General features: G+C 41.9%; 48 protein-coding genes and 3 pseudogenes (1 of these 51 running past the window's edge). 29 read left to right on the forward strand and 22 right to left on the reverse strand.

All coding sequences use genetic code 11. The features are described from left to right. Nucleotides 1-374: 374 nt before the first annotated feature. The 5 genes from H6G96_RS11495 to H6G96_RS11515 all read right to left on the reverse strand — a co-directional run bounded on the left by H6G96_RS11495 (nt 375) and on the right by H6G96_RS11515 (nt 5,094). Nucleotides 375-3,377, reverse strand: coding sequence for a DUF3854 domain-containing protein (locus H6G96_RS11495; RefSeq protein WP_190911585.1), 3,003 nt, complete (start codon nt 3,375-3,377; stop codon nt 375-377). Nucleotides 3,378-3,475: 98 nt separating this feature from the next. Then, nucleotides 3,476-3,706 carry a hypothetical protein gene (locus H6G96_RS11500; RefSeq protein WP_190911586.1) on the reverse strand — a complete coding sequence of 77 codons (231 nt, stop codon included), beginning with the start codon at nt 3,704-3,706 and terminating at the stop codon, nt 3,476-3,478. Nucleotides 3,707-4,053: 347 nt separating this feature from the next. Further along, a complete protein-coding gene (locus H6G96_RS11505; protein WP_190911587.1) occupies nt 4,054-4,224 on the reverse strand; it encodes a hypothetical protein in 171 nt (56 codons plus the stop codon). Then, complete coding sequence (locus tag H6G96_RS11510; protein WP_190911588.1) at nt 4,217-4,876, reverse strand: Uma2 family endonuclease; 660 nt, start codon at nt 4,874-4,876, stop codon at nt 4,217-4,219. The genes H6G96_RS11505 and H6G96_RS11510 overlap by 8 nt, the downstream gene beginning before the upstream one ends. A gap of 77 nt (nt 4,877-4,953) precedes the next feature. After that, nucleotides 4,954-5,094: a hypothetical protein gene (locus H6G96_RS11515; RefSeq protein ID WP_190911811.1), complete on the reverse strand. Its 141-nt coding sequence runs from the start codon at nt 5,092-5,094 to the stop codon at nt 4,954-4,956. 297 nt (nt 5,095-5,391) lie between these two features. Here H6G96_RS11515 and H6G96_RS11520 point away from each other — a divergent pair, with 297 nt between their 5' ends. Continuing rightward, a complete protein-coding gene (locus H6G96_RS11520) occupies nt 5,392-5,760 on the forward strand; it encodes a hypothetical protein (protein ID WP_190911589.1) in 369 nt (122 codons plus the stop codon). Between the two features lie 87 nt (nt 5,761-5,847). Here H6G96_RS11520 and H6G96_RS11525 read toward each other — a convergent pair. Next, nucleotides 5,848-6,969 (reverse strand): annotated as a pseudogene (locus H6G96_RS11525) (IS630 family transposase). A gap of 197 nt (nt 6,970-7,166) precedes the next feature. On the opposite strand from H6G96_RS11525, the gene H6G96_RS11530 reads away from it, so the two are divergent. Both H6G96_RS11530 and H6G96_RS11535 read left to right on the forward strand, forming a co-directional pair. After that, nucleotides 7,167-8,357 (forward strand): type I restriction enzyme endonuclease domain-containing protein, encoded by a 1,191-nt coding sequence (locus tag H6G96_RS11530; protein WP_347242216.1) that lies wholly within the window; start codon nt 7,167-7,169, stop codon nt 8,355-8,357. Then, nucleotides 8,354-8,827, forward strand: a complete 474-nt coding sequence (locus H6G96_RS11535) for a YgjP-like metallopeptidase domain-containing protein (RefSeq protein WP_190911590.1) — start codon at nt 8,354-8,356, stop codon at nt 8,825-8,827. Before H6G96_RS11530 ends, H6G96_RS11535 begins: the two co-directional genes overlap by 4 nt. On the opposite strand, the gene H6G96_RS11540 is transcribed toward H6G96_RS11535, so the two are convergent. Continuing rightward, nucleotides 8,769-9,263 carry a helix-turn-helix domain-containing protein gene (locus H6G96_RS11540; RefSeq protein ID WP_242063249.1) on the reverse strand — a complete coding sequence of 165 codons (495 nt, stop codon included), beginning with the start codon at nt 9,261-9,263 and terminating at the stop codon, nt 8,769-8,771. The two genes, H6G96_RS11535 and H6G96_RS11540, sit on opposite strands and share 59 nt — an antisense overlap. Before the next feature lie 425 nt (nt 9,264-9,688). Here H6G96_RS11540 and H6G96_RS11545 point away from each other — a divergent pair, with 425 nt between their 5' ends. Further along, nucleotides 9,689-9,877, forward strand: coding sequence for a hypothetical protein (locus tag H6G96_RS11545; protein WP_242063250.1), 189 nt, complete (start codon nt 9,689-9,691; stop codon nt 9,875-9,877). A 271-nt stretch (nt 9,878-10,148) separates the two neighbouring features. Next, nucleotides 10,149-10,238: pseudogene (locus tag H6G96_RS41275) on the forward strand (DUF4277 domain-containing protein); the annotation flags it as partial. Nucleotides 10,239-10,462: 224 nt separating this feature from the next. Here the strand turns inward: H6G96_RS41275 and H6G96_RS11550 are convergent. Then, complete coding sequence (locus tag H6G96_RS11550) at nt 10,463-11,782, reverse strand: dihydroorotase (protein WP_190911591.1); 1,320 nt, start codon at nt 11,780-11,782, stop codon at nt 10,463-10,465. A 271-nt stretch (nt 11,783-12,053) separates the two neighbouring features. On the opposite strand from H6G96_RS11550, the gene lepB reads away from it, so the two are divergent. From lepB to H6G96_RS11585, 7 genes are all read left to right on the forward strand, one after another. Further along, a complete protein-coding gene (gene lepB, locus H6G96_RS11555) occupies nt 12,054-12,695 on the forward strand; it encodes a signal peptidase I (RefSeq protein WP_190911592.1) in 642 nt (213 codons plus the stop codon). Nucleotides 12,696-13,015: 320 nt separating this feature from the next. After that, nucleotides 13,016-13,795 carry an MOSC N-terminal beta barrel domain-containing protein gene (locus H6G96_RS11560; RefSeq protein ID WP_190911797.1) on the forward strand — a complete coding sequence of 260 codons (780 nt, stop codon included), beginning with the start codon at nt 13,016-13,018 and terminating at the stop codon, nt 13,793-13,795. Between the two features lie 487 nt (nt 13,796-14,282). Next, on the forward strand, nt 14,283-17,870 hold the full coding sequence (locus H6G96_RS11565; RefSeq protein WP_190911593.1) for an ATP-binding protein: 3,588 nt from the start codon (nt 14,283-14,285) through the stop codon (nt 17,868-17,870). Next, a complete protein-coding gene (locus H6G96_RS11570; protein WP_190911594.1) occupies nt 17,867-19,702 on the forward strand; it encodes a GGDEF domain-containing response regulator in 1,836 nt (611 codons plus the stop codon). Before H6G96_RS11565 ends, H6G96_RS11570 begins: the two co-directional genes overlap by 4 nt. A gap of 398 nt (nt 19,703-20,100) precedes the next feature. Next, complete coding sequence (locus H6G96_RS11575; protein WP_190911595.1) at nt 20,101-21,561, forward strand: response regulator; 1,461 nt, start codon at nt 20,101-20,103, stop codon at nt 21,559-21,561. 176 nt (nt 21,562-21,737) lie between these two features. Continuing rightward, nucleotides 21,738-22,889 (forward strand): LdpA C-terminal domain-containing domain, encoded by a 1,152-nt coding sequence (locus H6G96_RS11580; protein WP_190911596.1) that lies wholly within the window; start codon nt 21,738-21,740, stop codon nt 22,887-22,889. Between the two features lie 84 nt (nt 22,890-22,973). Further along, nucleotides 22,974-24,707 (forward strand): R3H domain-containing nucleic acid-binding protein, encoded by a 1,734-nt coding sequence (locus H6G96_RS11585; RefSeq protein ID WP_190911597.1) that lies wholly within the window; start codon nt 22,974-22,976, stop codon nt 24,705-24,707. A 514-nt stretch (nt 24,708-25,221) separates the two neighbouring features. On the opposite strand, the gene H6G96_RS11590 is transcribed toward H6G96_RS11585, so the two are convergent. Beyond that, nucleotides 25,222-26,415, reverse strand: coding sequence for a Coenzyme F420 hydrogenase/dehydrogenase, beta subunit C-terminal domain (locus tag H6G96_RS11590; protein WP_190911598.1), 1,194 nt, complete (start codon nt 26,413-26,415; stop codon nt 25,222-25,224). Nucleotides 26,416-26,597: 182 nt separating this feature from the next. Here H6G96_RS11590 and H6G96_RS11595 point away from each other — a divergent pair, with 182 nt between their 5' ends. From H6G96_RS11595 to H6G96_RS11610, 4 genes are all read left to right on the forward strand, one after another. Continuing rightward, the gene (locus tag H6G96_RS11595) at nt 26,598-26,798 is read left to right on the forward strand and encodes a hypothetical protein (protein ID WP_190911599.1); all 201 of its coding nucleotides are present in this window, start codon (nt 26,598-26,600) and stop codon (nt 26,796-26,798) included. Further along, nucleotides 26,798-27,055, forward strand: coding sequence for a type II toxin-antitoxin system HicB family antitoxin (locus H6G96_RS11600; protein ID WP_242063251.1), 258 nt, complete (start codon nt 26,798-26,800; stop codon nt 27,053-27,055). The genes H6G96_RS11595 and H6G96_RS11600 overlap by 1 nt, the downstream gene beginning before the upstream one ends. After that, nucleotides 27,052-27,264, forward strand: a complete 213-nt coding sequence (locus tag H6G96_RS11605; RefSeq protein ID WP_190911600.1) for a type II toxin-antitoxin system HicA family toxin — start codon at nt 27,052-27,054, stop codon at nt 27,262-27,264. Before H6G96_RS11600 ends, H6G96_RS11605 begins: the two co-directional genes overlap by 4 nt. Before the next feature lie 164 nt (nt 27,265-27,428). Beyond that, a complete protein-coding gene (locus H6G96_RS11610; RefSeq protein ID WP_190911601.1) occupies nt 27,429-27,638 on the forward strand; it encodes a hypothetical protein in 210 nt (69 codons plus the stop codon). 27 nt (nt 27,639-27,665) lie between these two features. Here H6G96_RS11610 and H6G96_RS11615 read toward each other — a convergent pair whose 3' ends face one another. Beyond that, nucleotides 27,666-27,833 (reverse strand): hypothetical protein, encoded by a 168-nt coding sequence (locus H6G96_RS11615; protein WP_190911602.1) that lies wholly within the window; start codon nt 27,831-27,833, stop codon nt 27,666-27,668. Between the two features lie 235 nt (nt 27,834-28,068). Between H6G96_RS11615 and H6G96_RS11620 the strand changes: the two genes are divergently transcribed. Further along, entirely contained in the window at nt 28,069-29,862 is a 1,794-nt protein-coding gene (locus H6G96_RS11620; RefSeq protein WP_190911603.1) for a DnaJ domain-containing protein, read from the forward strand. A 1-nt stretch (nt 29,863) separates the two neighbouring features. Here H6G96_RS11620 and H6G96_RS11625 read toward each other — a convergent pair whose 3' ends face one another. The 3 genes from H6G96_RS11625 to folK form a co-directional block, all read right to left on the reverse strand. Then, nucleotides 29,864-30,127, reverse strand: a complete 264-nt coding sequence (locus tag H6G96_RS11625; protein ID WP_190911604.1) for a hypothetical protein — start codon at nt 30,125-30,127, stop codon at nt 29,864-29,866. A gap of 83 nt (nt 30,128-30,210) precedes the next feature. Beyond that, nucleotides 30,211-30,759 carry an NUDIX hydrolase gene (locus H6G96_RS11630; RefSeq protein WP_190911605.1) on the reverse strand — a complete coding sequence of 183 codons (549 nt, stop codon included), beginning with the start codon at nt 30,757-30,759 and terminating at the stop codon, nt 30,211-30,213. A 68-nt stretch (nt 30,760-30,827) separates the two neighbouring features. Then, a complete protein-coding gene (gene folK, locus H6G96_RS11635) occupies nt 30,828-31,343 on the reverse strand; it encodes a 2-amino-4-hydroxy-6-hydroxymethyldihydropteridine diphosphokinase (protein WP_190911606.1) in 516 nt (171 codons plus the stop codon). A 383-nt stretch (nt 31,344-31,726) separates the two neighbouring features. Between folK and H6G96_RS11640 the strand changes: the two are divergent. Both H6G96_RS11640 and H6G96_RS11645 read left to right on the forward strand, forming a co-directional pair. Beyond that, nucleotides 31,727-33,975, forward strand: a pseudogene (locus H6G96_RS11640) (penicillin-binding protein 1A). Nucleotides 33,976-34,201: 226 nt separating this feature from the next. Further along, on the forward strand, nt 34,202-34,429 hold the full coding sequence (locus H6G96_RS11645; RefSeq protein ID WP_190731014.1) for a hypothetical protein: 228 nt from the start codon (nt 34,202-34,204) through the stop codon (nt 34,427-34,429). A 110-nt stretch (nt 34,430-34,539) separates the two neighbouring features. Here H6G96_RS11645 and H6G96_RS11650 read toward each other — a convergent pair whose 3' ends face one another. The 3 genes from H6G96_RS11650 to H6G96_RS11660 form a co-directional block, all read right to left on the reverse strand. Beyond that, nucleotides 34,540-34,962, reverse strand: coding sequence for a TerB family tellurite resistance protein (locus H6G96_RS11650; RefSeq protein ID WP_190911607.1), 423 nt, complete (start codon nt 34,960-34,962; stop codon nt 34,540-34,542). A gap of 57 nt (nt 34,963-35,019) precedes the next feature. Next, nucleotides 35,020-36,432, reverse strand: coding sequence for a 16S rRNA (cytosine(967)-C(5))-methyltransferase (locus H6G96_RS11655; RefSeq protein WP_190911608.1), 1,413 nt, complete (start codon nt 36,430-36,432; stop codon nt 35,020-35,022). A gap of 137 nt (nt 36,433-36,569) precedes the next feature. After that, the gene (locus H6G96_RS11660) at nt 36,570-38,024 is read right to left on the reverse strand and encodes a glycoside hydrolase 100 family protein (RefSeq protein WP_190911799.1); all 1,455 of its coding nucleotides are present in this window, start codon (nt 38,022-38,024) and stop codon (nt 36,570-36,572) included. 930 nt (nt 38,025-38,954) lie between these two features. On the opposite strand from H6G96_RS11660, the gene H6G96_RS11665 reads away from it, so the two are divergent. Continuing rightward, on the forward strand, nt 38,955-39,548 hold the full coding sequence (locus H6G96_RS11665; RefSeq protein ID WP_242063252.1) for a bacteriorhodopsin: 594 nt from the start codon (nt 38,955-38,957) through the stop codon (nt 39,546-39,548). A gap of 646 nt (nt 39,549-40,194) precedes the next feature. Here H6G96_RS11665 and H6G96_RS11670 read toward each other — a convergent pair. Next, nucleotides 40,195-40,458: a hypothetical protein gene (locus H6G96_RS11670; RefSeq protein WP_190911609.1), complete on the reverse strand. Its 264-nt coding sequence runs from the start codon at nt 40,456-40,458 to the stop codon at nt 40,195-40,197. Between the two features lie 454 nt (nt 40,459-40,912). Here H6G96_RS11670 and H6G96_RS11675 point away from each other — a divergent pair, with 454 nt between their 5' ends. The 6 genes from H6G96_RS11675 to H6G96_RS11700 all read left to right on the forward strand — a co-directional run bounded on the left by H6G96_RS11675 (nt 40,913) and on the right by H6G96_RS11700 (nt 46,962). Next, nucleotides 40,913-42,145, forward strand: coding sequence for a PQQ-dependent sugar dehydrogenase (locus H6G96_RS11675; protein WP_190911610.1), 1,233 nt, complete (start codon nt 40,913-40,915; stop codon nt 42,143-42,145). 522 nt (nt 42,146-42,667) lie between these two features. Next, on the forward strand, nt 42,668-43,960 hold the full coding sequence (locus H6G96_RS11680) for an ATP-binding protein (RefSeq protein ID WP_190911611.1): 1,293 nt from the start codon (nt 42,668-42,670) through the stop codon (nt 43,958-43,960). Further along, nucleotides 43,950-45,731: a tetratricopeptide repeat protein gene (locus tag H6G96_RS11685; RefSeq protein WP_190911612.1), complete on the forward strand. Its 1,782-nt coding sequence runs from the start codon at nt 43,950-43,952 to the stop codon at nt 45,729-45,731. The genes H6G96_RS11680 and H6G96_RS11685 overlap by 11 nt, the downstream gene beginning before the upstream one ends. 61 nt (nt 45,732-45,792) lie before the next feature. Further along, nucleotides 45,793-45,927 carry an element excision factor XisH family protein gene (locus H6G96_RS41280; RefSeq protein WP_242063266.1) on the forward strand — a complete coding sequence of 45 codons (135 nt, stop codon included), beginning with the start codon at nt 45,793-45,795 and terminating at the stop codon, nt 45,925-45,927. Next, nucleotides 45,915-46,250, forward strand: a complete 336-nt coding sequence (locus H6G96_RS11695) for a XisI protein (protein WP_190911614.1) — start codon at nt 45,915-45,917, stop codon at nt 46,248-46,250. The genes H6G96_RS41280 and H6G96_RS11695 overlap by 13 nt, the downstream gene beginning before the upstream one ends. Nucleotides 46,251-46,488: 238 nt before the next feature. Continuing rightward, a complete protein-coding gene (locus tag H6G96_RS11700) occupies nt 46,489-46,962 on the forward strand; it encodes a transposase (RefSeq protein ID WP_347242224.1) in 474 nt (157 codons plus the stop codon). A 96-nt stretch (nt 46,963-47,058) separates the two neighbouring features. On the opposite strand, the gene H6G96_RS11705 is transcribed toward H6G96_RS11700, so the two are convergent. From H6G96_RS11705 to H6G96_RS11725, 5 genes are all read right to left on the reverse strand, one after another. After that, a complete protein-coding gene (locus tag H6G96_RS11705) occupies nt 47,059-48,132 on the reverse strand; it encodes a substrate-binding domain-containing protein (protein WP_190911615.1) in 1,074 nt (357 codons plus the stop codon). 665 nt (nt 48,133-48,797) lie between these two features. Next, nucleotides 48,798-50,006, reverse strand: a complete 1,209-nt coding sequence (locus tag H6G96_RS11710) for a serine/threonine-protein kinase (RefSeq protein ID WP_242063254.1) — start codon at nt 50,004-50,006, stop codon at nt 48,798-48,800. A gap of 886 nt (nt 50,007-50,892) precedes the next feature. Continuing rightward, nucleotides 50,893-51,519 carry a heme-copper oxidase subunit III gene (locus tag H6G96_RS11715; RefSeq protein WP_190911617.1) on the reverse strand — a complete coding sequence of 209 codons (627 nt, stop codon included), beginning with the start codon at nt 51,517-51,519 and terminating at the stop codon, nt 50,893-50,895. Between the two features lie 128 nt (nt 51,520-51,647). Beyond that, nucleotides 51,648-53,384 carry a cytochrome c oxidase subunit I gene (gene ctaD / locus H6G96_RS11720; protein ID WP_190911618.1) on the reverse strand — a complete coding sequence of 579 codons (1,737 nt, stop codon included), beginning with the start codon at nt 53,382-53,384 and terminating at the stop codon, nt 51,648-51,650. 177 nt (nt 53,385-53,561) lie between these two features. Beyond that, on the reverse strand, nt 53,562-54,647 hold the full coding sequence (locus H6G96_RS11725) for a cytochrome c oxidase subunit II (RefSeq protein ID WP_190911619.1): 1,086 nt from the start codon (nt 54,645-54,647) through the stop codon (nt 53,562-53,564). A 404-nt stretch (nt 54,648-55,051) separates the two neighbouring features. Here H6G96_RS11725 and H6G96_RS11730 point away from each other — a divergent pair, with 404 nt between their 5' ends. From H6G96_RS11730 to H6G96_RS11740, 3 genes are all read left to right on the forward strand, one after another. Next, a complete protein-coding gene (locus H6G96_RS11730; RefSeq protein WP_190911620.1) occupies nt 55,052-55,993 on the forward strand; it encodes a heme A synthase in 942 nt (313 codons plus the stop codon). A gap of 229 nt (nt 55,994-56,222) precedes the next feature. Next, nucleotides 56,223-57,176 carry a heme o synthase gene (locus H6G96_RS11735; protein ID WP_190911621.1) on the forward strand — a complete coding sequence of 318 codons (954 nt, stop codon included), beginning with the start codon at nt 56,223-56,225 and terminating at the stop codon, nt 57,174-57,176. A 278-nt stretch (nt 57,177-57,454) separates the two neighbouring features. Next, nucleotides 57,455-57,671, forward strand: partial view of a type II toxin-antitoxin system HicB family antitoxin gene (locus H6G96_RS11740; protein ID WP_190911622.1) — the 5' portion only. The gene runs 47 nt beyond the window's last position; the window shows 217 of its 264 coding nt (coding positions 1-217); its start codon is at nt 57,455-57,457; its stop codon lies beyond the right edge, outside the window.

Raw genomic sequence — 57,671 nt, forward strand, 5'->3', positions numbered from 1 at the left:
TACAAGCTTTACGTGATCGCATCCAAGAAATATTCGACCAACTTTCATTTGAGCAGGTGATTTCTGTCTCTTCTTATAATTTTATCCTAGAAGCTCTTTTCTATGCAGCTTCATATTAAATTGGTATCAGAGGGATAAAGTTAGCTATTAACAAGACTAACTCATTAATCATCTTCTTAATTCTTAGTAATTCAGATGTGAGACAGAATCAGCATCCATAAAAGACCGCGTTGATGATACTTTTCAACGCTTCAAAAAAGCGAAAGTGTGGGATGATCCGAAGAAAAAATCCAAAGTAGAGAAGTTGTTAGCTCAGTTAGATGCACTGATGCAAGGCGACAACCCAAAGTAAACCAATGTGGTAATTCTCGAAACTATTCAATTTGCTCTCTTAAGGATGGCGACATAATCATTAGTCCTCGGACAACCTCTTCAGGTGTGGCTGTGCCATTGATTACCTTTGGTATAATCACCATCACTTCTAAAGCTAAATTGGTGGGAATTCCCCTTGCTTCTAACCGCTTCAACTCTAAAATGTCAATCCCTGCTGCCAATTCCTCTAAAGACAATTGCTGCTGATATTTTTGATGAAGTTGCCAGAGATGCGAACGCTGGTTTTCTGAAAGTAGCGACCAAACTTGATCAATCTCGGCTTGGTTCGCCGCAACTTCTCCCCAATTAGAAATTTTTAGTAGTTTCTCAATTACCGCTTCTGTGGACTGCTGATGATTTTCAACTGGTAACTCAGCTATGATTACCTGACTTTCTGAGTCATGAGTGATGACTATTGACTCAACTTCTTCTGTTAGGGTCTGTGTTTTTTGCTCTGCGTACTGTTCTTGTAATGTAGTCAGCGTATTAATTTCGGTTTCTGCAAGTGCTGACAATTGGCAATTGGGAATTGTTGCTTGTACTTGTGCCTCCAGTTTGGCTTTGGCGGCTTTTTCTCTGGCTAGGATATCGCGCTCTACCCATGCCGTAAAAACTTCCTCTCGGCGATCGCTAACGGGAACAGCGCGACCATCGACAAAAACCAGATTCCCCTCATCATCTTTTTGGAAGTCTGGCGCGGCGACACCGTAAATCCAGACTTGGTTTCCTCGTGTTCCCTCTCGCCGCAATCGGGGGAATTTATACCCAGTAAGAGACGCTAGTTTTTGACAGACTTGCATGGGAGTATTTAGAAGAGCAAACATATTACTCTTAGCGCCAAGAATTAAGCTCAAATCAGACTGATGAGTTTTTGCTTTCTCAAATACTGCTTGTGCTAATGGGTGATTGTTGCTCAATCCGTCCGTTTCTCGAAGCTCTTTGTACCCAATCCAGTCTAAAGCATCAATTTTTTTCCCAATAAAGCTTTTATTAGTATCGGGAATGAAATAATCTCCACCGCCATTTTTTAAAGCGGTAGACATGACGTTTATTTCTCTATCCGGTAGAAATTCCCTACCCACGCCCAAATTGCGGGAACCCCATTTAGAACTAGCCCGTTGTCCAGACAAAGCAACAAAGCACTTATCCCCATTCTCTAGTTTTTGGGTAAGAATTTTTACTAATTGTGCTGGATTATTACCCTGTACTAAATTTACCTGCCAAGGCTCTACAAACTGAAATGTATTTTCCACGAGAAAAGTGTCAATCTCTTGCCCAAGCAGCCCTTTGATAAAGTCAATACCAATATCGTTTAAGTCAGCATCGGCAATGAAGATTTTCCTACCATAATTAACAACATTTTGTAGCAGGCGTTTGAAATTTTTGATGATGGCTACGCGATCTGTCTGACAAGTCGAACTGCTCAACAAATGCCAGATTAGCTGCATGATTTCATCCAAAATCAACCAGCACCCTTTCCACTCATCAGGGTTAAATTTGGCTTGGCTTTTTGGATGTAAGCTATCAATTACTAAGCCCATTCCGAAATGTGAGCCTTGCTCAGTCTGCTTCACTTCGGTAATGAAAGGTAATCCCAGTTTTTTTACAAGCTGCGTAGCAAGTTGCACCCGATGGGTAATTACTAACACTCTCCTCTCACCAGCGCGAATTATCGGGTCAGTTAGCCACTGAAGCAAGTGAGTTTTACCTGTGTTCTTTGGCGATTTCAAGCCTATTAGCTGCTTACCCAAAGGAATAGCCAACTCACCCAAGTAACGCTGATTTAAGTTCAAATCTGGGGTGTATGTGAGCCGCCTTAGTTGCTTGGTGTTCCACTCATCTAATTTCAGGGCATCGCAGTAAATAGTATCAAATTGGTCGCGGCCGTAAGCGGCTAGTACATCATCAATCCCTTTTCCTAATGCCAGATGCCACCCCATTACTCGGACTTCACAGCCGCGCAAAGATAAAAGCTTGGCAGTTTTAGCGATCGCACCATTCACGCTTCTAACTGTGGTGCGCTTCACATCGGCATCGAAACAGAAATAAATTCGTCTGCCTGGTTGAGCATAAGCGGCTAACTGTGGGATCAGATACGGTGCGCCGCTATTCTCGCCATATTCATCCTTTGGTTGGCGACGGCCTCCCCACACTCCGGGTATACCAATGGCGACATAACCACAAGATAAGATTGCAGCTGCTTTTTTAGCACCCTCGCAGATGATAACGGGAATTTGGGTATTCTCTCTCACCCATCGCCAAAAATTACCATAAGGTAAACTTTGGTAATTTTCTGGTAGTGCCACATCGTAGCGGCGACCGATTAATTCCCAGATCCGGGCGGGAATCCGTAAGGCAAAAATTTCTGTGTCAACTTTGGGGGGATGCTCATACTTAATTGCCTTGCTGTTACCCTCATCTATTCTTGGCGTGTTGGGCTTGAAGCATCCCCAATCGGAATCTTCACCAGTGATAATATTTATTCCGCTACACCACCAACCACCATTAGAGAGGTGAGCATATCGCCGCATATCCCTATCGCGTAGCCGCCCATCGTTACGGCGGCTGATTTTATCGGAGTAGAGCAAGTAATCAAAAGCGGCATTCCCTGACAGCGATTTGAAGTTAAGTGCCGCTATCTCACTGTCAATCCCACTCTCACCCCACTCTTGCCAGTGGCTTGCTTCAAAATCTTCTCTGGCTGGCAAAGTATAAGGTGCGGATGGCTCTTTGAATCCTTGATAATTACCCAGTGCTTGAATTTCGCTATCATGGTGATGGCTACGCCCAGAGCAGGCATCGCCTTGCGCCATATCATTTTGGTTGGAGGCTACAACAACTTGATGGACTTTTCCATCTCTGGACTCAAGTCTTGAGACTTCATGCAAAGCCCAAGGGGTACTTCTGAGCTTACCTCGCTTGTTGAATTTTCTAAAAACCTGCCTTAGTTCTTGATTTAGTGATTTTTGGGGTGAGGCTATCTTGCCGAATCCTTTGTGATTCATACTGCCACCCCTCCAACCTTGGCTTCAATTTGGAGAAGTACGGCGGCCACCTGACTACTAAACCAGCCAAGCTTGACTAATCGCTGTAAGTAAAAGGACTACTCTAAGTTGAGGTTAGGCGATCGCAGTAACTCATCCGGGTCGGGGCATGGTCTTAGAGCAACGTCACAGCAACCCGCTTTTAAATATTTGGTGCTAGTTCGGCGATCGCTTATATGGTTTGATAATTCCGAAATTCGAGATTCTTGATTGTTGGGGAAAGTTTGCGTTAAAATACTAGAATTTTCATTCGCAAACCCCTGTCTGTCAAAAGTGAGGGGTTTATTCATTGGGTTGTCCTTTGTTGGTTTGGACAGCCCCTTAACTTTTAAATTTGCAGATTGTAGGGATTAGTCGGTAAGCTTGAAATAGTTATAAATTTAATTAGACTTGCTGGTTGCAGAGTCCGGGGGCTGAAACGTCTAGTAAACGTTTCTTTGTGCGCTGCTTTTGCTTACCGTAGTGGATTAATCTAATCCCTGCGATCGCACTCAAAAAGCTGAGGGCTGTGTAGCTAGCATTTTTTTGCTAGTTATTTTGTGAACTTTAGATGAATTAAGCTAAGATTTTATATCTTTTGTGTAGTCCTCAAAAATACAAACTATTGGTAAGGGGATTGCATACTTTGGAAATCTCTTCATATACCTGTACCGTCATTGCGTAGCTTGCCGCCTTTTGCATCGCGGAGTATCCGTAAAACTTCTTCTAAAAGTACTGTCTGACTGGACAAGGTTCTATTTGTGTTCGCCTCAAATCGCTCTAATCTCTCGTAGAGTTGAGCGATCGCGGCGCTATCTGTTTCACTCATTGTCCGCTTTTAGTCCCTGTTCAAATTCATCAACAGCCTGAATTGAATCTGAAATTGTAATGCATTGCTCTAGCAAGGAAATGTCTAATCCTGGTAGTATTTCGCTTGCTGCCCTAAGCTCATAGCCATAAGTATCAGGGAAAATGCTGGCAAGCTCAGTCTGGGAATTGTCCCGTAGGTGGTATAGCTTAAACTGGTTTCTCTCCCAGAACCAAACTTCTGCAACTCCTAATCTTCGGTAGATTTCCAATTTACTTATGTTGCCACTGGTGAGAACTACTTCTATGGCTAAGTCCGGTACACTTTTCTCTTCACCTATGCAGTAACATTCGTCTGGTTCCGCACCTGCTTTTTTTGCTTTATTTCTAAAAGTAGAACTTCCCATAGGTACAAAACGAATACGCTTGCTGTAAAAGAAACGCTCTAACAGCATCCCTAAATTCGTTTTGATTTTTTCATGCCTGATTGATGGCGACACTATCTCTAATATTCCATCTAAATAAGTAACACGGTAATGAGAGTTGTTTTCTAGTTTGACTAGTAGCGATTCATAGCTCTCCCAACTCACGCCACTGCTGATAAACCTTTCCTCTGGGTCTGAGGTATGACCCAATTCTGGCTGATCAATTAGTTCTTTAAGACTGCTGACCATTGTAAATTCTCCCGTTTAATCTTTTGGCGAAACCGAATAGTTCGCCGTAGGCATCGCTACTTAGATTTGTGCTTCTGTCATGCTGATTTATTTTGTTCTAGTTTCTTTTGTTCGGCGATCGCCCGTTTTACTAGCACCCTAGTCAATTGGGGAACCGTTAAAAACTCTTTGTTCGCCCAATGGTCTAGGAATTCTATATCCTCCTGATCTAATCTCAAGGTTATTCGTGGCTTGCTTGAAGGCATAAGAACAACTATATAAACACTTTTGTCCAATTATGGCTCCAAATACCGACCAAAAGCGTTTTATAGTTCCTAGTTGACTAAGTGACGCACCTATTGCTATATTAGCACCATAGCAATCGATCAACAACAAGTCACTAATTAGCGTCCTACGAGTACCCCAGAGACTTACGCAGTAAAGGGTTTAGCGTTTAGGTGCTACATACTGATGTGTACTTATTCTGATTGCTAGCTAGTTACTATCTGATTCACATTGATTACTGTAGTAAACCGATGAAACCTAGACGGAGCAAGCATTATACAGACATAGACTCATTCCTTGATTTCCCATCTACCAAGACATATTTAGCTGAGGTCTTGGGTGTTAGCCGTTCTACTTTAGTCACTTGGGAAAATTTAGCCTTCTGGAGAATCCCCAGTTTCAGAGATGCCTACCCCAAAAAAGCCGATAACACTCACGATCGGGAGTCGCCCTTGTCGCCATATCAAGCATGGGTTTTGGGGAGAGTAGGGCGATTAATGGCTCAACTCCGACGCAGCGATCGCGTCAAAGGCTATATCGCCAAAAACCCGAATGATTTTTCTAGATACCGCTATCAGCAAGCATTCCAGCAATTACAGAAATTACAAAAAGGAGCGTAAATCATGGCAGCACGGAAGAGAACCACAGCACCAACAGCAGACACAATCAGCATTCATGATGCTTGCCTAAAATAAGCTAATCGGCATTTAAGCTGCAACATACTGGCTATTGCTTTTGTTTTTGATTTTCCGATGCCACTTGATCACTAACTCGCCTTGATTCAACAGCTTATCTAGCAGTGATTTTAATTCATCTACTGATTTGAATAACCGATGAGCAATATATTCTTTACATGAGTACCAGACTAACTCGATAATGTTGTAATCAGGGCTATAAGCCGGCAGGAATTCTAAAATACAATTTGGAAAGTCTTCAGCTATTTTAGCTAGAACATCTTTGCGTTTATGAAAAATAGCATTATCTAAAAATAAAATAATCTTTGGCCCAAATTTTGCAAAATCTTCAAAATGGTTTTCAATACTAGCCCATTCTTGCTTAATTAATTCATTTAATTGTTGTAATTGCTCATAAAAAATATCGGCGTTTCCTTTTTTTACAAAAAAGCATACCCGTTTCCGGTCTAATTCTCTAATTGCTCCCATCACATTAACTCGACCACAACGCCGTTCCCCTGGAACACTTTTTCGTTTTCCTTTTCTACCCTAACTCTTGCGTCTAATCACACGTAAACTAAAACCACTCTCGTCCCAAAACCACACCTGTAAACGCTCTGGCTCTTCTCGCGCTATTTTTAAATATTGAGTAAGCTTCTCCCTGAACTTGGCTCTTTCAATTGGATTTTGTTTATCTTCTAAGCTAGATTTAGCCCAGATATAACTATACTTTTTTCTCTTTAATATCCTTCTTACTTGAGAACTACTTAAATCAATTCCTGTTTTTTCGGTTAAATATGTAGCTAGTCGTTCTGCCGTCCATTTACCAAATTCGTATCCTAAATCTGATGGTTCTTGAGCAACAGTTTTTAATAGCAGCTCAATATATTCAGGAGTAGCTTTGCGGTAATGTCCATACTCTCTTTTATTATGTAAAGTTTCTAGATTATCTGGATTACCGTGCATATACCAATATGCTACTGTCCTGTGCGAACAACCTAAAAATTTAGCAATTTCGTGTTGTGGTTTCCCATCATTCTGTAGCAGAATAATGAGAATTCTTTCTCTGACGTGTGGTAGATCACTTTCTTTTAGAGCTTCCTGTAGCTTGCTGACTTGCTCCGGCGTTAAAAAGTTTTTGGCTGCTGGTGGCATAGTTGCTTTTAAACGACTTCCTCTTCTTATTATGCAACTTGCGTGCCGATTAGCTTATCTATCCTCGAATAGAGCAAATCAAACAATTAGAGTTTGCAACTGTAATTTCCAGTGGACACAACGATAATCCAGCTTGGAAGCAGTGGAGTGACAAAGCCAAAGTAGAAGAGTACATCAACCGTTTTAAAAAACCACTGGTGCATACTGATTCAAGCAAACAAGATGGTCTTACTTTCCTCATTGTCAAAAGTATGCTGCTAACTGGGTTTGATGCCCCAATTGAGCAAGTTTTGTATTTGGATCGCTCAATGCAAGGACATGAATTATTACAAGCGATCGCTCGTGTCAACCGCACCTACTCATCTAAATCCTGTGGCTTTGTTGTAGACTACTACGGCGTTGCGCGACATCTTAAAAAAGCTTTGGCAGTTTATAGTGCTGAAGATATCCAAGGTGCTTTAATCAGCCTTAAGGATGAATTACCTAAGTTAGGCGATCAACATCAGCGCATGCTTGCAGTTTTCCAAGGACAGGGTATTCATGATATTGCTGATGTCAATGCTTGCATTGATTTGCTGCGAGACATAAAAATCCGCGCTGAATTTGTAGTGAAGCTGAAGCAGTTCTTGGAAAGCTTAGATATTGTCATGCCCCGTCCAGAAGCATTACCTTACATACGGGACGCGAAAATTCTCGGTTACATCAACAAAGCTGCCGCTAACCTTTATCGTGATTTCCAACTCAATCTTTATGGCGCAGGAAATAAAGTGCGGCAACTCATAGATGAGTACATCGTAGCCAGTGGCATAGATCCTCAAGTCCCGCCAATCTCGATTATGGATGCTGACTTTGAGAGTGCTGTCAGCGCTCGAACTTCAGACCGTGCCAAAGCATCCGAGATGGAACACGCTGCCCGCTACCATATCAGCAAAAACTTTCAAGAAGACCCAGCCTACTACAAAAAATTAAGCGAACGGCTAGAAGACATCCTAGAAAAGTTTCAGGATAAATGGGCAGAATTGGTGGAAGCACTACGCCAATTTACTCAAGATTTGCGGCAAGGTCGCCCAGAGGATGAAACTCAGCTTGACACGAAGACCCAAGCACCATTTTTCGGCATCCTAGTAGAAGAAATTGGCTTAGACCAGGAATTGCTCAAGCCAGAACTTGACAAACTGGCAGCAATTACAGTGGAAATGGTGGAACATATCCGTCAGGAAATTCGGATAGTAGATTTCTGGAGAAATGCCCACGCTCAAAACGTCTTGCGGGGGTGGTTTGTCCGTTTCTTAGATGACAACGATGTGATATCCTTCTCTCGACAGCAAGCAGTAAGCGATCGCATCGTAGAATTAGCCAAAGCCCTCCATGCAAGATTAACCACATGAGTGAGTCTCTGGTAATTGATGACTTATACTTTGTTTTGCACCGCAGTGACAAGCGCAAAACTGTAGGCATTACCATTGACCGGGGTGGAGAATTAATCCTTAATGCTCCCTCTGACTCTCCCCTGGAAATAATTGAGCAAATTGCCCAACAGAAGCGCTTTTGGATTTATACAAAATTAGCAGAAAAAGAATTACTCTGCCAAAATCGGTTTGAGAAAGAGTTTGTCAACGGTGAAGGATTTTATTATCTAGGTCGGAGTTACCGACTGTTGCTAGTACCACCAAAATTAGCAACTCCTCTACGCCTTTACCAAGGTCGATTCATGATGAGGTCTAACGAACATAACCATGCTAGGGAGCATTTTATTCATTGGTACACACAACACGCTGAACTGTGGTTACAGCGTCGGCTTAACCTGTTCTCTGCCAGACTTGGGGTAGCTCCCAGCATAATAAAAATCCGAGAATAATTGGTTGCAGAATTCGATACACAGTCCTATAACTGGGATACTTTTCTTGGGCTAATTCAGATGCCTTTGCTTCTACGCGGATAGCAACTTGTTGGGGTGTAATTCGCTTACCATTCTCATTGCCTTCTTTATATGTCTTAATGATGAACTGCTGCCAATCAGAATCTATTCGATGTTTACCTTTATCAGCCCGTCTCGTGGTTTGGAGTGCAGCTAAACCCTCCTGTTCCCATTTTTTTACTAGCCGTCGTACCGTCCGCACAGATTTCCCTAATTTGGCTGCTACTTCCCTTTGTCTTCCTCCGTAGGTAATCCGATCACACGGTTCTAGTAATTGCTGAATCATATCCAGTAAATGTTTATCATCTTCTGAAAGTTCAGTGGCAATTTCATAGTTTTCTAACTCTTGGTCACCATCGGGAATATCGTTTTCCATATTTAAACATATCTGTTTAATAGAAACATAGTTGTATTGTACTTCTGTAAAAGACAATTATTTTGTCAATTTTCGTAAAGGTTTGGAGAACTGCGATTTTCGAGAGAGGACAGATAATTTGTCATACTTTTGACAGCGGACAGCTAATGTGGCAATTATTCTCTGCCAAACTAAACTAAGGCTAAAAAGGCAAAATCCTTTTTATGCAAGGGTTTTAATGCCAATATTTTAAAAAACATTAATTTGTCAAGTGGTCATTTAATTTGGCAATTGACAAAATAAATATAAGCATTACAGCGCTTTGAAGCCCTTTTTTAATGGTAGTTGTAGGGCTTGTTTCCAGAGCCTTCCAATATTTTTGGGTTAATTTTGAGTAGGTTGGGGAAACAACTGGGGTAAAACTGGGGTAAATATGTAAGGTAAAGGTGTTTACCCCAATTACCCCTTCACCTAACCCCCAAACAGACTTGGGAGAATTATGGGAAAAATACGCTGAGTTTAAAAAACCACAGGTTAGTCCTTCTACTTGTGCGGTTGACTACCGCAAGTATCGCAATCACATTGCTAAGTTACCAACTAAAACTTTAGATGATGCGATCGCAATTCGAGACTAAGCTGTTCCACATTTAACTTGCATAATTTTTCGGCTCTAACCTTTGACTGGCTTGGCTAGCAATGAAAAATTAGATGTGGTTTAGCTTATTTACTTGCAAATCTCAGTGCTATATGACTTACGCATTGACAAGAAATACCAAATATGAATTAAGCTTAAAAACCATATCTTTCGTAAGGGCACAGCATCGTCTATTTACGTAGTTTACCGCCGTAGGCATTACAGGATAATTAAGAAAAGCCTGAAAACTTCCTTTTTAGGTAATGCCGCATATCACGATGCATTTGTACTTTGAAAAGTTTTTCGTAGGCAAAGCGACAGAGCATCTTTTAGGAGAAGGGATACGTCCAGAACATTTAAACTTCGTTGGGTATCAAGAGTCCCAGGTACTCTAACTGCTGCAAAAATGCTGTTAGAAGACATGCCAGAAGTTGCATTTAATGACAGCGCAATGCCTAGATATCGAATTGCACCAAGTTGACTGTTGACGGTTAACAGTCAACAGTCAACAGTCAACGGCATTTGGGTGTCTCTCATCCCATCTTTGAAATATTGGGTTTTCCCGATGCCTTTTTATAAATATTTGCTATACAAAAGCTACAGCTTTACCCCGCACTTGCGTATTTACCTGGCCTTTATCATAAACGACCTCACCACCGACAATGGTGGTTTTAGCCCAGCCGGTGAGGTTCCAGCCTTCAAAGGGACTCCAACGACATTTGGTTAAAAGTTCCTCGCGCCGGACTGGACGGTATGAGTTTAAATCTACAAGCACTAAATCAGCATCAGAACCAGGTGCGATCACTCCTTTATTGGGAATACCATAAGCCACAGCTACATTTTTTGACATCCAGTTAACAACTTGAGCCACAGTACACTTTCCTTCCATCGCCGCAGTTAACATCAAAGCTAGGGAAGTTTCTACCCCAGGCATTCCCGAAGGACTATTGGGGTATTCTTGAGCTTTTTCTTCTAAGGTGTGCGGCGCGTGATCTGTAGCGATGAAATCAATCACGCCATCGCGCAAAGCTTGCCAAAGAACTTCGTTATCGTGGGGCGATCGCAAAGGTGGATTCATCTGTGCCAAAGTACCAATCTGCTCATAAGCACTGGTGTTCAATAACAAATGCTGTGGCGTTACCTCCGCAGTTACCCAACTAGGTTTTTCTTGACGCAGCAAATCTGCTTCTTCGGCAGTTGACATGTGCAGAATATGCAGACGACGGTGATATTTTTGAGAAAGTTTTAATGCTAGTTGGGTTGCAAGCAAAGCCGCTTGATTATCTTGAATTTGCGAGTGAACGGCTGGATCGTGGATGTTGGCAAATTCTTGGCGGCGTTGATTGATTCTAGCTTGGTCTTCGGCATGAACGGCAATCAAGCGATCGCCTTTGGCAAATATCGCCTCCAATGCTGTTTCGCCATCAACTAGCAACTGACCATGCATCGACCCCATGAAAATTTTAATTCCTGGTGTTGGCTTTGCCAAAAGCAAATCTGGTAGATTCTCTGCTGTTGCCCCAATAAAAAACCCATAATTAACTAAAGACTTTTGTGAGGCACGTTCTAGCTTGTCGTCTAAAGCCTGCTGTGTTGTTGTCAGGGGGCGCGTATTGGGCATTTCTAAAAATGTTGTGACTCCACCTTTAGCACAGGCGCAACTGGCAGTGAATAAATCTTCCTTGTGTTCTAGTCCAGGTTCCCGAAAATGCACCTGCGGATCGATAACTCCTGGCAACAAAGTTAACCCTTCTGCGTCAATTTCAGTGGCTAGTTCCGTTTGGGAGATTTCTGGGGCAACTTCGACTATTTGGCGATCGCGCGTCAACACATCCCCAATCATCAGTTCACCATTGGGTAGAATTATGCGAGCGCGGCGAATCAATAAAATTTGTGGAGATGACATAAGGTTAACAAAGTTGAGACAGGGAATTATGTGTTACGGAGAACTATGCTTTTAGGTTAAACTTATTCGCGCCCAGAGTAACCAATTTTTGCCGCGCGTTAAAAAAAAGTTTATTTTTAATTTATGAAGAAATCTGTCAAATCCACAATCTAAAATTGGTAATCAAGATGGGAACATGACTAGGAAATTAAAATTTTCCCGTTAAGATTAACAAATAAAGTCTCACTAGGCGAGTTAATTACCTACATTTTTCCTTCAGTTAAGTAATTTCATGCAAAATCAAGTGTCTGATAACAACTCTAGTCAACAACCCGATAATTCATGGATTGCAGAGCTAGGTAGAACAATTGTATTGAGCATTGTTCTAGCTCTAGGAATTCGTACCTTTGTTGCTGAAGCACGCTGGATTCCTTCGGGATCGATGGAACCGACTCTGCATGGTACGCCAAACCAGTGGGAAGCAGACAAAATCATTGTCGATAAATTGAAGTATAAATTTGCTGACCCGCAGCGGGGAGATATTGTAGTATTTTCGCCTACAAAAGAGCTACAAAAAGAACAATACCAGGACGCTTTTATTAAACGTGTAATTGGCTTACCTGGAGAAAAAATCCAACTTAGGGATGGCAAAGTTTATATCAACAACAAACCCCTCCCAGAAACAAATTACCTTGGTTCTGGTCAAAGTACAGTCATTGATGTTTGCCAATCAGGGCCACAGCCACCTTTTTTAGCGAAACCCCAGACTATACCAGCCAATTCATATGTAGTACTAGGTGATAATCGTAACAATAGTTACGATGGTCGCTGCTGGGGTGTTGTCCCCCGCGAGAATATTATTGGACGGGCTGTAGTTCGGTTTTGGCCTCTAAATAATGTTGGAGGAATAGATAAATCGCCAGTATATCCCTAATTAAACCAGTAAATAGTAAAGAGTAAACAGTTATCACAGTTTCAGTCGGGAATTTGACCCTAACTGTTACCTACCACTTGTTAGAAGTGGGGGACTCTGACGATGTGGATAAATACATCACCGATAGCTGTTAACAATTGCATGAAGTATATTTTTAAACTTCACCCCCAACCCCTCTCCTTGCTACAGGAAAGGGGGTATTTGTGTAAGCAAATACGGCATGAGATTCAGACTGTATTGCACCGAAGTAATAACCCCTATAAGTAAGAAAATAATTCTTAGATTGAAAACTGCTAAATCACCAATCTAAAATTGCTATGATGCCTTACCTAGCCAAGATTTTATTGTATCCAGTTAAGTCACTCGATGGTGTTGAAGTTGAGAACGCTAGAGTTCTTCCCAGTGGCGCACTACAGCATGACCGCGAGTTTGCCATTTTTGACGAACAAGATAGATTTGTCAATGGCAAGCGTCATACTAAAATCCATTTGCTAAGGGCACAATTTGCACTATTAAATAGAACTATCTCTTTGCAAATGCCAGACGGCAACTCACAACAAATTTTTCATTTGGATGAGGAACGGCAAGCATTAGAAGCAACTTTGAGTAATTTTTTTGAGTTTGCTGTCAGATTAAGGCAAAACTCTTTGATGGGTTTTCCTGACGATACACACTCACTTGGGCCAACGGTAATTAGTACAGCAACATTGGCAGAAGTAGCTTCTTGGTTTCCCGGTTTAAGTGTAGATGAAATGCGCCGTCGGATGCGTGCGAATATTGAGATTGATGGTGTACCAGCATTTTGGGAAGATCGGTTATTTAGTGAACAAGGTAATTTAGTCTCCTTTCGAGTGGGAAATGTGGATTTTTTTGGGGTTAATCCATGTCAGCGTTGTATAGTCCCGACACGCAATTCTTACTTAGGGGAAGCTTACCCAAACTTTCAAAAAATCTTTGTAACCCAGCGACAAGCAACTCTGCCAAATTGGGTTACTTCATCGCCTTTTAATCATTTTTACAGATTGAGTGTCAATACCCAATTACACCCATCTTCAGCCGGAAAAATTTTACAAGTCGGCGATAATATTGACATATTTTAACAATAAAATTAACATTTATTTAAAGTAAAAAATCCAAAGTAAATTTTTTTGGATTTTTTTTGTTTTTAGTATGTATTTGGATGAGAATTTTGAAATTGTTGTACTTAAATATAAGTTTTTGTACAAGTCCAGAGTTTGGAGACCGGAAAATCAAAACATCAACAATTAAAAATTAAATTTAGGATTGGGTGCTAATGGCAACCTGAATTTTAGAATGGCATACTGTAACTTATTAGTTAAATTTCAGTTCAGTTGAGATATTGCCAGTTAAAACTGAGCAAATTTAGGTGTTAGCACAAAGTCTGAAAATTAGGCGTTGGAGGAACTCAACCAATCAAGTAAGTGTATGTTAAGTATTATACCATACTAAAATTTTACGAAGATATGTCATGCTCAAAGCGATCGCACACAGTAATTACCATAAGACTAAGTGTAGCGGATATGGCAAAAATACCCCTAATATACGTTGGGGAAGAAGCAAACAATAATGTTATCCAAACTTCAGCCCGTCAAATCCATTAATCGCTTAGTTGGCATTTATGCCAAGATGCCTCTGAGGTATGTTCTGATTGTGCCCTTTATATTGCAAATTTGTGGGGCTGTAGGGCTTGTGGGCTATCTTTCGTATCACAACGGTCAAAAAGCGGTAAAGGAGCTTGCTAGTCAATTAGAAAATGAAATCTGCGATCGCATTGAACAGCATCTTGACAACTATTTAACAACCCCAAAGCAAATCAATCAAATCAACTTAGATGCAATTGAGCTAGATTTGCTCAACCTTTCGGACTTTAAAACCACCGGAAATTACTTTTGGAAACAAATGCAGGTTTTCAATGTTGGCTACAACAGCTTTGCCAACTCCAAAGGTGAATTTATCGGTATTGAACGTTTAGATAATGGCATGCTCTTAATTAACGAAGTTACCGAAAAGCATGGTATCGGGAAACTTCATGTTTACAATACAGACTTGAAGGGGAATCGCCGCCAGCTTCAGCAAGTTAAAAATTATGATCCTCGTGTAGAGGCGTGGTATGCAGATGCTGTCAAGGCGGGTAAACCCGTTTGGAGCCAAATTTATCAATGGGAAGATAAACCAGAAGTTTTATCTATATCTTCTAGCTATCCTGTTTACGATAAAACTCACAAACTAATCGGGGTAATTAGTGTTGATTTAATTTTGTCACAAATCAGCAACTTTTTAGCCAACTTAAATACCAAAAAATTGGGTAAGACTTTTATTTTAGAGCGTTCCGGGTTAATAGTGGCTTCTTCTAGTACCGAGCCACCGTATACCATCACTAATAATCAAATAAAACGTCGATCAGCATTAGACAGTCAAAATGATTTAATTCGACTCACAACCCAGTCGTTGATCAAACGCTTTGGTAATCTTGAGTTCATGGCCGCGAAGCAACAGCTAAACTTTACCGCCAATGGAATGCATTATTTTGTGCAGGTAAAAAGTTGGAAGGATCAACTGGGTTTAGATTGGCTAATCGTGGCGGTGATTCCAGAAAGCGAATTTATGGAACAAATTAACGCTAACACCCGCATCACCATTTTGCTCTGTGCAATTGCTTTTTTAGTAGCTACAACAATTGGGATGTTGACTGCTCAGTGGGTAATTAAGCCGATTTTGCAATTAAACATATCAGCTAAGAAAATTGCTCAAGGGGAATGGGAGCAAACACCAGAAATTCAGCGTTCCGATGAACTAGGAGAACTAGCAAAGTCATTTGAAACGATGGCAAAGCAACTCCAAGCATCCTTTAGTACTTTGGAAGCAAAGAATACCCAGATGCAAGTCTTAAATGAGGCGTTATCTCACAGTCAGAGTCGGCTAACTCAATTTTTAGAAGCCATGCCAGTAGGTGTATTTATCATCGATGCTGGAGGTGAACCTTATTATATAAATCATATTGGGCAGCAAATTCTTGGTCAAGGAGCGCTCGCAGAAATTAGCGGCGAACAATTGTCAGAGGTATATCAAGCTTACCTTGCCGGGACAGATCAACTTTACCCCAGCGATCGCCTGCCGATTTTGAGAGCATTGCTTGGGGAAAGCGCCAGGATTGATGATATGGAAATTCGCTATTTTGGCAAGATTATTCCCGTTGAAGTATTGGGAAAGCCAATTTATGATGAATCAGGAAATCTTGCATTTGCGATCGCTACATTTTTTGATATCACCCAACGCAAACAAGCAGAAAACTTATTAGCAGAATATAATCGCACCTTAGAGGCTCAAGTAAAAAAACGTACTGAAGAGTTTCAGCAAGCGATCGAGCAACTGCAAACTACCCAACAAGAACTGATTCAATCGCAAAAAATTGCTGCACAGGAACAACAAGCAGCCATTCGTGAAGCTGCGCGAAGTACCGCCGCTAACCTTGCCAAAAGCGAATTTCTTGCTAACATGAGCCACGAACTACGTACCCCACTCAATGCCATTCTCGGTTTTACCCAAATCATGAGCCGAGATTATTCGTTATCTGGCGAGCATCAAGAAAACTTGACAATTATTAATCGTGCTGGCGAACATCTACTCAACTTAATTAACGACATCCTAGAAATGTCCAAAATCGAAGCTGGCAGAATCACACTGAATAACAGCAGCTTTGACTTAATTCATGTATTAAAGAACTTAGAAGAGATGTTGCACTTGCGTGCTGCATCTAAAAATTTAGAATTAGTGTTTGAATATGCACAAAACATTCCTAAATACATAGAAACGGATGAAAATAAATTGTGTCAAGTCTTGCTCAACCTCTTGGGAAATGCCATCAAATTTACTAATACTGGGAGGGTAATGTTACGGGTAAGACTGGGGGCTGGGGGTTGGGGAAACGAGGAGCAGGGACAGAATCTCTCTCATTCCCCTCATCTCTTATTTGAGGTAGAAGATACTGGTTGTGGTATTGCTCCACAAGAAATTGACTTGCTATTTGAAGCTTTTGAGCAAACCGAAATCGGCAGAAAATCCCAACAAGGTACGGGATTAGGTTTAGCGATTAGCCGGAAATACGTGCAACTGATGGGAGGAAATATTACTGTTAGGAGTATGCCTGGTATCGGTAGTACATTTACTTTTGATGTTCAGATTGCTCTAACTTGCCCCAGAGAAATCCCGACAAACCAAATTAGATACCAAATTCTAACTTTAGCTTCCAATGAAAAAACATACCGCATCTTAGTAGTTGACGACTCCAAAGAAAGCCGATTGTTGCTAGTTAAAATTCTCACATCTCTAGGATTTGAAGTCAAAGAAGCTAAAGATGGTAGTGAAGCCGTTGCTAATTGGGAATCTTGGCAACCACACTTAATTTTTATGGATATGCGAATGCCAGTCATGGACGGTTACGAAGCAACAAGAATGATTAAAACTAAACAAATAGGTTATGGGGCAGCCAATACATTGCGGAAGTTCTCAAAATTGAAACAGTTGGTGTCATCGTCGGCGAACCAGTACTTGGTAGAAGAATTTCCCGATTCAAGCGATCGCGAAGTTTTCAAAGTTGCACCCCTATTCAAAAGCCAGCTTGGCGCAGCGTCTCTCACACCAGAAGCAACTAGTGTCATGGAAAATGATGCTTCTACAGCCCTGGCTCCCCCTTACGACTTCTCTGGGGCAGGACAGAGTTCTTCCAATACAGACACGATCATTATTGCCCTAACTGCTAGCGCTTTTGAGGAAGAACGCCAGAAAATTTTATCCATTGGCTGCGATGATTTTATTCGCAAGCCATTCACACAAGAAGTATTATTGGAAAAACTGAGCCAACATCTGGGTGTCAAGTATACCAACGAAGTAAAAACCACAGATACAACTGTTGTCGATCAATCTACACAGATATTTGTCAGTGTTGCCGAACTCCTGAGTCATTTATCACAAATGTCACCTGAGTGGCTCCAAAATATTTACTATGCCGCAGCCAGCTGTAGTGATGAACTGATTTTAGAGTTACTCAAGCAAATTCCATCGGATAATGGTCAACTTTTCAAAGTTCTTAGGGATTTAGCGAATAACTACCAGTTTGAGAAAATCATGGAATTGACTAAAACAAACGTAGAATGAATTACGAGCATTTAGACCCTAATAAAAAAGATATTTTGATCATTGACGATATGGCCGACAACCTCCGGGTTTTATCCTCCATATTGACAAGGGAAGGGTATAACGTTCGTAAAGCCTTGAACTGGCAAATGGCACTGACAGCAACTCAAACAGTCTTACCGGATTTGATTCTACTTGATATTATGATGCCAGAAGTAGATGGCTATGAAATTTGTCAGACTTTTAAGGCTTGGGAGCTAACAGCCGATATTCCGGTGATTTTTATTAGTGCCTTAGATGATGTTTTTGACAAAGTTAAAGCCTTTCAAATGGGTGGTGTCGACTACATCACCAAACCTTTTGAATTTCAAGAAGTTTTAGTGCGCGTGAAAAATCAACTGGCATTGAGGTCGGCGCAATTAGAAATCTTGAAACTAAATATTGAACTGGAACATCGGGTAAAACAGCGAACTGAGGAGCTAGAAAAAGCTCTAAAAAAGCTTCAACAAGAAATAAATTCTCGCCAGAAATTGCAAAGCCAACTGCTAGAAATAGCACTGCATGATTCTCTAACTGGATTACCAAACCGAGTTTTATTTATCAGGCGACTAGAAAATGCTCTAAATCGTGCCCAGCAAGAATCTAGTTATCAGTTTGCGGTACTTTTTTTGGACTGCGATCGCTTCAAAGTTGTCAATGATTCTCTTGGGCATCTGGTAGGAGATGAATTGCTGATAGCGATCGCTCATCGCCTGCAAGCATGTCTGATACCTATTCATACTCTAGCACGATTGGGTGGTGACGAATTTGGAATTCTCCTAGAAAATATTACAGATATTAATATAGCAATCCAAGTTGCAGAATCAGTTCTGCAACAGTTATCACTTGCTTTTAAACTGTCAAGATATGAAGTATTTATGAATGCCAGTATTGGTATTAGTTGGGGCAATAAAGATTATGAGCGCCCAGAATATTTACTGCGCGATGCTGATACGGCGATGTATCGGGCTAAGGCTCAAGGAAGAGCTAAATATCACGTTTTCAATCCAGCAATGCATCAGGAAGCTATTCAGCTTTTAGAGTTAGAAAATGACCTGCGAAGGGCAGTTGAAAGACAAGAATTTCTCGTTTACTATCAGCCAATTGTTTCCCTGATTACAGGCAGAATTTCTGGCTTTGAAGCCTTGGTGCGCTGGCAACATCCGATTCGCGGTCTAGTTTCTCCCACAGAATTTATTCCTGTGGCAGAAGAAACAGGTTTGATTAATGCCATCAATACTTGGGTATTACAGTCAGCTTGTCATCAACTGAGCATCTGGCAACATCATCCAGTGACGCCAGAACCTCTAACTATGAGTGTTAATTTGAGCGCACGGTTATTTTTACAGCCCAATTTGTTAGAGCAAATTGACCGAATAATTTATGAAAATAAAATCAATCCTGCATATTTAGAATTAGAAATTACAGAAAGTGTAATTATGGAAAATACTGATGCGATTAAAATAATCCTTCAACAACTAAAGCAGCGACAAATCAAGCTGATTATGGATGATTTTGGTACAGGATATTCCTCTTTGAGTTACCTGCACAGTTTTCCTTTGAATGCACTTAAAATTGATAAATCTTTTGTCAAACGTATGCACGATAACAAAGAGAATATGGGGTTAGTACCAGCAATGATTGGCATTGCTAACTCAATGGGAATGAGTGCGATCGCTGAAGGTGTAGAAACACAAGAACAGTTAGCTCAATTGAGGAGTTTCAACTGTGATTTTGCTCAAGGATATCTATTTTCTAAACCCATAGAGCAACAATTGGTTCTTAAGTTACTTGCCGCATCACCTCAGTGGTAGCTATCAAATGACACCTGGAAAAAATTTTATTGTTGACGCTCGACTAGATAATCTAAGCGTATTATCCACTATACTGCTGTAAGCAGGCTATCAAGTTCGCAAAGTTGATAATATAAATACAGCAGTTTTCATCTGCATGAAGTACAAAGCTAAGGGTTTTGAGGTAGGGGATTAGTGAGCGCAGCCGTAAAGCCTGCGTCAAGACGCTTCTCTACGAGACGCTCTCGCGAATGCGCCTACGTTAAAAAAATTGTGACTTTGGGAAAGAATTTTAGCCTTAACTGAACTGTATTAGGCTATAAATACAAGTATTCCTGTGAAGTTGATAAAAAAATTAAGATTATTAAAAACAAGTATTTACTATTCTCAATTTTTACAAACATAGTTTTTTATATATAATGCATTTCAATCAAACAGATCATCATAAAAGAAATATTTTAGTGGTCGATGATACCCCAGATAATTTGCGGCTTTTATCGGCAATGTTAACTGCACAAGGTTTTGAAGTTCGCAAAGCTTTAAACGGTAAAATGGCATTGACTGCGTGTCAAATGGTTTTGCCAGATTTGATTTTACTGGATATTAATATGCCAGAGATGGATGGCTATCAAGTTTGTCAACAGCTGAAAGCTGATACTAAAACTTGTGAAGTTCCAGTAATTTTTATTAGCGCTCTAGATGATGTTGTAGATAAGGTAAAAGCCTTTGATGTGGGTGGTGTAGATTATATTTCAAAACCTTTTCATGTGGCAGAGGTTGTGTCGCGAATTGAAAATCAGATTAATTTGCGTTTGCTTCAAGTTAAACTGCAAGAAAAAAACTTTTTACTCCAACAGGCTCTTGACAATTTGCAAGCCTCTCAAGTTAAACAGATTCAGAATGAAAAGATGGTGGCTCTAGGGCAGTTAGTAGCTGGACTAGCTCATGAGATTAATAACCCGATCAGTTTTATTTATGGAAATATCCAATATGCTGGTCAATATATGCAAGACCTAATAAGTCTGATTGAGGTCTATCAACAGGAATATCCCAAACCCACACCAAAAATTCAGCAAATAGCCAAAGATATAGACCTGAATTTTATGATGACAGATTTGCAAAATCTAATAGGTGCAATGTATAGAGGATCTGATCGCATTCGGGGAATTGTTCTAGCGCTACAACACTTTTCTCGGCATGATGAAGCAGAGATGAAGCAGGTAAATATCCATGAAGATATCGAAAACACTTTGGTGATGTTACAACATAGGCTCAGGGAAGCAGCAGACCGTCCTGCCATTGTTGTGGTGAAAGATTATGGTAACTTGCCTCTAGTTACTTGTTACGCGAGTGAATTAAACCAAGTATTTATGCATCTGTTGAATAATGCTATTGATGCAATAGAAGAGGGAGTGAAGAATCAATCTCCTAGTTCCTACCCCCTAACGCCACTTGGGGAAATCCCAGATGCTCTTTACCAGACGCTAGGTGTAGCTTGTTTCCCCGAAGGAGTACACGAACTCGGTAACGCTGCGTTATCGCCGTTAACGTCTCCCCAACTCTTGGAGACGCTAGAAGGTAAAAGACCGCAGTGGCTCCTTCCTACTCCCCAAATTCGGATTCACACAGAGGTAACAGACTTGAATATGGTCAAAATTGCGATCGCAGATAATGGCCCTGGTATTGAAGAGTCGTTGCGATCGCGTTTATTTGACCCATTTTTTACCACAAAACCTGTGGGCAAAGGTAGTGGACTAGGATTATCCATTAGCTATCAGATTATCGTCCAAAAACACCAAGGGAATATTACCTGCACTTCTTCTGTTAACCAAGGAGCAGAGTTTGCGATCGAAATTCCCATCGAGCAACCTGAGCGTTAGCCAACAGCAAACTCGGTAAATTGTCGTTTAAGTTTAAAGGGAGAATAAAAAGCTAAAACAGTATCTTGTTTAGGTATACCTCAATTAGCAAGCTCATTGGCAATAGAATCAGGAAATCCGGACTTTTTATTGATTACAGACTACTATTTTTAGTCGCATAAACGCATAATAGAAGTGTGACTGATCTGTTCATCCCTTTACAATCTCTCAAACAAGGTGACTGGTTCAAGCTCATCTGCGGAGCTAGCTTCCAGCATTTGCCGGCAGTCAGAAATTTAACGTTAGCCTATACTTTGGCGGGCGCTGACTGTATAGATGTTGCAGCTGATCCGGCGGTGATTGCAGCAGCGCAAGCAGGGCTACAAGTAGCCAAAACTCTGGCTTGTGATGCCCAAAAGCGAGGCTTTGACTACAAAGGCAACTCGCCCTTTTTGATGGTCAGCCTGAACGATGGAGAAGACCCCCATTTTCGGAAAGCAGAATTTAATCCTACTGAGTGTCCTACAGACTGCCTTAGACCCTGTGAACGGGTTTGTCCGGCACAAGCGATCGTCTTTGACAGTATCAAAGAAGACTTTTCGGGAGTAATATCCGAAAAGTGCTATGGCTGCGGTCGTTGCATACCAATTTGTCCATACAGTATAATTGATACAGCTTCATATGTGACAACGCCGGAAGCGATCGCGCCATTGGTGATGTCAACAGGAGTAGATGCCGTAGAAATCCATACACAAATAGGGCGATTGGCAGAATTTCACCGATTATGGCAGGCAATTTCACCGTGGGCTGATCAACTAAAGTTACTAGCCATTAGCTGTCCCGATGGCGATGGAATGATTGACTACTTAAGAGCAGTATATGACCTGATTGCCCCACTCAAGAGTGCTTTAATTTGGCAAACCGACGGTCGTCCCATGAGTGGTGATATTGGCGATGGCACTACAATAGCTGCGGTGAAATTAGGGCAAAAAGTTTTGGCAGCTAAGTTACCAGGATATGTGCAGTTAGCAGGCGGCACAAATGGCTATACCGTTGCTAAGTTAAAGGCAATGGGACTACTGAAAAGAGCAGGGGGAGCAAAGGGAGATGAGGGAGCAGGGGGAGAAAAGACTCCCTCATTCCCTCCCTCCTCCATCGCCGGGGTCGCCTACGGTAGCTACGCCCGTGTATTGCTGTCACCAATTCTCGAACAGTTAGAGAATAAGGAGGTAAATAACACCAATGTACAAGCGAATCTTCGCCTCGAAGAAAATGACGTATTACTTTGGCAAGCTGTAAAACTTGCCCATTCTCTCGTTTCCCAGATCAAGTCACAGCAGGAGCGTTAATTGCTCGTTTCGGGAAATTACCCAGAGCGGTTTCTCCTGTATGCAAATGTCCTCGCTATCTCTAAAAACGTCACCATAGAAAGCATGACGATTACAGACGATCTCCAAAAGTTATTAGACATTTTGCCCCAAGACCTGCAACAAGTACTAGAGAGTCATCCCAAACGAGATAGTTTAGTAGAAGTGGTCTTGGATTTGGGTCGTCGCCCAGAGGCTCGCTTTCCGAATCAAGCTGAGTATCTGAGCGAAGTACCCGTTACTCAAGAACAGATAGATGATTGTATTCAACGAGTTGGAATTTTTGGCGGAGATAATCGGGCAGGAATTGAGCAAACTTTGCATCGGATCAGCGCCATCCGCAACCGCACGGGTAAGATTATAGGCTTGACCTGTCGCGTTGGCCGAGCGGTATTCGGAACCATTGGCATGATCCGCGATTTGGTAGAAACTGGTAAATCGATTCTCATGCTGGGGCGTCCAGGCGTGGGCAAAACTACCGCCTTACGGGAAATTGCCCGTGTTTTGGCGGATGATCTGCATAAGCGAGTGGTGATTATTGACACCTCCAACGAAATCGCTGGGGATGGTGATGTTGCCCACCCCGCTATTGGTCGCGCTCGGCGGATGCAAGTGGCTCGTCCAGAAGAACAGCATCAGGTGATGATTGAGGCAGTGGAAAACCATATGCCAGAAGTCATCGTCATTGATGAAATTGGCACGGAACTGGAAGCTTTAGCGGCTCGTACCATTGCGGAACGAGGTGTACAGTTGGTAGGTACTGCCCACGGGAATCAGATCGAAAATCTGATTAAAAACCCGACCCTGGCTGATTTAGTTGGGGGTATCCAAGCTGTAACGCTGGGAGACGACGAAGCCAGACGGCGAGGTTCTCAAAAGACTGTTTTGGAGCGTAAAGCCCCTCCTACCTTTGAGATTGCTGTGGAAATGTTAGAACGCCAACGCTGGGTAGTACACGAAAGCGTTGCTGACACAGTAGATAATCTGCTGCGGGGACGTCAGCCTACCCCACAAACGAGAACCGTTGATGACCACGGCAAAGTGGCGGTTACACGTCAGTTAGCTGTTGTCAACGGTCGCGGTGGACAGTTAGGGACAGTGGAAGAATCTTTCCCACCTGTGCGACAGGCTAATGGCTGGCGTTCATCTGGACAAATGGTTGCACTGCCGCAATTGCCTGTAGAGCGGGTGACTGGACGCAGTGAATTTGATCGTTTGCTGGATGAATCCTTCAATTATTCTGAAAGCATTGATTTGGATGCTGCCACCAGACAGCCAGGGCCCAATGGCGAAGATTTGCCACTGCACGTTTATCCATACGGGGTTAGCCGCCATCAACTGGAACAGGTAATTAGTGTGCTAACTTTACCCGTGGTATTGACAAAAGACATAGATACTGCCGATGCAATTTTAGCACTGCGATCGCACGTCAAAAACCATGCTAAATTACGCCAAATGGCAAAAGCCCGTCATGTACCCATCCACATGATTAAGTCCAGCACCATTCCGCAAATTACCCGTGGCTTGCGGCGGTTGCTGAACATGGACGACCCAGAAATGGCCGATGACCTAGAATTGCAGCTGTTTTTGCACAATGGTAGCGATGATGAGATGGATGCCTTGGAAGAAGCTAGACTTGCTGTTGAGCAAATTGTGATTCCTAAAGGACAGCCAGTCGAGTTATTACCACGTTCTCCCCAAGTCCGCAAAATGCAACATGAGTTGGTAGAACACTATCGCCTCAAGTCGCATAGTTTTGGCGAAGAACCAAATCGCCGCTTACGGATTTATCCGGCGTAACCTCACCCCCCAACCCCTCTTCGCATTACGGAGAGGGGATGTCACTAGGAGCACTTGAGAACAAGTCTTAGGTATTTTAGTATGGATGATTCGGTCACAATCAACTTAAGGTTGGGTTTCTGATTGCTGTTAATTTATCCATGCCAAAAAACCCGGTCACGAAGACCAGGTTTTTGTGGGGCTATATTTCCCCAAGGCTAGTTATAGAAGTTATTTATAAATTAGTGTTCTGGTAATTACTACCAAACTTAAGTCACCAATTTCGGAAAATTGTTGCCCAATTATCAAAATTTTTTCTTGCTCACCTGTGCCTTAAGGGACTTCCAAGAAATAGATTATCCAAATAAAGGTAAACGCAAAGCGGCTTGCCACAGGCTACTACAGAGACACAGGAGAGGAGGAATAGAGAGAGTTTTTGAGGAAGCAGGGGAGGCAGGGGGAGAAGGTGACAAGAGGTAATAATTTGCAACAAGTCTTTCCCCTTGCCCTCTTCCCAATGCCCCATGCCCAATTTTTATTCTGGTAATTTATATTGCCCCACAATACGCTTGGCAAACTCTGGAACGTGCGCTTCTAACTTTTCTGGATGATTTCGCTTCACATACAAATAATTCCGAGTGAAGTGAGAATCAATGGAAAACCGCGCATATTCTAAACCCTTGGGACCAATTTTTTCGATGACCACACCCATGAGTTTTGCTGCCCACATGGGGAGGGTAACGCCTTTATCGTAAGCCGGAATACTTTGCTGTACAGCTTCTTTGCGGTTGCCTTTAGACATCACTGGTTGGGTGTCTAACTGGTCTTTTACCAAATCCAGCATTTCCTTACCAGTATCATTTCTAACTACAATCCATTGCCAGCCGAAGGGTGCGCCCATGTAGCCAACGACTAAATCGGCTAAGGAGTTGACATAATCAAAGCAACTCATACAGGATGGGGCAAAGACATCTTTGAGTTGGTTTGTCTTCAAGCCAAAGAAAGGCACAGTTTCCAATGAGCCATCCTCATGTTTGAAGTGAACCCGGAAGTCTTGCATGAATTCGTAATGCACAACTGTATCAGGCGATCGGCTGGTGGTTTCTAAGAATTTTTGCAGTCCGGCACGGTTAACATTATCTACGCAGGGCGTACCTAAAACATACAGCTTTTCTAAACCAAGTTGTTTTTCTACAGCTCGTAATGCCTGGATTTGGCAACCAACACCAATTACTAATAGCCGCTTCATCCCTGATTTCTCTATCTGTTCCAACACAGAAAGGTTAGGCGAAAGCGTTGGTTTATTTACCCGCGCCGCTAGTATTTCTTCTGGAGTACGGGCGATGACGGGCATGGGTTGAAAGCGGTCTTCTTTGGTATTCTGCACGCAGACAACACCTTCAACCATGCCGCGATTGAGCATTTCAATGGCAATGCTGCTAACAATACCCGTCCATTGTGCGCCTTCGATGGGCTGTTGTTTCCGCGCCGCCATCATGTCTTGGTGAACACCAAAGTAGAGTTCATCAGGGTTATCGAGATGGCGCGATCGCGTGTGTGTTTCTTCTTCAAGTTCGCCTATTTGCTGATTAATAAAAGCGCAGGCTTCCTTGACATAGTGAATATAGTATGTATCACATAGTCCACACTCGCTACAGAGTTCTTTAGCAGGGCGGCGGCTGGTAGATTTTAAGGCTCTGGCTTTTTTGTGAGGAGAAACTGAGGTCATATAAATTTTTTGTTTTATCCAGGAATCACTTTTACTACAATACCTTCACTGGCTATGAACTTGACGATAGAGATTGAACAAGAACAGGATGGATGTAATAAGCTGAAGTGATTGCTTTTCCTGGGTCAAGAGCATTAGTTGAGCAAGCTATAATTTGCTTAGATTAAAGGTGATGTATCGTTATGCTGACACTTGAGCAAATTGAGTCCGCGATTCTTCAACTGTCACCCAACGAGTATCACAAGCTCATTGAATGGTTTACTGATTTAGACTATCAACGCTGGGATGAACAATTAGAGAAAGACATTGCTGATGGCAAACTGAAAGCTTTTGCACAGGAGGCGATCGCTGAGTTCGAGGCGGGTAACTGTCGAGCAATTTGATGCATTTGTTTTATCCAGGAATCGCTTTTATTACAATCACTGGCTTACCGATGAACTTCACGATAGAGATTGAACAAGAAGAGGATGGACGCTTTCTGGCAGAAGTGATTGGTTTTCCTGGTGTACTGGCTTACGGTCAGACACCAGAAGAAGCAGTTGCTAGAGTTCAAGCATTAGCTCTGCGTGTGTTAGCAGATAAGCTCGAACATGGAGAAGTAACTCCAGAGCTAGTCAGCGTTTCATTTGTCGCAGCATGAGTGAGTGGTCTAGCACAAAGGCAAAGCGTGTCCTAGCGGCTTTGCTGCGTATTGGTTGGGAGATTAAACGGCAGTCAGGTTCGCATAAAATTTTGACACGCCCTGATTGGGCTGATTTTGTGTTTGCCTTTCATGATGGTCAAGAGATTGGGCCTCGGATGTTAGCAAGAATTGCCAAAGTAACAGGTTTAACACCTGAAGATTTGTGATCCCAGTTTAAATTTTATATAAATAAGCTTAGTTAATTTGATTATTTTGGCTTTTTCTGCTTTACGAAAAATTCATTCAATATTTCAGTAAAAGTACAAATGTGAACATAAAAAATATTTTGTTAATTTTGTTCTAAATCTATTAACTGTAAGCAAAAAAGACAATGGCTGAAAAGCGTAAAGAAGACGATATCAAAGAAGCTTCAGGATTCGCAGCAGGCGGAGCTGCGGCAGGCGCAGGAGTTGCAGCTGTGGTTGGAAACATGGGACTAGCAGGAGCATTCGGTGGTATTGCCATTGGGGCAGCCCCAGTCGTAGCTGCTGGTGCTGTAGTTGGACTAGCAGCTTATGGCTTGAAGAAGCTCTTAGATTAAAGAATACAGGAAGGAAATAAACAAATGCTAAACTCTGAAGGCTATAGGTGCTATCGCAGCTGCTTCATCTGCTGCTGCTAGTCTAGGTTCAATTACAGTAGCTACAGTTACTTCTACCGCTCCTGGAATCTTAGGTGTTTTGGGATTTACAACAACGACAGTTGTAGCATTGCCAGCAGCAGGAATTGTAGCCACAGCAGGACTTGCAGCTTATAGAGTAAAAAAGGTCTTTTTTGACTAAGCTCTAAATGGTAAAAATTTGTCAAATATTATAGATACCCCTCCAGTAAACTTACTGGAGGGTATTTGCTATTCTAAAAAGACTTTATCTCAACTGAGAAACTATAAAAATACGTAGGTGCAGCCCGCCGTAGGCATCGCACTCTATCTTCTTCATTCCTAATTTGTTCCTCTTCAAAAACAAAAATCAGTGACACAAAACTCTAAAACAGGCGCAGCATTTATCGCAGGTGGAACCATAGCAGGTGCTGGTGTTTCCGCAACTGTAGGCGGAATGGGACTAGCAGGCGGATTTGGTGCAGTCGGTATTGGTGCAACTCCTGTAGTGGCTGCTGGTGCTGTGGCTGGTGCAGCTGCTTATGGTGCAATTAATGCGATCGCACAGGGAGATGCTACTGCTTTCGCTACAATGGGAATTGGTGCAGTCGGCGGTACTGGTGTTTATAGCGTCGTCGGTGGTATGGGTTTAGTCGCACCTAAAGTAGGGCTGGCATTTGGGATTGGTGCAGTACCGATGGCAGGAATTGGTGCAGTGGTGGGACTCGCCGCCTATGGTATTGCCAAACTGTTAGATGAATCGGAAATTAGCGAAACTCCAGCACAGCTTTTTGAGCGGATGGAAGAGAAAGTTTTGCTGATAGATGCCTATTCCGAAGCAGTGATGGAATTAGAAGCATTTTTATCTGGTGAGGATCTCAACCAAAAATTTGCTGTTTTGGAAGTCGAAGACGAGTTACAAGCACTTAAAGCTGAATTCAAGAAAAAATCAGAATTTGTTACCCCTAAACCTTCTATTCCCAATATTGAAGCAGAAAGAATATCTCTGACAACCCAGCTACCTGAAACTGAAACCTGGAAATGTGTACGCACACTCAAAAGTCACTTAGCGGCAGTTAATGCGATCGCTATCACTCCTGATGGTACTACCTTAATCAGTGGCAGTGATGACAGACAAGTTAATTTGTGGAATTTGAAAACAGGTAAATGGCTTTACACGTTTTCTGGACAAGCTGAGGCAGTTTTATCTGTTGCTATCAGCCCTGATGGACAGCAGATTGCAAGTAGTGGTGTCGATTGCAAAATCAGCAGTTGGCAGATGGATACAAAAAAATTTCACCGTACATTCTTTTATTTAAACTCTACCTATAGCCATAATGGTTTTGTTAACTCAATTGCCTACAGTCCTGATGGGGCAATTCTTGTTAGTGGTAGTGCCGATAAGATTATAAGAATTTGGGGACGCTACACGGGAACAATAAAACGCACTTTGAATGGACATTCAGATGCAGTTTTATCAGTTGCTATTAGTCCCGATGGTAAAATTCTTGCAAGCAGTAGTGCTGATAAAACTATTAAGCTTTGGGATATCAAAACTTGGCAACAGTGCTATATTCTCACTGAACATTTGGCAGCAGTCAATACACTTGTCATCAGTCTTAACAGTCAAACTCTTATTAGTGGTAGCACAGACGCCACAATAAAGCTGTGGAATCTCCAAACTGGAAAATTACTCTCCACTCTGACTGGACACTCAACGGCGGTTTTGTCTGTTGCCATCAGCCCCGATGGAAAAACCCTCGCCAGTAGCAGCAGAGACGGTATTATCAAACTCTGGAATCTCCACACTGGGGAACTACTACTACAAACTCTCTCTGGCTGTAGTCCTGTTGCTTTCAGTTCTGATGGCAAGACGCTGGTAAGTGGCGGTAATAGCGGAAGTATCAAGATTTGGAGTCAAGTGCAAAGCTTTGATAAATTTACCCTCGACTCTGTACTATCTGGGGAATGGTGGGAAGTCTTGGGTGTAAATCAAAGCGATCATCCCAATCTTGTCAAATTCGCCTACCGTCGATTAGCAAGACAGTATCATCCTGATGTCAATAATTCTGCGATCGCAAAAGCTTCGATGCAAGCAATTAATCAAGCTTATAAAGAATTCCAGGAGCATTTAAACACTCACAAATATATTAACTTTGATAAATAAATTATCTTGCATCCTCTGCTGCTAATAAGGCTTTTATCTCAGGCTCGGCTGGAGGCAAAATATCATAGATACCGAGGTTAATTAAAGTAGATTTTTCACAAAGAATATACCCAGGTTGACGAGTTTCGACTTCTCTACAAGACGCTACGCGTAGCTTGCTTCCCCGGAGGGGTACGCTCAACTGTTGATCCTTTAGTTGGTGAATGTCATTGGTGTAGCTACTAGGAATGAGTCGAAAACGCGGATGTTCAACGTATCGACTCAAATCATTGTTAGCAATTATCTTGTCAGCATCTGCGGTAGGCGTAGCCCACCGTAGGCATCGCTAACTCTAGCAGCATATTGGTATTAAATTAAAAACGGACGCGCTAGAAAGAAGCTAGCAATTGATTTAGCATCTACCGGTTCTCCCTCTAAAATAGCTTTCTCTAATTCTTCGGGAGTCAAAAATACAGTTTCGATATCCTCGTCTCCATCTTGTGGTGGTGGTGTCTCCAGCTTTTCTAAATCTCGTGCCAGAAAAGCATAGATAATTTCATCAGAATAACCAGGCGCTAAGAAAAATTCGCCTAATTTGTCCCATTTTTGGGCACTATAGCCAGTTTCTTCTTCTATTTCACGCTGTATCGTCTCTAAAGGATCTTCATTTATTTCCAATGTCCCTGCCGGAAATTCTAATATGCGTCCCTGAATTGCAAAACGATACTGGCGCACGAGTACAAGTTTACCCTCTGGCGTTACCGGCACAGCTAAAGCACCACCAGGGTGACGAATACATTCCCATTCTCCTTCCGATTTATTAGGCAAACGCAAGCGATTAACTTCAAAATCAAACTTGCGTCCTTTATAAAACAAGCGTTGTTTTAGTAGTTGTGGTAATTCTCTACCTAATGGCATAGTATAATTCTGATTATCTGTGAAACAGAGGTGAAATCAGCGTTCTTCTGCGTTTAAGGATGGTAATTCTAATTGCCCATCAATAAATGTACATCAGAACAGTCTACCTCTTTCAGCAGTTCTTTAATAACATACCCGGATACTGGTTCTATCCAATCTGGGGCAATTTCTGCCAGTGGCACTAACACAAAGGCCCGATCCCGCATTCGGGGATGGGGAATCTGGAGTTTTGGTGTATCCACAATAAAGTCATCAAATAATAACAAATCTAAATCTAGGATTCGTGGCCCCCAGCGTTCCTGACGCACACGCCCAAATTGTTGTTCAATTCCTAACAAAATTTCTAATAACTGCTGTGGTAGCATTTCTACATACAATGTGACGCAGCCATTTAGGTAATCTGGCTGTGGTGGCCCCACAGCTTTGGTTTTATACCAATTGGATCTAGCTTCTAAGAAAATACCCGGAGTGTGGGCTAAAGTTTCTGTAGCTGCTTCTAAAATTGTCTGTGAATCACCAATATTACTACCAAGAGCAACGGCGCTTCTTCTTAGTTCTGCTTCGGCGTAGTTCGCCTTAGGCATCACGCTCTCCTAAAGTAAGCTGTTTTGGGGCTGTGTCTACGAATACTTCGCTGCCCTTGTTCCCAATGACGATAATTTTTATATTCCGAATAGTTATCAAAGTTGCAGTATTTTTACAAAACTCAATTAACTAAACCTAAAAAACATTTATTTTGTGGTGAATTTAGTTAATTATTTATAGGATATTATACTAACACAGAGGTGGTGCTATAACCCCAAAGTTGATTGATCGTGGTTATTATAGTTACTACTTTGAGCGAGGAACTGATGTGGGTAAGCTTACCTCCTGGTTCAAACGAAGACCAACTAATTTGAGTGACTCTGGACAAGGTGGAACAAATGAAAGCTTACCACCAAAAAATCTGGCGCAGCCGAGGCAGTTACTGAGCAAATGAAAATTTTACCATCTAGGATGAAGGCCAATCAGGCAACTCGCGGTAAACCACTCTATCGTCGCTTATGGTTTTGGGCAGGCTTGGGTTTAGGTGGTGGGATAGTTGCCTTGATCTACGGCGTTAGTTTAATAGATCAGACTTTGCCAGATCAGGCCGAGTTGAATGCCGTGGTTAGAGAGCAAACACTGACCATCAAAGCTGCCGATGGAACCATATTACAACAACAAGGTGAAACTGCCAGAGAACAGCTAAACCTGGAACAAATACCAGATAATTTAAAAAAAGCTTTTATCGCCTCAGAAGATAGAAGATTTAAACAACACAAGGGAGTTGATCCTCAAGGGATTGTCAGAGCGGGTTTGAATAATTTGCGATCGCAAGGTGTGGTCGAAGGTGCTAGTACTATCACCCAACAGCTAGCGCGGATTCTGTTTTTGAAACAAGAACAGACAATCTGGCGCAAACTCAAGGAAGTCCGCCTAGCCCAAAAAATGGAGAATGAATTAACCAAAGATCAGATTTTAGAGCGTTACCTGAATCTGGTTTATTTGGGAGGTGGAGCTTATGGTGTGGCAGATGCATCTTGGGTATATTTTAGTAAATCACCAGACCAGCTTACTCTTGCGGAAATGGCAATGATTGCTGGATTAGCTCCTGCTCCTAGCTTATATGCTCCAGACAAGAATCCAGAAGCTGCAAAACGGCGGCGGGATTTAGTATTGTTACGGATGCAAGAAGATAAAATAATTACGCCAGAGCAAAGGCAGGCAGCAGCCCAAGAACCGCTAACTCTCAAAAGCAGTTTACCCAAGCGAGTACAAGTAGAATCACCCTACTTTACCAGCTACATCCAAAAAGAATTGCCGAAGTACGTTTCTTCTGATGTGTTAGCGAATGGGGGATTAGTAGTGGAAACCACGCTGAATCCAACTTGGCAGAAAGTTGCAGAAGAGGCGGTTGCCAAAACGCTGCGAAATCAAGGACGCTGGGAAAACTTTAAGCAAGCATCAATGGTAGCCATTGACCCCCGTAACGGTGAAATTAAGGCAATGGTTGGGGGAAAAGATTTTGGTAAAAACCAGTTTAATCGAGTTACCCAGGCACAGCGTCAGCCAGGATCGACATTTAAAGGGTTTGTATATGCTACTGCGATCGCTAGCGGTAAAAGTCCCTACGATAGTTACGAAGATGCGCCCTTTGTTGTAGATGGCTACGAACCGAAAAACTATAGTGAAAGGTTTCGGGGTCCGATGAACATCCGAGATGCCCTCACCCGCTCTATTAATGTTGTTGCGGTAAAGACATTGATTGATGTGGGATTTACGCCAACGATTAAACTTGCCCATGATATGGGGATAAAATCTGAACTCAAGCCTACCTACTCTTTGGCTCTCGGCTCAAATGAAGTCAATCTGTTAGAGTTGACAAGCGCCTATGGCAGCTTTGCTACTCAGGGATTGCACATAGAGCCTCATGGTATTACTCGCATCCTCAACCGTCAAGGCAAAGTGATTTGGTCAGCTAATTTCAAATCAAAACGCGCCCTTGATGCTGACAGTGCCGCCATCATGACTTGGATGCTACGCAACGTCGTAGAAGCGGGGACTGGTGCTGCTGCTCAATTAGGTAATAGACAAGTTGCTGGCAAGACAGGCACTTCCGACGAAGCCCGCGATTTATGGTTTATTGGCTACATTCCTCAGATGGTGACAGGGGTCTGGCTAGGTAACGATGATAACCGCCCCACATACGGCAGTAGTGGTAGTGCGGCTTACACCTGGCGTGAATTTATGGCAAAAGCGGTAGAAGGGATGCCCGTAGAAAAGTTTCCTAAACGCCCTAAGTTAGAAGGTCGTAAAGGTACTATTAAAGCCCAGTCCATCAAGCCCAAACAAGTGCTGAATCGTTCTATTTCTTCTAATGATGATTCAAAAAGGGAAAGTGCTAGAAATTCTGAGGAGAGTGGTTCATCTGGGAGACGTAGAAGGAGGAGGAGTTATTCTCAAGAAGAACAGCAATCGACCGATTATACCCCAAGACGGAGAAGGCGCGATCGCAGCCAAGAATCAAGTTCCAATAACTCTTCTTCAGAGTCATCTAGTCCACGGCGGCGATCTAGAACAGTAGAATCTGATTCTCCCCCACCTCGAAGAACTCGGCGATCTTCCTCTTCCGGCAATAGTTCCGGTTCTTCATCACAGCCATCCTGGCGGGATAGACTTAGACCTTCTAATTAATGAAAAGTGGGCACTGGGCATTGGGCATTGGGCAATAATCAATAAGTTGTTATTCTTCCTCTGCCTCCCCTGCTCCCCCTGCTCCCCTGCTCCCCCTACCCCCCCTGCCCCATCCTCTTTTCTATGCAATATGAAGTTGCTCAAACTAAACTCCAGAGGGATGTTAAGTGATACGCTCATTCTATAGTGTGTCAAGTAGCGTTACTTAACATTGGAGAATATACTCATGCACATATTGATGCAGGCAGCAGATTCAATCGCAACAAATGGTACTCATTTTCCTTATGCTTTCACCTTGGTGTATGTCGTTGGTTTTATTGCTGCTGTAACCATTGGTTCAATAGCTTGGTACAACTCGAAACGCCCCGCAGGTTGGGAAAGCAAAGAGCGTCCTGATTTTGTACCTAAGGTTGATAAAGAAGAAACTCCGGGTCTGGGTGAACCGAAGTCATAATTTAGTCATTAGTCATTAGTGAGCCAGCGCGGTCTTGGGGGTTTCCCCCATGAGTGACTGGTGAACCCGTAAGGGTTATTAGTTATTAGACTATAGACTTTTGACTATGATTAGTTTTGCACTTCAACCCAACGGCGGTAAAGCTTTTGAATTTGTTTGAGAAGTGCAGTGTGAGCTGGTTGATTTGAGCCATTGGGCTTGGCTATATCCTGTAACTCCGTCAGGAGTCTAGCTTCTTCGACGGCAACTTCGCCATCGCTATAAATTAAGCCACTGATGGCTTCAATCAGATTTTCACAATCTTCAAGGCTGGGGCGATCGCCTAAATACTCCCGCACCCAGTCATAGCATTCTTTTGGCTGTACAGGAACTAATTCGTACAGCCAAGGCTTAATTTCGGGATCGTTAGCTAAACCTTTTGCTTGAGCTATCTCGCGAAGATATTGCCGTTCTTCTGGCTGGATTCTGCCATCAATCCAGGCGGCTCCAATCAGGATCTTAACTAAGTTTTTCACATTGGAAGGGGTAACCATTGCTGCCTCCTCTGGTAGATTCAGGCCACTATCAAATCGTACAATCCCAAACAGTATTCACTCGGAATTATTGGTTTTTCTTAAGCGCACCATAAAAAAGCCATCCATATCCTGTCGATGGGGCCAGACTTTAAACCAACCTTGAGGCGTGTTATGGGCAGAATCAGGTAGCTCAAAGCCTTTTGGAGACTCAATTTGCCAATCAGGCGACTCAGCTAAAAATGCCGAAATCACTTCTTCATTTTCTGCTGGATGCAATGTACAGGTGGCATAAACTAGTACACCACCAGGCTTGACAAAAGTAGATGTATGTGTTATTAGTTCTTTTTGCAGCACCGAAAGTTCACGGACAGATTCTGGTGTCTGTCGCCAACGAGCATCAGCATGACGGTGCATAGTTCCTAGTCCAGAACATGGAGCATCCAATAATACGCGGTCTGCGGTGTTTTGAAATTGGTTGAAGTGGCGGCTGTCGCCAGTGTGAATTTGAATAGATTGTAAATTTAGCCGTTGAGAATTTTCTTGGAGTTTACGAAGACGAGAAGGAGTGCGATCGCAAGCCCAAATTTTTCCCTTATCTGCCATTAACTCAGCCATGTGGGTTGTTTTACCCCCTGGTGCAGCACAGGCATCAATTACCACCTCACCTGGTTGGGGGTCAAGCAAATGGCTTACTAATTGGGCGCTACCATCTTGTACAGTCCACCAACCTTCTTTGAAACCAGGTAGTTTTTGAATTGACCCAGTATTACCAATAAATCGTAAAGCTTGGGGTAAATGAGGAATCCGTCTCACTAAAATACCAACAGATTGCAATGCCGCCTCAACTTCCTCGATGGAATTGCAAAGAGGGTTGATACGCAAGTCGATTGTTGGTGATTGATTCATCCATTCACACAATTGTTCTGTCTCAACCAAACCCAATTGTTCTAACCAAACTTGAATAATCCAGTCAGGAAAGCTGTGTAAAATGCCCAAGCGTTCTACTGGATTTTCTGGAAGTTGTAACGGATCAAAATGGGGGAGTGGGGAGTGGGGGAGTAACAATGAGTTTTTCTCCTCTGCCTCTCTGCTTCCCTGCCCCCCTGCTTTTCTAAGATACTGGCGTAATAGACCGTTAACAAAACCTGTGAGTCCAGAAAAACCGTTTTCTTTAGCGAGTTGAACGGTGGTATTAACAGCAGCTGAAGCCGGAATACGCTCTTGATAGCGCAGCTGGTAGAAACCAAGATGTAAGATGGTACGGAGGTCTAGGGGTTGTTGATGAGATTTCTTTTTGGCAAGTTGATCAATGAGAGTATCAAGAGTGCGCTGCCTTCTGACGCTCCCATAAACTAATTCTGTCACCAAGCGGCGATCGTTATCAGGCAAACTGACTTTTTGCAGTACTTTATCTAGGGCAACATCGGCATAAGCCCCCTTGTGAACATCTCGCAGGGCGATAAAAGCTAATTGACGGGGGTTTGTCATGGAAACAGGATTCAGGAGTCAGGAGGCTTTTGTATTTTAACTCTGCTAATTTTGGATTTTGGATTTCGGATTTTAGATTTTTCCTTCAATCCAAAATATAAAATCTAAAATCCAAAATTGAATGACTCCTAACTTCCTTATCGAGGCATATGGGGGTCTACACTGGCGATTTCAAACTCACATGCTCTAGAAACCTGTTCTGCTGGTAATTTTCCAAAGCTGATTAATGGTAAATAAGTGGGGTTCGCCATCAATTCTTTTGCCAATAAGAACCCGGTAATTGTCCAAGTTTGATATTTCCGAGCTTGTTTGCCAATCAACCGCCCTTTCTTACCATCGTAATATTCTGGCCATTCATCTGTACTGAGCCGTCCTTGGGCAGTTTCAATAGCTTTTTGTGCAAGACTTGTTTTGTTAGTTTTCACAGCCGCAGCCGCTAACATCCACATTAAAACAGGCCAACTACCAGCATTATGATACGACCAGGGGATATTTTTGGGGTCACATCCAGTTACAATTCTGTATTCTTCATGTTCCAAAGCTGGGAAACAAATTTTCATTGGCATATCTCCCACCAAGTCATCCCATCGATCCTCAATGAGAGTCATAATTGCTTGTGACTGTTCTTCGGTAGCTAAGTCTGAAATGATTGCCATTAAGTTTCCGAGTGAAAAGAAGCGAGTATCTAGCTGCGACGGCCCGACATTACCTGCTAGATAACCACCTTTTCTCGGCAGCCATTTGTCCAATTCATAATAGGGAACAGAATCTACATAGATGTTGAACAGATTAACAGCACCCTTGCCATATTCTTCACTTTTAAAGCGATAAATTGCATTCAGACGATTAATATCTATCCAATAATGCTGACGAATATGAGCACATAAAAGAGGCAACCTATTATCAATGGCTTCAACAACATCGGAATTGCCTTGGCAAATTAGCAATTCACGAGATGCACGCAATGCCGTGTAAAAGAGAACTTGTAGTTCTATAGGATGCCCATAAATGCCCATACGACGGTCAATCATACAAGCGCCATCTGGAACCAACAGCGTTGGGTACATATCAAAACGATTCGCCAAGCAGATTTCCATGATTAACCTGATCCCATTTTGGAATTCAGGTTGATAGGCTAGAGAAAAGTCTTCTGTGGCAACTACATAAGCACGCAACAAAATAATCCACCATAGACAAGAATCTACTGGTGTAACTCTAGCGATCGCATGTTCACCAAAATCTGCTTCTAAATATTCTTGCCCATTTTCAGATACAACTTTAAAGCTAGCTGGTATTAATCCTCGTCCAGGCTTATAGGCATCTAATGCTCTTTCTTTAGGCTGTAACTTTAAGGTTTCTTCTAAGAAATTACGAACAATATCTGTTCTACCTTTGATTAGAAAAATTAGACCTGATGAGACAAAATCCCGAACAAAGCACTGGTCATAATTGAGAGCCTCTACAGATGCATCATAAGCGGCTACCGTCCCAACGGGGCGACCCTGATAATAGAGAATTGATTTTTCTAGTGTTCGCCACGCTTCTTCGACTTCTTTTAAATTTTCAGTAGTTTCTAATTCGTTTAGGTGCATCGCCAAAATAGCTCCATTGGGATTGTAAAGTTGTGGTAGACGCGTCTTCATTTTCTATTTTTGCTATTCTCAGCATAACAAAAACGATTCTTTGAATAGCAAATATAATTTGGAAAAAAATAATAAACTAACAATGAATAAATATGCTGGCATTTATCCAAATTTATTGATAGTTAATTCGCTTATAATCTATTACTGTTTTGGTGAATTATAGTTGTTATTATCACAAGCAGTAACATGATTCTTCAAAACAGCCACACAAGATATATTTTTAGATTATTTATGGTTCCCTTTCATGTCCATAATCTTAAGCTTTACCAAATAAAAATATATCTTCAGTGTTGTTTAGGATTTGCATGAAGTTAAAACTGGTTACAGTATATTTACTTGATCAGGATTAGTTTTTGACACTAATAAGTCAGATTATTCCCCTATAAACTAATAATTTATAACTTTTTTTCAGAATATGCAAGATGAATTATTGAAAAATTTAAAATGTCAATACTTCTGAAGAGTTATATATTTTACCCTACTGATAGATGACAGGGGGTGTTTATGGTAAGTAGAGCCAAAAATAGTAAAGCAAACAGAACTAAAATTTAAGTTTCACGGAGATAAGAGAGAAGACTTACCAAAATTGGTTTGTAGTCACTTTTGAATCACATTTGTTCTTAATCCTAGAGATGGCTAAACTGTGTAACCCAAAGCACAAATTGTCTTGAATTCTGCTAATGAAGGTTGAAAGAAATAACAGTCTTCAGTTTTTTGCTAGTTGGAACAAACTAAACCAGGACTTATGCATTGAAAAGCTGAAATCTTGTTCGCGTAGCGCACTCCCCCTAAGCTACGCCACTTGCTTTGGGAAGACACTTTCCGGACGCTACACGTTCCGTTGACTTTGTTTCAAGCAATTTTACTTAGAGGAGTTTTATGGATTGGCAGAATATATTTCATTGGCTCTACATAGCAGGTATGGCTACTGGTGCTATTTACTTTATTTCCCTCAGTAGAAATCCTCGTGGTGTCCCCAAATACGAGTATCTAATCGCCACTTTTATCCCTATTTGGTCGGGATTGGCCTATCTATCAATGGTTTTACCGCACGGTGATTTGCAACAGGGAAAGGTTTTAGTTGCCGGTCAAATAGCTCATTATGCTCGTTATCTTGATTGGATTGTGACTACCCCATTGTTGCTGTTGGCACTGTCCTTAACCGCAATGCATTATCTTGCCAAAAAAGACTGGACGTTAATCGCTTCTTTGATAGCTACACAAGTAATTGTCGTCGTCTGTGGTTTGATTGCCGACCTTTCTACAGTGCCTTGGGTGAGATACCTATGGTACATCAATGGCGTTGTTGCCTTTTTGATTGTTTTATGGGGAATTTGGAACCCTTTGCGTGCCAAAACTAGAAGTCAAGGGCGACAACTATCAGAACTTTTTGATAAAATAACAACTTACTTTACAGTGTTTTGGGTTGGCTATCCCATTGTTTGGATTATTGGCCCTAGTGGCTTCGGTTAGATTAATCAAACAATGGATACATTTCTTTTTTGTTTACTACCTTTTTTCTCTAAAGTGGGTTTCAGCTTTTTAGATTTACATGGCTTACGCAGTTTGCATGACTCCAGTGAGGAAACAAGTGCTGACGAGGCTTTTGGCAGTACCTTCCGTTTCTTGGCAAGCATAGTTATTCCCAGGGTGTCACACAGGAAATCATCACATAGAAGAGTGCGATATTTACCAAGAGATTTTCGATGAATCAGTCAATTAGAAGTATTTGCTGGGCTACAGCTGAAGGGTATAGCGGTTCTCATTCAGATGGGGTACAAGATTATATTGCAAGGTGTAGGGGGCAGTGCCTTGCCCCTACGGGTGTACCTCACGTAAACGAGAACCGCTATATATCCCTGCATACAGCAACGGGCCGGAACCTCAGTTTACAGTCATGAATTATTTGCCCTTATGGGCATATCTAGAAAAAATAGGTTTCTTTCAAAAGCAACGCTAAATGCACTTTGCAACTTTGGGCAAATTAGCAATAAACCAAATTTTAAGAATGCAGTTGGAGAAGCCGTTATGGTATGGTAACTATAACCATCGGTGGATGTTAAACATTCTTAAATCACTCAAGATACAGCAAACTTTAAAACATTTTCTTTGCTTATCATCAAAAAGTCATCACCTTGGTTTTCACTTTAACTCTCACTAAAGGAATTATGAACAAAAAATTGATTTTTCTAGCTTCAGCAGTTGGAATAAGCGTATTTATGGCAGCCTGTGAACCTGCTGCGGAAACCCCAACAACCACACCACCGGCTACTACTCCAGCACCAGCAACTCCAGTAACTCCGACTACTCCCTGATACACCTTTTTTCTTGCTTGATATTTTGTAGAAACGCTAGTACGCCACGGCGGAAATAAAGCAACCATTTCAAATCTTTAAAAAGCTGATTCCATAATACTTTTGACTTTTGACTTCCGCCTTGCGGTACTAGTAGTCTGCCAAGTTGAAATTGATAGGTAAGTAATTTCGTAGTAAAGACTTAAGTCCTTACTATGAACCTTCGTGGAATTCTAAGGGTGTTTCCCCTAGGGTGACGGCACAGGTAAATCAATGTATTTAAAAAGATAATGTTCTACAGAGAGAACGAGGCAACTGCCCGTCAGGGAGGTTATGAACAGTGGGGTACGAACATTTTCCCCAGTTCTGTATCGTCAGACCTTCGCAGTCCTCAACAATTTGTATGTAAAATTTGAAGGTCTTCATGGTGATCGGAGAATCAAGCCTTAAACTACATCTCTAGCAAGTTCGCAACAAAAGGAAAAATATTCATTTAGTTATTTCAAAAACCATGCAAGTAGCAATTTTTTGGAGACAATTATTATGATCCTGACAAGAATTATTGCAGGGAGATTGCTTGTTTGCATATTTTGGCTGGGAATTTCTTCTTGCACCTCACCAACATCTGAATCTGCAAGCACTAACCATCAAGAAAGAGAAATAACTAAACAAGTCAGTGAACAAACTTCTACCAACAATCAAGCGTGTACTCTAGTCAAAGATGGCTTTGGTTCACAAGGACAGGTAAACCTACGGGTTGAAGAAGTGGCAACAGGTTTTGAAGTTCCTTGGGGAATAGCTTTTCTGCCAAATCAAGATATGTTAGTTACTGAGCGACCTGGACGGGTTCGGCTGGTACGGGATGGTAAACTTATTCAAAAACCAGTAGCTACCATTGATGTTACAGAAAGTGGTGAAGGTGGTTTACTTGGCATTGCAACTCATCCTAACTTTTCTGAAAACCGACTTTTTTACGTTTACTACACTGCTGATAGAAATGGTTCACAGGTCAATCGTGTTGAACGATGGCAATTATCCCAAAATGGGCTTAGTGCCTCGTCAGATAGAATAATTCTTGATGATATTCCCGTGGCAGTGTATCACAACGGTGGTCGCATTCGCTTTGGTACTGATGGAATGCTCTACATTGGGACTGGCGATGCGAGAGATCCGCAAAGTTCCCAAGATGTTAATAGCCTTGCTGGAAAAATTTTGCGTGTAACGCCAGATGGACAAGTACCGCAAGACAATCCGTTTAAAAATCCCGTATATATCACTGGTATTCGCAACACTCAAGGGTTTGATTGGTACGATGCATCAACACTATGGGTAACAGATCATGGCCCCAGTGGCGAGTTAGGCAGAAGCGGTCACGATAAAGTCAGCGTAGCAAGAGCAGGCGACAACCTTGGCTGGCCTACCATCTACCGTTGTGAATCAGGAGAAGGACTGGTGACTCCTTCCATTGTTTGGCGTGAAGCTTTACCTCCAGGCGGGGCAACAATTTATACAGGAAATTCTATTCCAGAATGGAAGGGCAGCTTAATCATTCCTACCCTCCGTTCCGAACACTTGCAGCGTGTCGTCTTTAACCCACAGTCACCCCAGCAAGTCCAGCGTCATGAGGTGTATTTACAAGGTAAATACGGACGACTTCGAGAGGCAGTTATGGGGCCAGATGGCGAATTGTATATCACAACCAGTAATTGTGATGGGCGAGGAAGTTGTCCTTCACAGCAGGATAAAATTCTCCGCATTACCCAATCAAAAGAATGAAAATTTCAAAAAGAGGCAAGGAGCAGTTCTTGATGGGGTCATTTCTTTCTGCTCCCTTCCCCCTGCGTCTTCGTTGAAGACACCTTTAGTCTATTTGCGATCGCTAGACTAATTAAAATCCTAATGCCCAAAAAGCATAAATGGTTCAATGTAAATGACCTATGTTGTAGCGGAGACTCTGCTACTGTTGCAATAATACCCAGAAGAGACACAAACATAGGATGAAGAAAATTTAATTTTATTGATCTGTTAGGTAGCTTTCACTATTTCAAATGTATACTTTATAATTTATTTTTCTTTCTTGAATGTATAATCTATTATTCGTTCTTATCTAGATTCACCTCTATTACTTATTTCTCGGTTGGGATTGTGGAAGGTGGAGTATCTTCTTTGAAAATCTAAGACAGTATTCACTTAGTAATTATTTATTAACAGAGTTGTGAAATTTATAAATATTTGAATTTCTACTTTAAAAATCATGAGCCATTATATGAATAGTTCCCATCTTTACGGCACTATCCAATGGCTCAAGACTTATTAAACTCCTTTCAAGAAGCATACAGCAATCTCGAACTCTTTCCGTTGATGGAACGGAACGAAATGGAAAGATTTCGAGTCGAATATGGCGATGATTTGATTGCAGACCTGAACCAATTAGTTGAAGATAGTCCCAATGGAGATGGCAAAATTGTCTTTACAGGACATCGGGGATGTGGTAAGTCTACTTTGTTAGCTGAGTTTAGCCGACAAATTCAAAATAAATATTTTGTAGTCCTCTTTTCTATTGCTGACAAAATCGAAATGTCGGCAGTTAATCATATTAATATACTGTTTGCGATCGCAGTTAATTTAATGACAGAGGCAGAAGCACGCCGAGTTGATATTCCGCAATCTACTAAAGAAGCTCTTTATAAGTGGTTTGCTACTCGCACCCGCACTGAAGAATCAAATATACAGATAGAAGCTGGGGTAGGCTTTGACCTCCTAAAGTTGATTAGCTCTAAATTAAAAGCTGATGCTAGCGTTCGGGATGAAATTAAGCAGGAATTTGAACGCAAGTTATCTGATTTAGTTGCCAGAATTAATGAAATTGCTGCTCTAATTCAAGCTGCAACTAAACAAAACGTTTTAGTCATTATTGATGATTTAGATAAACTGGATTTAGGAAGAGTTAACGAAATTTATCGAGATAACATTAAAGCTCTTTGTCAACCCAACTTTCAAATTATTTATACTATCCCGATCGCAGTACTTCGAGAAACATTCATCAGCACAATAATTGCCACTGAAACCAACGATCAGGTTGTCGCAATGCCTGTCTTAAAAATATTTGATAAAGGTAAAAATCGCTTTCCTAATGCTGAACCTCGCCCGGAAGCAACAATGATCCTTGGTGAAGTTTTACAAAAGCGGATTCCCAGTGAATTAATCGCGGCAGAAACAGCTGAAAAAATTGTGATTTACAGTGGTGGCGTATTGCGAGAGTTGATTCGTATCTCTAAGGAATGTTGTCGTATTTGTTTGCGGACTATCCGAAGAAATCCCTCAGCCGAAGTTATTATTGACGATAAAATTCTTCTTCAAGCAATCAATAAAATCCGTAATGATTTTTCCATACGTTTAGGAAAGGTTGATACAGATATTTTGCAGAGTGTCTATGAACAATTTATGCCTAATGACCCCAAACAAGCAGAATTTTTGGATTTACTTCATGGGCTATATGTTCTAGAATATCGCACTGAGGAAACTTGGTATGATGTTCATCCAATTATCATCGAAAGCCTGAAAAGACAGGGAGCAATTAATGTTAAATGAAGAATTATTTGATCAGGGAGAAAATCAAGATGCATATGATGATTTAATTGTTTCTATTGAAGCTCAAAAACGGGGGTTAAATTTACTGATTGCAGTTTGTAATGATGCTAATTTTCGTGATGAGATTATTGCCCAATATGAAGCTGAACTACAACCCACTTTCCATACATATCGAGTAACTTTAGCACGTCAAGAGCCGAGCCTCAAAGCTGCTCTTAACCAACTGGTACAACAAGAAGAATATCTTCGTCAGCAAAACCCGGCGGTGATTACTGTGACGGGTGCTGAACAACTTTATTTTCTCCGATTGGGAAATGAGCAATCAGAACAAGAGAAATTTTTTGGTTACTTACAGTGGACAAGGGAGGGATTGCGCGAGTTTCCCTTTGCGATTGTACTTTGGGTAACTAACCAAATTTTAGTCAACCTGATTAAAAAAGCTCCTGATTTTTGGAGTTGGCGCAACGGGGTATTTCGGTTTGAATCTAAAAAGACAAATGCTATTCCTGGTAAAGAACTAGAACATATACGTTTTGTTTTTAGAGACACAGAATTAGCCAGCACAGATACTAATGAAGATAACTCCTTTTTCTTACCCATCCAAGATTTACAAGGGTTAATCGAGAAAGTAGAACAGGAACGCGGAACTAAAGATCCCACCTTGGCTACTTTATACTCAAGATTAGGCGATATTTACCGTAGCAGATTAGAACGGGGTGAGTCTCAGAATTATCAAGAAGAACAAGAACTAGCAATAAAGTACTGGCGTAAGGCGATTGAACTACAAAATGAATTAGGTTTGCAGATAGACTTAGCTACTAACTTCAACAATTTAGCAGGAATATATCGTGCAACAGGGCGTTACAGCGAAGCGGAACCACTATATAAACAAGCTTTGGAACTAACGAAACGCTTGTTAGGAGACAATCACCCTTCTTTCGCTACTAGCCTGAATAATTTGGCAGGACTCTACAAATCTACTGGACAATATACTAAAGCGGAACTTTTATATCAACAAGCTTTGGAACTGAGGAAAGGTCTGTTAGGAGAAAACCATGCTGATGTCGCTGCCAATCTCAACAATTTGGCATTACTATATGATGAACAAGGGCGTTATGAAGAAGCAGAACCTCTGTATCTGCAATCATTAGAACTCGAAAAACGTTTGGTTAGCGAAAATCATCTTTCTTTGGCTCTTATACTAAATAATTTAGCGCTACTTTATTATCATCAAGGGCGTTACACTGAAGCTGAACCGTTGTCGCTCCAAGCAATAGAATTAGATAAGCGATTTTTGGGAGAAGAGAATCCTGATGTTGCAACAGATTTACACAATTTAGGATTGATATACCGCGCTCAAGGACGCTACGATCAAGCAGAATCTTTATTTTTGGAATCCTTGGAACTGAAGGAGCGTCTATTGCAAAAGGCGCATCCACTTTTAGCAGATACTATCTACGCTCTTGGTTATATGTACAGGGAGCAGGGGCGTTTTAATGAAGCGGAACCTTTATGTATAAAAGCTTTAGAACTTGATAAGCACCTATTGGGAGAAAATCATCCCAATGTTGCTGAAAGTCTGAATAATCTGGCAGAAATTTATCGTGAAACTGGACGTTATGGTGAAGCAGAACCGCTTTATTTGCAAGCTTTAGATATTTGTGAACGAGTCTGGGGTGTAGATCATCTCCGTAGTGTCACTGTTCGTCAAAATCTAGAAAAACTCGCCGCAGCAATGCAGAATAATGGAGAATGCGATTGTATTACATAAAACTAAAACATCATTTTGGGTTAATCTGACTCTAAATTTAGAGATAGCAAAATGGCTAAAGATGTTTGCTGTCCCTAGCGAAACCTATCAAAATTTTTTTAAACTTCCCTTCGTCCAAGGTGCCCTTCAACGTTACCAAGTTAAGTTAATAGTCTTTGATCCTAGACAGGAGGAGATTCGGCAATGGATAAGATAAAACATTATCGACAACTAATAAAACAAATATTGACAGAATATGCACAAAATATCAATAACACGGATACAGTCAATTCACAACTAATTATTGATAGTGAAAACGACCATTATCAATTAGCTTATGTTGGCTGGCAAGGAGATAAGCGGGTGTTTGGCCCAGTCATGCATTTTGATATTCAAAATGGTAAAATATGGATTCAGTATAACGGTACAGAAGAGTCTGTTGCTGAACGGTTAGTTAATTTAGGTGTACCCCCTTCTGATATCGTCATTGGGTTTCATTCTCCTTTTAAACGCCAATTTACTTCTTATGCTGTGGAGTGAATGTAAATATTTTCAACTCAGATGATAGATAAATAGTAAATGGTGCGATCGCTTCCCCAAGATCCCCGACTTCTTAGAGAAGTCGGGGATCTGATTGGATTAAAAGGGCATACTAAAGCAAAATCTCATATTCTTGCCTATGCCGCGACGACAAACCCCTCTGCAAACTGGCAACTTTTACCATGTCTATAATCGGGGGAACAATCGCTAAAAGATTTTCTTTGAGCGTGAGAACTATATTTATTTTCTCCGGTTGATAAGGGAACATCTGATAACTAATGCAGTAGATATTGTTGCTTACTGTTTAATGCCCAATCATTATCACTTTTTGGTCTATCTGAGAGATGAAACTCTGTCTCATGCGATGAAATCCCTCTCTCTTTCTTACACAAAAGCAATTAATAAGCGTTTTAATCGTTCTGGGGTGCTATTTCAGGGAAGGTTTCAAAGTATTCATATTTTACAAACTGACTATCTTCTGAACCTCTCACGTTATATTCATTTAAATCCGGTGAAAGCAGAACTGGTGCAGCAACCTGAAGAATGGGAGTTTTCCAGCTATTTGGAATATGCAGGATTACGAGGAGGAACACTAGCCAAAACAGAGTATATCAAGATGCAAATTGACTCAGAATTAGCTTATCAGCAATTTTTAACGGGTCATAACCTACCTGATAGCGCTGGTTTCAAAAGGCTGCTACTGGATGATTAGCCTAATTAAAGATTCCCGACTTCTTTAAGAAGTCGGGGATATGAATAATTTCTAGTGGAGAGTGCGTAGGCGTAGCCCGTCGTAGACATCGCTCTACTAGCGAACCCCGACAAAACCAGCTTGCTCAATTGCCTTTTGCCCCTGGTCAGTTAATAAAAGTTTGGCGTAGGCATCCCCAATCTGCTGTTCCCGACCTTTATTTTGCTTAATAATCACAAACAAGTTAGCAATCATAGGATAGCTACCATTTTTGACAGCCTGAGTATTTAGCTGGTTGCGCTGACGTAGACATTGCTCAGGTGATACCAAAGGTTCGTTATAGGGAGGAATTAGTTGACTAGAAGTACTACCCAATGGCAAAGCCTTCACACTACATTGAGGTAATACTGAACGGGCAGAAGCATAATAGACACCGCCAGGGGTTTTGCTGAGTTGCCGCACTGCCTCTGTAGTAGAGTAGACATACTGTACATTAGAGCTAAGTGCTTGCCCCTTCAAGTCGCTGTTGCTAGAGAATATTACTGTATCTGCGTCTTCTGGTCGTTGAGATAAAGGTGTGATAGGTAGGTTTGGCCCACCTATTTGGTTCCAGTTAGTAATTTTCCCCAAATAAATCTGCTGCAATTGGTCAACAGTTAAACCAGGCAGATTGAGTGATGGGTTGACTACCACTGCTATCGCATCCCTACCAACCTGACGTTGCTCAAGGGTGAAGCCTCGCTCTTTTGCAATAGCTCGTTCTTCATCTGTAAGGGGACGAGAGGACTGAGCAAAGTCTAGTTTCCCATCAAGCAACATCCGAATGCCGGAGCTAGAACCAGGGCTACCATTAACAGGGTCTACATAACGTAATTGTAGTTCCGGGCGATCGCTTTGGATCTGAGAATCTACCAATTGCCGGATAGATGCCCAAGCTGTACTACCTCCGTAGTTAAATGAAGCAGTGGGGACATTAGTAACTGTTTGAAAAGTTGATGCAGTACTAGAGAGGCTATTGAAATTTTGATTAGAGGAACTAACACTGTTACGGGCAGCTAAATTCGGCTTCAGTAACCACCAAAGCAGTCCACCAATAACCATAAGTGTCAGTACTTTACCAATAATCAAACCTCTAAGAAAGAGGGCGAGTTCACCGTTAATTAAAGCTTTTCTTTGATTTGTATTGTCCATATCTTTAAATCTTGTTTATTCTATTTATCCTACAGGAATCCATAAATATTGAGGTTAAGAGCAACTCTGGAATAAACCAGTTAATAGCGGATTTTATGTGATTGCTGGTAGATGATTAATTCTTCCTAATGTAGTAAGGATAAATTTGCTCTTTGGTAGCCTTTGCAATGGTGGAATTGCTCTTATTGACTCCTCTGTGAGCTGCTGATTTAGCTACTAGTACCGCAAGGCGGAAGTCAAAAGCCAAAAGTATTATGGCATAAGCTCTTTAAGGATTTTCAATGGTTGCTCTATTTACGGCGTAACGTACTAGGCTATTGACTAGTACTAGACCTTTCAAGGTGGGTAAAAATTTTGGTCAATAAATTCCTCTTTAAGCTCTTTACTCTGTGTTCTCTGCGCCTCTGCGGTTAATAAATTACTTTTAAACCTTACTAGGCGCAGAGAGCGCTGAGAAAAAACAATCTTATTTTACGAGTCACCTTGAAAGGGGTATTGACTAGTACTTACGCACTGTACAAAATAACCATCTTATGTATTAAGGTAAATACGTTGTTTCAGGCTTTTATTAATAACTCTTGATTGGCTGCGTAGGCGTAGCCCGCCGCAGGCATCGCCAAAATATCATTGAAAAATATAGCTACAAGCCTTGAAAACTATACCTATTACTTTGGCTTCTCTGTCAATGCGTAAGTCCTATTGACATTAACATTAGCCAACCGTGGCTCAAACAATTTTTGTATAAAATTATTTAATTGAGTTGGTTGGTTTGGAGGCGATGTACCTGTATTAACGATTGTATAAATTAAAACTAATACCATTAAGCTAGTGGTAACACCAAGCCCTATTCCTAGCAGCAAAATAAAGTTTCTATAAGTTAGCGAATAAGTGTTATCAACGTTTTGCTTTGTAACATTATCTTCTGAGGATTTTGACAAGGCCAAATTAGAATTAAGCGCTTGCAAAGCTTCTGAGGCAGATTGGTAACGCTGGGTAAAGCGATCGCGAACCATTGTATCTAAAATATCTGCAAAAACATCACTTACCTCTGCCTGATGGCGCCAGAGAACTTCTCCAGTATTAGGATCTTCTTGTAGTTGCTCAGGTATTAAACCTGTCAAAGCTTGAATGCCAATCATCCCTAATGCATAGATATCGCTGCAAAGTCTTGGCTTTCCCTTAGCCTGTTCGCTTGGCATATAGCCAGGAGTCCCAACAGCAATTGTTAAGCCTGCTCCTAAAGCACCAATTTTCTTAATACTCCCAAAGTCAATTAGAACAATCTTTTGATCTGAGTGCCGACGCATTAGATTTTGGGGCTTAATATCCCGGTGAATAATGTTGTTTTGGTGGACAAAAGACAGTACTTCCAGGATTTCTTTTAATAAATTTAAGACTGTCTTCTCGCTAAGACGCTGACCCGGTACAATTTCTTGAGTCAATGCATGACCATCAATAAATTCCTGGACTAAATAGAAATCCCCATCTTCATTAAAATGGGCAAATAGTCTAGGAATTTGGTCGTGGTCGTTGCCTAGCTGGTATAAAACTTCCGCTTCCCGATCAAATAGACTTTTAGCTATGGGCAAAATAGCAGGATTGGAATCTTTTGGCTGAAAATGTTTGACAACGCAATGAGGTCGTCCTGGTAAATCTAGGTCTACGGCTAAATAGGTATCACCAGATCCTCCGCTTCCTAAGTGTTTGACAATTTCAAATCGATTCCGAAGTGTTTTTCTGGCGAGAGAGTATTGATGTTTTTTACGTATAGCATCTCTTAACAAGTAAGTATTACTAGATCCTCCACTTTCCAGCAGTTTTACAGTCTCAAAGCGACTCCTGAGTTTTTTTCTAACTAGAGGGTTCTGGCTCATGTGGCGTATACTACTTGTCAATTTACTGAGCATTCAGAGCTTGGGTGGCATTATGAATACCTGCGGCTAGGTTTGTTGGTATTTGAGGCAGTTAGCTTCTCAAGCGACCTATGCTTTTAAGCCGTTTTATAGTTAGCCGCTTAACTGGTTTATTCGATACCTTATATTGGTATCTTAATATAAAAATTTATTTCTAGAATAGTTCAATAAATTGTATCACTTAAGTAAATTTTACACTAGCCCACACTATTTATAACTGTGGGTAGAAGACAACTTTCAGGAGTCGGTAGATTTCTTTTGAATATTGGGTCTGATTGCTGACAAAACCTTGAACAGTAGCATTTAAAGACACAAGTATCTTCACCGCGTCCATCACTGAACGTGATTGCCTTGTCATATCTAAATGTAAATTCGACAAAAGAAAAAAGAGGAAGTAGGTCTTTGGAGCGAATAACGAGTGATGAGTTTTTAGGTAAGTAGGAGTAACTTCTCAATCATTAAAGTTTACTCAATAGTTTATACAAAACATCCAACTTTTCCGACCTTTCCTACCTTTTGCTCTCGCCTGTATCACTTGTGTTAACTCAGTTGCATTTAGCAAAATTTATAATGGAAAAAGTCTAAGCTGATTTTAATATATTATCTGTAGCTCTTGCTAAGTAAAGGATAAAACTGTTTTATAAAAATAAAAAACGTTTTAGATAACTTTCCAGATCTCTAGCCTTTTAGAAATAGTCCTAATTTAGATTTTGCTGCCAGGCGATAGATAAGATAATGTGACATCTGGACAGCTAACTGCAAGAACAGCATTTTATTAATAAAAAAAGCCCCCGCTAGGGGGCTTATCAAGTTGTCCGCGTGGAATGAACAACTAAATAATTTATACTCACAGTAGATACAGTAATCCGAATAAAATAATCCAAATCACGTCAACGAAGTGCCAGTAGATTTCGGCTGCTTCAATGCCAAAGTGTTTTTCGTTACTGTAGTGACCAGGAACGCGCGATCGCCATAACACAGCAACAATTGCTAAAACACCGAGGGTAACGTGCAATCCGTGGAAACCAGTCAAAACGTAAAATGCACTAGCAAATAAATTGGTAGTTAAGCCAAATTCTAAATGGGTATATTCATATACTTGACCTACCAAGAAAATAGCACCCATCGCCGCCGTAATTGCTAACCAGATTTGTGCCCCCCGCGTATCGTTCTTTTTTATAGCAGTGTCGGCATTGTGCATGACAAAACTACTAGAAATCAGATTGATGGTGTTCACTCCGGGTAACAAGAGTTCTAACTCTGGAGTCCCTGCTGGCGGCCATGCAGGTAAGGTAGCACGGAAAGCCAGATAGGCTCCAAACAGCCCCAGGAAAATCATCCCTTCAGCAATCAGGAAGACAATTAGGCCAAACAGACGATGGTCTGGATGTTCTTCGTGATGACCGACGGACGCTTCCGCTTCATGGTGATGATTTAGTTCGGTTTTAGCTGGGTCAATCGTTTGACTTTGCATGAATTTTTATAAGTGGGGAATGGGGAATGGGGAATGGGGAGTCGGGAGTGGGAGTTAGGAGTTAGGAGTTAGAAATTGTCATAACTCATCATTCATAACTCATAACTCTTCACTTTTAACTCCTAACTCTATTTACGATCTTCGGGATTAGCAGCAACGGCTGGATCGGGTTTTGCTCTTAATACTGAGTTCGGTCCGCCAGACAAGACTGGATCGGGATCAGATAAAGGTACACCTTCGTCAGCCTTTTCTAAGCCGTAGTCGTAGGGACCTGTAGCCAGTACTGGGGTTTGATCAAAATTCTCGATCGCAGGTGGTGAGGTTGTCATCCACTCTAAGGTAAGTGCCCTCCAAGGATTATTACCAGCTTTCTCGCCGTATAACCAACTCCAAATCGCATTGATAATGAAAGGGAATGTCGAAACTGCTAGTATGTAAGCGCCATAAGTGCAGATTTCGTTGAGAAAGGTAAATTTGGGGTCATACTGGGCGATACGGCGGTTCATGCCCATTAATCCCAGTTTATGCATTGGTAAGAAGGCCATATTCAGACCCACTATTGTTAAGGCAAAGTGAACCTTGCCCCAAAATTCGTTTACCATCCGTCCTGTCATTTTCGGGAACCAGTGGTAAATCGCGGCATAAATTCCGAGAACACTACCACCAAAAAGAACGTAGTGCAAGTGTGCCACCACAAAATAGGTGTCGTGAACGTGAATATCAAAGGGCACTGCTGCCAACATCACCCCACTGATCCCACCAATCACAAAGGTGCCAACAAAACCCATTGCGAACAGCATGGCAGTGTTAAGCCGGATTTTTCCACCCCACATGGTTCCTAACCAGCTGAAAATTTTAATTCCTGTGGGTACGGCAATGATCATGGTGGTGATCATAAAGAACATCCGCAACCAACCGGGGATACCACTGGTAAACATGTGGTGCGCCCAAACAATTAGCCCCAAAAAGCTAATGGCAAGAGAGGAATAAGCGATCGCTTTATAGCCAAAAATCGGCTTACGGGAATGCACGGGAATAATTTCCGAAATTGCCCCAAAAAAAGGCAAAATCATGATGTAAACCGCAGGGTGGGAGTAAAACCAGAACATGTGCTGGTATACCACTGGGTCGCCACCACCAGTCGGGTTAAAAAATGTCGTTCCTGCCAATAAGTCAAAAGCCAGCAGAATTAGACCTGCTGCTAGCACTGGTGTAGATACCAAAGTCAGCGCCGAGGTAGCAAACATCGCCCAGCAGAACAAGGGCATTTGGTGAACTCCCATACCAGGGATACGCATCTTGAGCAATGTGACGAGGAAATTGATTGCCCCTAAAATCGATGACGTACCTAGTAGGAGGACGCTCATAATCCAAATTCCCTCACCTACTTGACCTGTTACCAAGCTCAGGGGAGGGTAGGAAGTCCAACCTGCATCCGGTGCATCGCCTACCACTAAACTAGCGATCAACAATAAACCCGCAGGGGGAATCATCCAAAAGGCAACAGCATTCAAGCGTGGGAATGCCATATCCTTTGCCCCAATCATCAAGGGAATAAGGAAGTTAGCAAAACCCGCACCAGCTGGCACGATCCACAAGAAAATCATGATCGTGGCGTGCAGCGTAAATAAGCTGTTGTAAACTTCAGGGGTGACGAAATCGACTTCTGGGGTTCGCAGTTCTGTACGAACCAAGTCAGCCATCACCCCACCAATACAGTAAAAAATGAATGTAGTGACTAAGTATTGAATCCCAATCACCTTATGGTCGGTGTTGAAAGTAAAGTAGTCTTGCCATTTTCTGATCCCTTGCTCCTCTTCAAGAGCAGGGGCGTTGGCAGTTTCTTGCACTTGAGCTTGGGTCATAATCGTTAGTTATCTTTTGTCATTTGTCCTCTCTTACAAAGTTCTGAACGGAGGAAACCTCCTCTGAGACTTTGCGCTTTGTCAGTTGTCCTACCCTGCGGGAAGCCGCAGAAGCGTCTATGTCATTTGTCATTTATTTAGACCAATGACTAATGACTAATGACCAATGACCAATGACTAATGGTGAACTTGATGGAGGATTTCTGGCTTAATTCCCATGTCCTTGGTGTAAGGAGCAAGAAATTCATTTGGGGATAGATTCGCAGGGTTAACAGCAACGGCTTGATTAAGTGTTTCTTTGCTGGCAACTAGCTGTTCTTGAACCCATTTGTCAAATGCTTCTTCTGGCTCAACGACTATTGGCGCTCTCATTGCACCGTGGTAGGGGCCACAAAGTTCAGCACATATCAGGGTATAATCTCCTGCTTTATTGGGGGTGAAGCGAATCTCGCTTTGCCTACCTGGGATCGCATCTTGTTTCAGGCGGAACTCTGGAACCCAAAAGGCATGGATGACATCGTTGGCTGTCATATTAATTTGCACTTCTCGCCCGATGGGTACGTGCATTTCACCTGTAGTTATACCAGTTTCAGGATAAGTGAAAATCCAGGCATATTGTAGGCCTGTGACATTAACCTGTAATCCTGCTGGTTTGCCTGCTTTATCAGGAGTTCCCCCAATTGTCGGAGCAACACTACCGACACCAGAAGCATCCCGCTTTTGGGGAATTTGGTCAGCATTGCGGACTTCTGCGGTAGCTGGGTCTTGCATTGCCTCATCAGATTTTTCTTGATTGAGGTTGGGTTCGGTGCTAGGAGGAGTATCACTTAAAGTTGCCGCCATCGCACTTCCAGGCATTGCCATTGACTCCTGGTTCATCATCGGCGCTTCATGAATAGCATGGGGATCGAAGCCACCGATTTCGTTGTACACATCAAAGCTGTAAACAGAAATGCCGATAACGATAATTGCTGGGATCGCCGTCCAGAGGATTTCTAAAGGTACATTGCCCTCAACTGGTGGGCCGTCTTCGTTATCACCTGCACGCCGACGGTATTGAAATGCAGAGTAAATTAAAATACCTTCAACTAGCAGGAATATACCTGTAGAAATGATCATCATCGCGTTGAATAGTCCATCCACTAATACGGCTTCATCGCTTGCTGCTGCTGGCAACAGACCATGATTTTGACCGTACCAAAGGCTGACTAGCGTTAGCACGATGCCAATCAGTAATGTCCAGATTGAACTTGGAATCTTCACGGCTTACTTAATTGAATTTACTACATTATTTTAAAGCTACTCACTTACTAAGGTAGTCTAGGCTGGAAGGCATAGAGTCCAAAGGTCTGAATTTTTTATTAAGTTTTTTAACTATTTTACTAATTTTGGGTACAAGGTGACTATTAGATACTGCCAAAAGTAGATGTCAATCAGTGGAAAAATTTAAGAAAAAATTTAGGATGCTTAAATTAATTGTAATTAATCAATTTTTCACATCTTGAAAAATACCTAAAGCTTCAGGCAAAACCTTTCTGGAGTGATTCAAAGTATAAGTGAGTGCTAATCTCTAAACCTTTAGCCTATACGCTAGGGTGAAGATAGGACGCTAAAAGAAAATTGAAAATTTTAAGAGAGCCACCAAGAGCGGGCAGAAGGTATCATTCATGAGCGAATTTGTCCTACAACAACAAAATGAAGCGGCGCTTCAGCAGCAAAAGCCCAAGGAAATGATTCGTCGCTTGGTGTGGAAAATATGCATAGCCACCTTAATTTTGATGGCAATAGGCAGTGCCACCCGCGTGATGAATGCTGGACTTGCTTGCCCAGATTGGCCCTTATGTTATGGCGAACTGGTGCCAGCCAAGCAAATGAATCTCCAGGTGTTTCTGGAGTGGTTTCATAGATTAGATGCAGCTTTAATTGGTGTAAGCGCGATCGCACTTTTCGGCTTGTCCTGGTGGCATCGTCGTGTCTTACCCTCTTGGCTGCCTTGGGCATCCACATTTGCCCTGTTTATAATCGTCTTCCAAGCCATTTTAGGAGGACTCACCGTCACCGAACTGTTGCGGTTTGATATTGTTACCGCTCATTTAGGAACGGCACTGTTGTTTTTTAGCACCCTCCTGATTATCGGCACAGCGCTCACGCCCTATCAGGGGACTGGAACCATTGGTAAGTTGCCTTGGGTCGGTTTAACTGCTGCTGTTCTGGTTTACCTGCAAAGTTTGCTAGGTGCTTTGGTAGGCTCTCGCTGGGCGCTACACCAATGCCTCGGCGGTTCTCAACTTTGTACGGTAATGTACAGCCATATTGCTGGTTTGGTACCGCCAACAGTGGCAACCTTGGCAATGGTATTTATCTGTTGGCGGACACCAGCACTACATCCAGCCTTACGGCGACTGGCAAATATAGCTGGTGGGTTGTTAACCTTACAAATCTTGTTGGGATTCGCCACTTTCAAATTACACCTCCAAGTTGAGCCTCTCACCGTCTCTCATCAAGCTATAGGAGCTGCTTTGCTGGGTACTTTGGTGGCTTTCACAGTTCTCGCACTGCGTGACTGGGCTACTAGCCGCGACATCACAGTGTTGAGCAATGACTGCTGAGTATGGAGTGAGGGAACAGGGGGAGTAACGGAAGGAAAAATTTCTAACTCCTAACTCCTGTACAGACGCGATTAATCGCGTCTCTCCTAACTCAGCACTAAATTATGGCCGCAACGGCGAGTATTGCGACCCACGCAGGTGCAGAAAATCTGTGTTTCATTTGCCTGAAAGAGCCACCTTGAGCGGGGGCTGCATATAAGTTGTTGAAAAATAAGGAACCAGAGCCAAAATGATTGAGACTAATGTCTCTCGCCACCACCAAACATTTCTACAGGTAGTTCAAAGTTATTACCAGCTAACCAAGCCTCGGATTATTCCGTTGCTTTTGATTACCACGGCTGGGAGTATGTGGATTGCTGCTAAGGGAGAAGTAGACCCATTGCTGTTGCTAGTAACTCTCACTGGTGGCACTTTGGCTGCTGCAAGCGCCCAAACGATTAACTGTATCTATGACCGGGATATTGATTATGACATGGAGCGGACGCGCCATCGTCCGATGCCTTCGGGTAAGGTGCAGCCACGCGATGCTCTAATTTTTGCGATCGCACTGGCAACGATTTCCTTTACACTCCTAGCAGTATTTGCCAATCTGTTAGCCGCCCTGCTAGCCTTCTCTGGCATCGTCTTTTATATTTTGGTTTATACCCACTGGCTAAAACGCCACACCCCTCAGAATATCGTTGTTGGTGGTGCGGCTGGGGCAATTCCGGCTTTAGTGGGTTGGGCTGCTGTCACAGGCACATTAAGCTGGTCAGCATGGCTGATTTTTGCGATCGTCTTTTTATGGACACCACCCCATTTCTGGGCGCTAGCTCTGATGATTAAAGATGACTACGCAAAAGTTGGGATACCAATGTTACCTGTGATTGAAGGTACTACGGCAACAGTGAAGCAGATTTGGTACTACACACTGATAACAGTATTTGCAACTGTTTTATTGGTATATCCCTTGGGCGCAAGTGGAATTCTTTATGCTGCGATCGCTGTCATTCTGGGAGGATTATTTATCCACAAATCTTGGCGCTTGTTGCAAAATCCAGAGGATCGTGCTGTAGCTAAAGAGTTGTTTCTCTTTTCGATCTCCTACATGATGCTGTTGTGTCTGGGGATGGTAGTTGATAGTCTTCCCGTTACCCATAATTTAATTAGTGTGGTGAGTAATCATCTGCATTTTATTGGTTAGGGGATGGAAAATTTAGCGATCGCGTTTGGTAAAGGGGCGCGATCGCATTTTCAGAAATTAAAAAATATATAATAATTTGAGTTTTGTGGATTTGCGATTAAAAGTAAAATTTCAGTCATATAGCAATCCTATTTGCGTTGTGAAAAATATAGATTAGAAAACGAACCGCAAAGGACGCAAAGGAAAGAAGAAAGAAAGAGAGATATAATTTTTACGAATGATTTAGGACTGCTATAGATAAATCGATTAAAAAGCTAAATGAAGTTGTAAGAATCTAAATGTTGACAAATTACATTCGTACAGCATTGCACAAAGCAACCTACGAGTTGCTTGAGGATGGAACTTTTTATAGCGAAATTCCAGAATGTCAAGGAGTTTGGGCAAACGCTGCAACACTAGAAGGCTGCCGGGAAGATTTGCAAGATGCTCTTGAAGGATGGATTATTTTAGGATTGCGTTTGGGTCATACTTTACCGATACTTCATGGCGAAGTTG

The organism is Nostoc sp. FACHB-892 (assembly GCF_014698795.1).
Taxonomy (GTDB): domain Bacteria; phylum Cyanobacteriota; class Cyanobacteriia; order Cyanobacteriales; family Nostocaceae; genus Nostoc.

Coding starts and splice junctions, on each gene's coding strand:
- H6G96_RS11495 (WP_190911585.1), bottom strand. CDS start 3,377: ATGAATCACAAAGGATTCGGCAAGATAGCCTCACCCCAAAAATCACTA.
- H6G96_RS11500 (WP_190911586.1), bottom strand. CDS start 3,706: ATGAATAAACCCCTCACTTTTGACAGACAGGGGTTTGCGAATGAAAAT.
- H6G96_RS11505 (WP_190911587.1), bottom strand. CDS start 4,224: ATGAGTGAAACAGATAGCGCCGCGATCGCTCAACTCTACGAGAGATTA.
- H6G96_RS11510 (WP_190911588.1), bottom strand. CDS start 4,876: ATGGTCAGCAGTCTTAAAGAACTAATTGATCAGCCAGAATTGGGTCAT.
- H6G96_RS11520 (WP_190911589.1), top strand. CDS start 5,392: ATGAAACCTAGACGGAGCAAGCATTATACAGACATAGACTCATTCCTT.
- H6G96_RS11535 (WP_190911590.1), top strand. CDS start 8,354: ATGAGTGAGTCTCTGGTAATTGATGACTTATACTTTGTTTTGCACCGC.
- H6G96_RS11540 (WP_242063249.1), bottom strand. CDS start 9,263: ATGGAAAACGATATTCCCGATGGTGACCAAGAGTTAGAAAACTATGAA.
- H6G96_RS11550 (WP_190911591.1), bottom strand. CDS start 11,782: ATGTCATCTCCACAAATTTTATTGATTCGCCGCGCTCGCATAATTCTA.
- lepB (WP_190911592.1), top strand. CDS start 12,054: ATGCAAAATCAAGTGTCTGATAACAACTCTAGTCAACAACCCGATAAT.
- H6G96_RS11560 (WP_190911797.1), top strand. CDS start 13,016: ATGCCTTACCTAGCCAAGATTTTATTGTATCCAGTTAAGTCACTCGAT.
- H6G96_RS11565 (WP_190911593.1), top strand. CDS start 14,283: ATGTTATCCAAACTTCAGCCCGTCAAATCCATTAATCGCTTAGTTGGC.
- H6G96_RS11570 (WP_190911594.1), top strand. CDS start 17,867: ATGAATTACGAGCATTTAGACCCTAATAAAAAAGATATTTTGATCATT.
- H6G96_RS11575 (WP_190911595.1), top strand. CDS start 20,101: ATGCATTTCAATCAAACAGATCATCATAAAAGAAATATTTTAGTGGTC.
- H6G96_RS11585 (WP_190911597.1), top strand. CDS start 22,974: ATGACGATTACAGACGATCTCCAAAAGTTATTAGACATTTTGCCCCAA.
- H6G96_RS11590 (WP_190911598.1), bottom strand. CDS start 26,415: ATGACCTCAGTTTCTCCTCACAAAAAAGCCAGAGCCTTAAAATCTACC.
- H6G96_RS11595 (WP_190911599.1), top strand. CDS start 26,598: ATGCTGACACTTGAGCAAATTGAGTCCGCGATTCTTCAACTGTCACCC.
- H6G96_RS11600 (WP_242063251.1), top strand. CDS start 26,798: ATGCATTTGTTTTATCCAGGAATCGCTTTTATTACAATCACTGGCTTA.
- H6G96_RS11605 (WP_190911600.1), top strand. CDS start 27,052: ATGAGTGAGTGGTCTAGCACAAAGGCAAAGCGTGTCCTAGCGGCTTTG.
- H6G96_RS11610 (WP_190911601.1), top strand. CDS start 27,429: ATGGCTGAAAAGCGTAAAGAAGACGATATCAAAGAAGCTTCAGGATTC.
- H6G96_RS11630 (WP_190911605.1), bottom strand. CDS start 30,759: ATGCCATTAGGTAGAGAATTACCACAACTACTAAAACAACGCTTGTTT.
- folK (WP_190911606.1), bottom strand. CDS start 31,343: ATGCCTAAGGCGAACTACGCCGAAGCAGAACTAAGAAGAAGCGCCGTT.
- H6G96_RS11645 (WP_190731014.1), top strand. CDS start 34,202: ATGCACATATTGATGCAGGCAGCAGATTCAATCGCAACAAATGGTACT.
- H6G96_RS11650 (WP_190911607.1), bottom strand. CDS start 34,962: ATGGTTACCCCTTCCAATGTGAAAAACTTAGTTAAGATCCTGATTGGA.
- H6G96_RS11655 (WP_190911608.1), bottom strand. CDS start 36,432: ATGACAAACCCCCGTCAATTAGCTTTTATCGCCCTGCGAGATGTTCAC.
- H6G96_RS11660 (WP_190911799.1), bottom strand. CDS start 38,024: ATGCACCTAAACGAATTAGAAACTACTGAAAATTTAAAAGAAGTCGAA.
- H6G96_RS11665 (WP_242063252.1), top strand. CDS start 38,955: ATGGATTGGCAGAATATATTTCATTGGCTCTACATAGCAGGTATGGCT.
- H6G96_RS11670 (WP_190911609.1), bottom strand. CDS start 40,458: ATGGTTGCTTTATTTCCGCCGTGGCGTACTAGCGTTTCTACAAAATAT.
- H6G96_RS11675 (WP_190911610.1), top strand. CDS start 40,913: ATGATCCTGACAAGAATTATTGCAGGGAGATTGCTTGTTTGCATATTT.
- H6G96_RS11680 (WP_190911611.1), top strand. CDS start 42,668: ATGGCTCAAGACTTATTAAACTCCTTTCAAGAAGCATACAGCAATCTC.
- H6G96_RS11685 (WP_190911612.1), top strand. CDS start 43,950: ATGTTAAATGAAGAATTATTTGATCAGGGAGAAAATCAAGATGCATAT.
- H6G96_RS41280 (WP_242063266.1), top strand. CDS start 45,793: ATGTTTGCTGTCCCTAGCGAAACCTATCAAAATTTTTTTAAACTTCCC.
- H6G96_RS11695 (WP_190911614.1), top strand. CDS start 45,915: ATGGATAAGATAAAACATTATCGACAACTAATAAAACAAATATTGACA.
- H6G96_RS11705 (WP_190911615.1), bottom strand. CDS start 48,132: ATGGACAATACAAATCAAAGAAAAGCTTTAATTAACGGTGAACTCGCC.
- H6G96_RS11710 (WP_242063254.1), bottom strand. CDS start 50,006: ATGAGCCAGAACCCTCTAGTTAGAAAAAAACTCAGGAGTCGCTTTGAG.
- H6G96_RS11715 (WP_190911617.1), bottom strand. CDS start 51,519: ATGCAAAGTCAAACGATTGACCCAGCTAAAACCGAACTAAATCATCAC.
- ctaD (WP_190911618.1), bottom strand. CDS start 53,384: ATGACCCAAGCTCAAGTGCAAGAAACTGCCAACGCCCCTGCTCTTGAA.
- H6G96_RS11730 (WP_190911620.1), top strand. CDS start 55,052: ATGAGCGAATTTGTCCTACAACAACAAAATGAAGCGGCGCTTCAGCAG.
- H6G96_RS11735 (WP_190911621.1), top strand. CDS start 56,223: ATGATTGAGACTAATGTCTCTCGCCACCACCAAACATTTCTACAGGTA.